The 55,921-nt window shown below is 58.1% G+C and carries 60 protein-coding genes (2 of these 60 cut by a window edge); 13 read left to right on the top strand and 47 right to left on the bottom strand.

The annotated features are described in order from the left end of the window. Window positions 1–654, top strand: partial view of a diguanylate cyclase domain-containing protein gene (locus ACR0AM_RS05225; RefSeq protein WP_480622302.1) — the end only. 747 nt of this gene lie to the left of the window's left edge; the window shows 654 of its 1,401 coding nt (coding positions 748–1,401); its start codon lies off the left edge, out of view; it ends in the stop codon at window positions 652–654. A 5-nt stretch (window positions 655–659) separates the two neighbouring features. On the opposite strand, the gene ACR0AM_RS05220 is transcribed toward ACR0AM_RS05225, so the two are convergent. From ACR0AM_RS05220 to ACR0AM_RS05205, 4 genes are read right to left on the bottom strand one after another with little or no spacing between them, the layout of a single operon-like run. Continuing rightward, window positions 660–1,133, bottom strand: a complete 474-nt coding sequence (locus ACR0AM_RS05220; RefSeq protein WP_480622301.1) for a periplasmic heavy metal sensor — start codon at window positions 1,131–1,133, stop codon at window positions 660–662. After that, window positions 1,130–1,483: a hypothetical protein gene (locus tag ACR0AM_RS05215; protein WP_267362789.1), complete on the bottom strand. Its 354-nt coding sequence runs from the start codon at window positions 1,481–1,483 to the stop codon at window positions 1,130–1,132. The genes ACR0AM_RS05220 and ACR0AM_RS05215 overlap by 4 nt, the downstream gene beginning before the upstream one ends. Continuing rightward, window positions 1,473–2,090, bottom strand: coding sequence for an RNA polymerase sigma factor (locus tag ACR0AM_RS05210; protein WP_480481774.1), 618 nt, complete (start codon window positions 2,088–2,090; stop codon window positions 1,473–1,475). Before ACR0AM_RS05210 ends, ACR0AM_RS05215 begins: the two co-directional genes overlap by 11 nt. Before the next feature lie 6 nt (window positions 2,091–2,096). Then, window positions 2,097–2,567: an EF-hand domain-containing protein gene (locus tag ACR0AM_RS05205; RefSeq protein ID WP_267362793.1), complete on the bottom strand. Its 471-nt coding sequence runs from the start codon at window positions 2,565–2,567 to the stop codon at window positions 2,097–2,099. Window positions 2,568–2,786: 219 nt separating this feature from the next. On the opposite strand from ACR0AM_RS05205, the gene ACR0AM_RS05200 reads away from it, so the two are divergent. Both ACR0AM_RS05200 and ACR0AM_RS05195 read left to right on the top strand, forming a co-directional pair. Then, window positions 2,787–3,185, top strand: a complete 399-nt coding sequence (locus ACR0AM_RS05200) for a DUF983 domain-containing protein (RefSeq protein WP_480622300.1) — start codon at window positions 2,787–2,789, stop codon at window positions 3,183–3,185. A 25-nt stretch (window positions 3,186–3,210) separates the two neighbouring features. Next, complete coding sequence (locus tag ACR0AM_RS05195; protein WP_267362909.1) at window positions 3,211–3,912, top strand: NUDIX hydrolase; 702 nt, start codon at window positions 3,211–3,213, stop codon at window positions 3,910–3,912. A 10-nt stretch (window positions 3,913–3,922) separates the two neighbouring features. Here ACR0AM_RS05195 and ACR0AM_RS05190 read toward each other — a convergent pair whose 3' ends face one another. The 33 genes from ACR0AM_RS05190 to ACR0AM_RS05030 form a co-directional block, all read right to left on the bottom strand. Continuing rightward, window positions 3,923–5,590, bottom strand: coding sequence for a ribonuclease J (locus tag ACR0AM_RS05190; RefSeq protein WP_480622299.1), 1,668 nt, complete (start codon window positions 5,588–5,590; stop codon window positions 3,923–3,925). Beyond that, a complete protein-coding gene (locus ACR0AM_RS05185; protein ID WP_480476108.1) occupies window positions 5,587–6,366 on the bottom strand; it encodes a type III pantothenate kinase in 780 nt (259 codons plus the stop codon). Before ACR0AM_RS05185 ends, ACR0AM_RS05190 begins: the two co-directional genes overlap by 4 nt. An 11-nt stretch (window positions 6,367–6,377) precedes the next feature. Continuing rightward, window positions 6,378–7,127 carry a biotin--[acetyl-CoA-carboxylase] ligase gene (locus tag ACR0AM_RS05180; RefSeq protein ID WP_480476106.1) on the bottom strand — a complete coding sequence of 250 codons (750 nt, stop codon included), beginning with the start codon at window positions 7,125–7,127 and terminating at the stop codon, window positions 6,378–6,380. Window positions 7,128–7,182: 55 nt separating this feature from the next. After that, window positions 7,183–8,625, bottom strand: a complete 1,443-nt coding sequence (nuoN, locus tag ACR0AM_RS05175; protein WP_480476104.1) for an NADH-quinone oxidoreductase subunit NuoN — start codon at window positions 8,623–8,625, stop codon at window positions 7,183–7,185. A 15-nt stretch (window positions 8,626–8,640) separates the two neighbouring features. Continuing rightward, window positions 8,641–10,185, bottom strand: coding sequence for an NADH-quinone oxidoreductase subunit M (locus ACR0AM_RS05170; RefSeq protein WP_480622298.1), 1,545 nt, complete (start codon window positions 10,183–10,185; stop codon window positions 8,641–8,643). Further along, a complete protein-coding gene (nuoL, locus tag ACR0AM_RS05165) occupies window positions 10,185–12,323 on the bottom strand; it encodes an NADH-quinone oxidoreductase subunit L (protein WP_480622297.1) in 2,139 nt (712 codons plus the stop codon). The genes ACR0AM_RS05170 and nuoL overlap by 1 nt, the downstream gene beginning before the upstream one ends. A gap of 6 nt (window positions 12,324–12,329) precedes the next feature. After that, window positions 12,330–12,635 carry an NADH-quinone oxidoreductase subunit NuoK gene (gene nuoK, locus ACR0AM_RS05160; protein ID WP_005984024.1) on the bottom strand — a complete coding sequence of 102 codons (306 nt, stop codon included), beginning with the start codon at window positions 12,633–12,635 and terminating at the stop codon, window positions 12,330–12,332. After that, window positions 12,622–13,116 carry a hypothetical protein gene (locus tag ACR0AM_RS05155; RefSeq protein ID WP_480622296.1) on the bottom strand — a complete coding sequence of 165 codons (495 nt, stop codon included), beginning with the start codon at window positions 13,114–13,116 and terminating at the stop codon, window positions 12,622–12,624. The genes nuoK and ACR0AM_RS05155 overlap by 14 nt, the downstream gene beginning before the upstream one ends. Next, a complete protein-coding gene (locus tag ACR0AM_RS05150; RefSeq protein WP_480516396.1) occupies window positions 13,113–13,715 on the bottom strand; it encodes an NADH-quinone oxidoreductase subunit J in 603 nt (200 codons plus the stop codon). Before ACR0AM_RS05150 ends, ACR0AM_RS05155 begins: the two co-directional genes overlap by 4 nt. Continuing rightward, window positions 13,712–14,122 (bottom strand): carboxymuconolactone decarboxylase family protein, encoded by a 411-nt coding sequence (locus ACR0AM_RS05145; RefSeq protein WP_170476531.1) that lies wholly within the window; start codon window positions 14,120–14,122, stop codon window positions 13,712–13,714. Before ACR0AM_RS05145 ends, ACR0AM_RS05150 begins: the two co-directional genes overlap by 4 nt. Continuing rightward, window positions 14,119–14,613 carry an NADH-quinone oxidoreductase subunit NuoI gene (gene nuoI / locus ACR0AM_RS05140; protein ID WP_480622295.1) on the bottom strand — a complete coding sequence of 165 codons (495 nt, stop codon included), beginning with the start codon at window positions 14,611–14,613 and terminating at the stop codon, window positions 14,119–14,121. The genes ACR0AM_RS05145 and nuoI overlap by 4 nt, the downstream gene beginning before the upstream one ends. A gap of 1 nt (window position 14,614) precedes the next feature. Beyond that, window positions 14,615–15,652, bottom strand: coding sequence for an NADH-quinone oxidoreductase subunit NuoH (gene nuoH, locus ACR0AM_RS05135; protein WP_117868407.1), 1,038 nt, complete (start codon window positions 15,650–15,652; stop codon window positions 14,615–14,617). Further along, complete coding sequence (locus tag ACR0AM_RS05130; protein ID WP_480506309.1) at window positions 15,645–15,860, bottom strand: hypothetical protein; 216 nt, start codon at window positions 15,858–15,860, stop codon at window positions 15,645–15,647. Before ACR0AM_RS05130 ends, nuoH begins: the two co-directional genes overlap by 8 nt. Continuing rightward, complete coding sequence (gene nuoG / locus ACR0AM_RS05125; protein WP_480622294.1) at window positions 15,857–17,878, bottom strand: NADH-quinone oxidoreductase subunit NuoG; 2,022 nt, start codon at window positions 17,876–17,878, stop codon at window positions 15,857–15,859. Before nuoG ends, ACR0AM_RS05130 begins: the two co-directional genes overlap by 4 nt. Before the next feature lie 5 nt (window positions 17,879–17,883). Further along, window positions 17,884–18,288 carry a DUF5333 domain-containing protein gene (locus ACR0AM_RS05120; RefSeq protein ID WP_480554121.1) on the bottom strand — a complete coding sequence of 135 codons (405 nt, stop codon included), beginning with the start codon at window positions 18,286–18,288 and terminating at the stop codon, window positions 17,884–17,886. Between the two features lie 98 nt (window positions 18,289–18,386). Then, complete coding sequence (locus ACR0AM_RS05115) at window positions 18,387–18,737, bottom strand: hypothetical protein (RefSeq protein WP_480554120.1); 351 nt, start codon at window positions 18,735–18,737, stop codon at window positions 18,387–18,389. Window positions 18,738–18,774: 37 nt separating this feature from the next. Beyond that, the gene (locus ACR0AM_RS05110) at window positions 18,775–19,191 is read right to left on the bottom strand and encodes an MAPEG family protein (protein WP_480554119.1); all 417 of its coding nucleotides are present in this window, start codon (window positions 19,189–19,191) and stop codon (window positions 18,775–18,777) included. A 5-nt stretch (window positions 19,192–19,196) separates the two neighbouring features. Further along, window positions 19,197–20,495 (bottom strand): NADH-quinone oxidoreductase subunit NuoF, encoded by a 1,299-nt coding sequence (gene nuoF, locus ACR0AM_RS05105; protein ID WP_209504919.1) that lies wholly within the window; start codon window positions 20,493–20,495, stop codon window positions 19,197–19,199. A gap of 12 nt (window positions 20,496–20,507) precedes the next feature. Further along, window positions 20,508–20,729: a DUF5337 domain-containing protein gene (locus ACR0AM_RS05100; protein WP_209598087.1), complete on the bottom strand. Its 222-nt coding sequence runs from the start codon at window positions 20,727–20,729 to the stop codon at window positions 20,508–20,510. A gap of 30 nt (window positions 20,730–20,759) precedes the next feature. Next, entirely contained in the window at window positions 20,760–21,860 is a 1,101-nt protein-coding gene (gene nuoE / locus ACR0AM_RS05095) for an NADH-quinone oxidoreductase subunit NuoE (protein WP_480622293.1), read from the bottom strand. Continuing rightward, window positions 21,860–23,083 (bottom strand): NADH-quinone oxidoreductase subunit D, encoded by a 1,224-nt coding sequence (locus ACR0AM_RS05090; RefSeq protein WP_480622292.1) that lies wholly within the window; start codon window positions 23,081–23,083, stop codon window positions 21,860–21,862. The genes nuoE and ACR0AM_RS05090 overlap by 1 nt, the downstream gene beginning before the upstream one ends. Next, window positions 23,083–23,205, bottom strand: a complete 123-nt coding sequence (locus ACR0AM_RS05085; RefSeq protein ID WP_280923171.1) for a hypothetical protein — start codon at window positions 23,203–23,205, stop codon at window positions 23,083–23,085. The genes ACR0AM_RS05090 and ACR0AM_RS05085 overlap by 1 nt, the downstream gene beginning before the upstream one ends. Before the next feature lies 1 nt (window position 23,206). Next, a complete protein-coding gene (locus tag ACR0AM_RS05080; protein WP_170569030.1) occupies window positions 23,207–23,380 on the bottom strand; it encodes a hypothetical protein in 174 nt (57 codons plus the stop codon). Window positions 23,381–23,382: 2 nt separating this feature from the next. Further along, entirely contained in the window at window positions 23,383–23,985 is a 603-nt protein-coding gene (locus ACR0AM_RS05075; protein ID WP_480622291.1) for an NADH-quinone oxidoreductase subunit C, read from the bottom strand. A gap of 12 nt (window positions 23,986–23,997) precedes the next feature. Next, window positions 23,998–24,531: a NuoB/complex I 20 kDa subunit family protein gene (locus ACR0AM_RS05070; protein ID WP_209504454.1), complete on the bottom strand. Its 534-nt coding sequence runs from the start codon at window positions 24,529–24,531 to the stop codon at window positions 23,998–24,000. Then, window positions 24,522–24,887 (bottom strand): NADH-quinone oxidoreductase subunit A, encoded by a 366-nt coding sequence (locus ACR0AM_RS05065; RefSeq protein ID WP_209504455.1) that lies wholly within the window; start codon window positions 24,885–24,887, stop codon window positions 24,522–24,524. Before ACR0AM_RS05065 ends, ACR0AM_RS05070 begins: the two co-directional genes overlap by 10 nt. Before the next feature lie 193 nt (window positions 24,888–25,080). Beyond that, window positions 25,081–25,863, bottom strand: a complete 783-nt coding sequence (locus ACR0AM_RS05060) for a crotonase/enoyl-CoA hydratase family protein (protein ID WP_480622290.1) — start codon at window positions 25,861–25,863, stop codon at window positions 25,081–25,083. Between the two features lies 1 nt (window position 25,864). Next, on the bottom strand, window positions 25,865–26,716 hold the full coding sequence (locus tag ACR0AM_RS05055; RefSeq protein WP_480476073.1) for a hydroxymethylglutaryl-CoA lyase: 852 nt from the start codon (window positions 26,714–26,716) through the stop codon (window positions 25,865–25,867). A gap of 78 nt (window positions 26,717–26,794) precedes the next feature. After that, a complete protein-coding gene (locus tag ACR0AM_RS05050; RefSeq protein WP_480622289.1) occupies window positions 26,795–28,726 on the bottom strand; it encodes an acetyl/propionyl/methylcrotonyl-CoA carboxylase subunit alpha in 1,932 nt (643 codons plus the stop codon). Window positions 28,727–28,729: 3 nt separating this feature from the next. Further along, the gene (locus ACR0AM_RS05045) at window positions 28,730–29,155 is read right to left on the bottom strand and encodes an ASCH domain-containing protein (RefSeq protein WP_480493839.1); all 426 of its coding nucleotides are present in this window, start codon (window positions 29,153–29,155) and stop codon (window positions 28,730–28,732) included. A 1-nt stretch (window position 29,156) separates the two neighbouring features. After that, window positions 29,157–30,764: a carboxyl transferase domain-containing protein gene (locus ACR0AM_RS05040; protein WP_480622288.1), complete on the bottom strand. Its 1,608-nt coding sequence runs from the start codon at window positions 30,762–30,764 to the stop codon at window positions 29,157–29,159. Further along, window positions 30,761–31,678 (bottom strand): hypothetical protein, encoded by a 918-nt coding sequence (locus ACR0AM_RS05035; RefSeq protein ID WP_480622287.1) that lies wholly within the window; start codon window positions 31,676–31,678, stop codon window positions 30,761–30,763. The genes ACR0AM_RS05040 and ACR0AM_RS05035 overlap by 4 nt, the downstream gene beginning before the upstream one ends. After that, complete coding sequence (locus ACR0AM_RS05030) at window positions 31,675–33,201, bottom strand: AMP-binding protein (RefSeq protein WP_480622286.1); 1,527 nt, start codon at window positions 33,199–33,201, stop codon at window positions 31,675–31,677. Before ACR0AM_RS05030 ends, ACR0AM_RS05035 begins: the two co-directional genes overlap by 4 nt. Window positions 33,202–33,337: 136 nt before the next feature. Here ACR0AM_RS05030 and ACR0AM_RS05025 point away from each other — a divergent pair, with 136 nt between their 5' ends. Next, window positions 33,338–33,943 (top strand): OmpW/AlkL family protein, encoded by a 606-nt coding sequence (locus ACR0AM_RS05025; protein WP_480517724.1) that lies wholly within the window; start codon window positions 33,338–33,340, stop codon window positions 33,941–33,943. Window positions 33,944–33,993: 50 nt separating this feature from the next. Here the strand turns inward: ACR0AM_RS05025 and ACR0AM_RS05020 are convergent, their stop codons facing one another. The 3 genes from ACR0AM_RS05020 to ACR0AM_RS05010 all read right to left on the bottom strand — a co-directional run bounded on the left by ACR0AM_RS05020 (window position 33,994) and on the right by ACR0AM_RS05010 (window position 37,223). After that, window positions 33,994–35,157 carry an isovaleryl-CoA dehydrogenase gene (locus tag ACR0AM_RS05020; RefSeq protein WP_267362877.1) on the bottom strand — a complete coding sequence of 388 codons (1,164 nt, stop codon included), beginning with the start codon at window positions 35,155–35,157 and terminating at the stop codon, window positions 33,994–33,996. Between the two features lie 164 nt (window positions 35,158–35,321). Continuing rightward, entirely contained in the window at window positions 35,322–36,512 is a 1,191-nt protein-coding gene (locus ACR0AM_RS05015) for a DegT/DnrJ/EryC1/StrS family aminotransferase (protein ID WP_480622285.1), read from the bottom strand. A 39-nt stretch (window positions 36,513–36,551) separates the two neighbouring features. Further along, window positions 36,552–37,223 (bottom strand): HAD-IA family hydrolase, encoded by a 672-nt coding sequence (locus ACR0AM_RS05010; protein ID WP_480476059.1) that lies wholly within the window; start codon window positions 37,221–37,223, stop codon window positions 36,552–36,554. A 134-nt stretch (window positions 37,224–37,357) separates the two neighbouring features. Between ACR0AM_RS05010 and glmU the strand changes: the two genes are divergently transcribed. Genes glmU through ACR0AM_RS04990 form a run of 4 tightly spaced genes read left to right on the top strand, consistent with a single transcriptional unit; the run spans window position 37,358 to window position 41,775 of the window. Next, the gene (glmU, locus tag ACR0AM_RS05005; RefSeq protein WP_480622284.1) at window positions 37,358–38,710 is read left to right on the top strand and encodes a bifunctional UDP-N-acetylglucosamine diphosphorylase/glucosamine-1-phosphate N-acetyltransferase GlmU; all 1,353 of its coding nucleotides are present in this window, start codon (window positions 37,358–37,360) and stop codon (window positions 38,708–38,710) included. A gap of 3 nt (window positions 38,711–38,713) precedes the next feature. Beyond that, window positions 38,714–40,537 (top strand): glutamine--fructose-6-phosphate transaminase (isomerizing), encoded by a 1,824-nt coding sequence (glmS, locus tag ACR0AM_RS05000; protein ID WP_480516368.1) that lies wholly within the window; start codon window positions 38,714–38,716, stop codon window positions 40,535–40,537. A 3-nt stretch (window positions 40,538–40,540) separates the two neighbouring features. Then, a complete protein-coding gene (locus ACR0AM_RS04995) occupies window positions 40,541–41,083 on the top strand; it encodes a pyridoxamine 5'-phosphate oxidase family protein (RefSeq protein WP_480622283.1) in 543 nt (180 codons plus the stop codon). A gap of 5 nt (window positions 41,084–41,088) precedes the next feature. Next, the gene (locus ACR0AM_RS04990; RefSeq protein WP_480622282.1) at window positions 41,089–41,775 is read left to right on the top strand and encodes a DNA alkylation repair protein; all 687 of its coding nucleotides are present in this window, start codon (window positions 41,089–41,091) and stop codon (window positions 41,773–41,775) included. On the opposite strand, the gene ACR0AM_RS04985 is transcribed toward ACR0AM_RS04990, so the two are convergent. Next, on the bottom strand, window positions 41,763–42,194 hold the full coding sequence (locus ACR0AM_RS04985; protein ID WP_480622281.1) for a hypothetical protein: 432 nt from the start codon (window positions 42,192–42,194) through the stop codon (window positions 41,763–41,765). The genes ACR0AM_RS04990 and ACR0AM_RS04985 overlap by 13 nt on opposite strands. Before the next feature lie 90 nt (window positions 42,195–42,284). Between ACR0AM_RS04985 and moaA the strand changes: the two genes are divergently transcribed. Further along, the gene (moaA, locus tag ACR0AM_RS04980) at window positions 42,285–43,292 is read left to right on the top strand and encodes a GTP 3',8-cyclase MoaA (RefSeq protein ID WP_480622280.1); all 1,008 of its coding nucleotides are present in this window, start codon (window positions 42,285–42,287) and stop codon (window positions 43,290–43,292) included. Window positions 43,293–43,295: 3 nt separating this feature from the next. Continuing rightward, entirely contained in the window at window positions 43,296–44,618 is a 1,323-nt protein-coding gene (locus tag ACR0AM_RS04975) for a 3-deoxy-D-manno-octulosonic acid transferase (RefSeq protein WP_480622279.1), read from the top strand. 42 nt (window positions 44,619–44,660) lie between these two features. On the opposite strand, the gene ACR0AM_RS04970 is transcribed toward ACR0AM_RS04975, so the two are convergent. Genes ACR0AM_RS04970 through ACR0AM_RS04950 form a run of 5 tightly spaced genes read right to left on the bottom strand, consistent with a single transcriptional unit; the run spans window position 44,661 to window position 51,229 of the window. Further along, window positions 44,661–45,824, bottom strand: a complete 1,164-nt coding sequence (locus tag ACR0AM_RS04970) for a M20 aminoacylase family protein (RefSeq protein ID WP_480622278.1) — start codon at window positions 45,822–45,824, stop codon at window positions 44,661–44,663. Between the two features lie 24 nt (window positions 45,825–45,848). After that, a complete protein-coding gene (locus tag ACR0AM_RS04965; RefSeq protein WP_480622277.1) occupies window positions 45,849–47,012 on the bottom strand; it encodes a M20 aminoacylase family protein in 1,164 nt (387 codons plus the stop codon). A gap of 15 nt (window positions 47,013–47,027) precedes the next feature. After that, window positions 47,028–48,194, bottom strand: a complete 1,167-nt coding sequence (locus ACR0AM_RS04960) for a M20 aminoacylase family protein (RefSeq protein ID WP_480516356.1) — start codon at window positions 48,192–48,194, stop codon at window positions 47,028–47,030. A 43-nt stretch (window positions 48,195–48,237) separates the two neighbouring features. Beyond that, complete coding sequence (gene argE, locus ACR0AM_RS04955; protein ID WP_480622323.1) at window positions 48,238–49,404, bottom strand: acetylornithine deacetylase; 1,167 nt, start codon at window positions 49,402–49,404, stop codon at window positions 48,238–48,240. A 4-nt stretch (window positions 49,405–49,408) separates the two neighbouring features. Further along, window positions 49,409–51,229 (bottom strand): ABC transporter ATP-binding protein, encoded by a 1,821-nt coding sequence (locus ACR0AM_RS04950; protein WP_480622276.1) that lies wholly within the window; start codon window positions 51,227–51,229, stop codon window positions 49,409–49,411. 284 nt (window positions 51,230–51,513) lie between these two features. Between ACR0AM_RS04950 and ACR0AM_RS04945 the strand changes: the two genes are divergently transcribed. From ACR0AM_RS04945 to ACR0AM_RS04935, 3 genes are all read left to right on the top strand, one after another. Then, complete coding sequence (locus tag ACR0AM_RS04945) at window positions 51,514–53,220, top strand: peptide ABC transporter substrate-binding protein (protein WP_480476033.1); 1,707 nt, start codon at window positions 51,514–51,516, stop codon at window positions 53,218–53,220. Between the two features lie 93 nt (window positions 53,221–53,313). Further along, window positions 53,314–54,321 carry an ABC transporter permease gene (locus ACR0AM_RS04940; RefSeq protein ID WP_209504480.1) on the top strand — a complete coding sequence of 336 codons (1,008 nt, stop codon included), beginning with the start codon at window positions 53,314–53,316 and terminating at the stop codon, window positions 54,319–54,321. Continuing rightward, window positions 54,314–55,294: an ABC transporter permease gene (locus tag ACR0AM_RS04935; protein WP_480476031.1), complete on the top strand. Its 981-nt coding sequence runs from the start codon at window positions 54,314–54,316 to the stop codon at window positions 55,292–55,294. Before ACR0AM_RS04940 ends, ACR0AM_RS04935 begins: the two co-directional genes overlap by 8 nt. Before the next feature lie 7 nt (window positions 55,295–55,301). On the opposite strand, the gene ACR0AM_RS04930 is transcribed toward ACR0AM_RS04935, so the two are convergent. Continuing rightward, window positions 55,302–55,921: the 3' portion of an MFS transporter gene (locus ACR0AM_RS04930; protein WP_480622275.1), read on the bottom strand. 517 nt of this gene lie beyond the right edge of the window; the window shows 620 of its 1,137 coding nt (coding positions 518–1,137); the start codon falls outside the window, past its right edge; its stop codon occupies window positions 55,302–55,304.

Genomic DNA, 55,921 nt, shown 5'->3' with positions numbered 1-55,921 from the left:
GGCGCAGACGCCGTGTGCCTGGGGGGGTTCTGTGCGCAAGAGATCCTGTTGCGGCTGAACAATCAAGTTGCGCGCAAGGCACGGCTTGATCATTTGCGCGTATCATTGAGAAAAGGGATCGCCGAGTCCTGGATTGATCCGCTGACCGGGCTGCACAATCGTCGTTACGCCATGCGGGCATTGGAACAGATCGCGCGCCAGTCTGCCCGTACCGGGCGTGGCTTTGCCGTCATGCTGGCGGATCTGGATCACTTCAAAATCATCAATGACTGCCATGGCCATGGCGCCGGTGATTGTGTTCTGACGCAGGCCGCAAAACGAATGCAAAGCGCACTTGGATCCAAAGGTTTTGTCGCCCGTATCGGCGGTGAAGAGTTCATGTTCGCGGTGCCCGATGTGTCACAAAAACAAGCCAGAAAACTGGCTGAGACCATCTGTGACAGCATTTGTCGCGCCCCGTTCCTGCTATCGGACCAAGGTTTGCAGGTTAACGTGACGATCAGCATTGGGCTGGAGATGCCGCAATCGGGTCAGCCGGGAAAAGAAGGCACACCCGTTCCTGTAGGAGATATCCTGAAAGCCGCCGATAAAGCCCTTTATGCGGCAAAAAAAGCGGGACGCAATCAGGTGAGTATCAGGCAAAGCGCAGCCTGAACCCGTCAGTCCTTTTTCTTGTGTCCATGCGGCCCGCGTTCGACGATCTTTTGCAACCTGTCCGCATAAGATTGCCGCTCTGCGTCGCTCATGGCGGTGACGCGAGTCAGCCATTGTGTCTGCAAGGCTAGTTGCAGTTCTGCCGTTGCCTGCGACTGTTGCTGCAACAACACTTCAACGGCGACTGGTTCGAAGGGCACTGTGCGCAGTGCCAGGCTCAGGGCTTCAAAGTCCTGTCTGCGCCCCCTTAGGTCTTTTTCGCGTAGCGCAGACAGTTCCCCTCGCATCGCTTTTCGATCATCTTTCGGCAAAGCGCGATACAGCGCCGGGCCGAACCCCGGCGGTGCCTCGGTGTGATGTCCATCCTTCAGGCGCAGCACGGTTCCGACTGCAACACCGACAACTAACAGGTTCAGTGCCAATGACGAAACCAGCAAAACCGTCATCCACCGGCGTTTCGGTTTAGGGGCAGCATTCATTCAGTGCTCTCCAGAAAACTCGTGTCATATCCAAGGTCCGCCACAAAAAGGACCGTCTCCTGCGATGCCAGCAGATTGGCGGGATCAGGCAGGAACCCCGGCGCGGAAAAGCCGATCCAGAGCCCCGCCGCACTGGCGGCGATCAAGCCGCCCAACCCCTGCCAGCCACCTACGTTGTCCATCATTCGATGCCAGATCGAAGATTGAGGACGCGGTTCAGGCCTTAGGCGACTGAGGCGGAGTTTTTCAGCATCTGTCTGAATGCGCACGGCCAGATCGTCGGGCAGCGCCGGTCGGTTTTGCCGAGCCTGCGCAAACAAATGATCCAGTTCCAGGTTTTCATCCGTCATCGTCATACCCCAGTTCTTCACGTCGCCCGGCCAAAATCGCGGTCAGACTTCGTTTGCCGCGCGCGGTCAAACTTTCAACCGCTTCTACTGAAATTCCCATGATCCCGGCAATTTCAGGGTTGGGCAACTCTTCGATGTGGCGCAGAATCACTGCCTGCCTCTGCCTTTCGGGCAGCTGAGACAGGGCAAGCTGCAACGCATCCACGCGGGCCTCATCCTGCAGTCGGTCGGCTACGCTGGCTTTGCCATCTTCTGGCTCAGGAATATCCGACAACCTGCCGGGGGACTTCCTGCGCCGAATGTCCACACACAGATTCAACGTCACGCGATACAGCCATGTCGACACTTTGGCCTGACCCGGCACCCATTCCGGCGCCATCTGCCACATCCGCATCATCGCCTCCTGCGTTACGTCTTCTGCCTCGGCCCGATTGCCCAACATACGCAACGCGACGGAATAACAAAGCGGCCCAAGGCGATCTGTTAAGACCCGCGCAGCCTGTGCGTCACCCTCAGCAAATTGGCCCAGCAACACATCGTCGCTGAGAGAGCTCGCGGTGCAACCCGCACCGCGAACATCGTGTAGGTGGGAGGTCAGGTCCTCCACCCTGCATCAGTTGTCGATTGCACCCGACTTGTGGTGCTTTTTCTTATGGTGCCGTCCCATCCGGTCTTTGGCATCGGCAAATTCCTGTTCCGATATTCCACCACTGTTATCTGCATCCATCCGGTCAAACATCTTGTCACCCCGGCGCGGTTTCGGCAACTCGTCCTGGCTTAGGAACCCGTCTTTGTTCGCATCGTTGTTTTCGAACATTTTGGTGACGCGGTCGTTTGCTTTTTTCTGAGCGGCGGCCTGCATCTCCTCAAGGCTGAGCTGGCCGTCCCCATCAGTATCAGCGGCCGAGAAACGCTCGGTGCGATGTGCTTCCATTTCCTGCTGTGTCACTTGACCGTCGCCATTGGCATCCAATTCCTGAAAGGACACTGGCTCGCGACCACCCGGGCCAGCCGCCAGAACAGACGTGCCGGTGATTGCAACACCCGACAGGACAATCGCCGTGATGAACTTTGCGTTTTTCATTTCGGTTTTCCCTTGTTGACGCGGCCTGAGTGCCGCTGCTCATATCCATTCAAACGCGCGAGGCAGGGAATTCCGTCGCAGTGTCAGCAACTTTTTTTGAACCATCTCGGTATTTCACGACGTGGTTCACCTTAGATGCGTTGCAAAGCGACGCACCCCCCTTTAAAAACCACCCGTTCAGGCGCATTATCCGCCAAAGATTACTGCGCGAGTTATATTATGACGGATCAGACGATCGACACCACAACTGAGAGCGAGCGTGAAACCTGGCCCGCTTTGGTCAAAGGGTTTCGGTGCAAGTGCCCTAGTTGCGGCGAAGGCAAGCTGTTGCACAGCTACCTAAAAGTGAATGACACCTGCTCGAACTGTGGACAGGAACTGTTTCATCATCGCGCCGATGATGGGCCCGCCTATCTGACGATCCTGCTGGTCGGGCATTTGTTGGCCCCGGCCCTGCACGTCTCGTATGTGAACTGGCGCCCGGACCCATGGGTGATGGCCATCGGGTTTTCCATTGCTTGCGTTGCACTGTCGCTGTTTTTGCTCCCCCGTTTGAAAGGCGCTGTGGTCGCCTATCAGTGGGCGCGTCGTATGCACGGTTTTGGCAACGATTCATGAGCCGGAAGAAGCGATTGTTTTAGGCATGATGACCGACAAGACCGCCATCCGCGACGCCGCAACCGTCATCGTGCTGCGGAACAGGTGGACCAATCCGTCGATCCTGATGGGTCAACGTGGGTCCAAGGCTGTGTTCATGCCCAACAAATTCGTGTTCCCCGGTGGAGCGGTCGATCCGGCGGATGCGGATGTACCGCTTGCGACCGCACTGCCTGACCTGTGTTCTGAGAGGTTGGCGGAACAGGCGGAATCCGGAAAACAACACGCCCTTGCCGCCGCAGCAATTCGCGAGCTTTGGGAAGAAACAGGACTTGTCCTGGGCCAGACAGGACGCTGGCCGGGCAACGTTCCTGACGACTGGCAAAGCTTTTCCGCCATGGGTTACGTGCCGTCGGCCGCTGCGCTGCAATTTGTTTTTCGCGCAGTCACACCGCCCGGCCGCCCCCGCCGGTTCGATGCGCGGTTTTTTCTGGTCGATGCCGATGCGCTGCAGGGCGATCTGGATGATTTCAGCCATGCCTCGGACGAGCTGTCGCATCTGCAATGGGTGGAACTGGATCGGGCGCGCGACCTGGATTTGCCGTTTATCACCGAGGTTGTTCTGGCCGAGGTCGCAGCCCGGGTGACCTCACCCGAGCCGCCAATATCGGTTCCGTTCTATCAGAACAACGAAGAAGCCAATCTATTCCTGCGGCTCAGAGGCTATCCAATGCCCGAGCAGGATTGACCGGTCAGTTTCACCGCATCCGGCTGACAACTACCGTCACTTCGGGCTTTTTGCCGATTTCCGCTTTTGCCGTCTGACGCACGATCCGGCGCATTTCGTCTTCAAGCTTGTCGTCATCCCGTAGGGTCTTGGCTGCCGCCCGCATCAGGAACTGGTTCAGGTCTTCTTCCAACACCTCGACCAATCCGGCCCGGGACGTTCCGACCTCGGGCAGACCCATCGTATCGCACCACGGTTCGCCCAGCGGCTCGTCTTCTTCGTCCAGAACGACTGTCACAGTTACGTGGCCGTTCAGCGCCATGCGAATACGGTCACGTACCACACCGTCCATCGCACCGATTTTCACCGTACCGTCCAGATAGGTACGCCCGGTTTCGACATAGTCGACCACCACGGGTGCATTGCCGCTGAGATCCAGCATGGTGCCGTTCACGGCCAGCACGCCCGTTCTGCCACCCTGCTCAGCCAGTTTGACATGCTCGCGCAGGTGCCGGTGCTCTCCATGCATTGGGATCACAACTTGCGGATCGATCAGCGCGTGCACCTTCTCAAGATCGGGCCGGTTCGCATGGCCAGAGACATGATAGAGGCCCGAGCTGTCATCCACTACATCCACGCCCTTTTCACTGAGCTGGTTCATGATGAAAATCACGCCACGTTCATTTCCGGGAATGGTCTTTGACGAGAACAGGAACAGGTCGCCTTCGGACAGTTCCAGACCACGGTACTTGCCGCGGGCCAGTTGCGCGCTTGCCGCACGGCGTTCGCCCTGGCTGCCGGTCACGATCAGCATCAGGTTCTGGCGCGGCAGGTCCAGCGCCTCTTCCGCGCTGATCACCTTGGGGAAGTCCGACAGGATACCGGTTTCAGTCGCGGCCTCGATCATCCGCCGCATTGCGCGCCCCAGCAACACAACTGAACGCCCCGCGCGTGCGCCCGCCTCTGCCAATGTTTTGACCCGCGCGACGTTGGACGCAAAGGTGGTAGCCACAACCATACCCTCGGCGCTTTCGACTAGCTTTGTAATCTCTGGCCCGACCTCGGATTCCGAACGGCCCGGATGCGCCGAGAAAACATTCGTGCTGTCGCAAACCAACGCCTTGACACCCGGCTTGGCAATCTCGGCCCACAGGTCGGGATCAAAGGCTTCGCCCACGACTGGGTTTGCATCCAGCTTGAAATCACCCGAATGCACCACGCGCCCTGCGGGTGTGTCGATGACCAAAGCAGCACTTTCCGGGATCGAATGTGAAACCGGAAGGAAGCCCACCGTAAACGGTCCGACTGAGACCGTTTCGGGCCAAGAGGACACGGTTGTCACCGAATCGGTCGGGTGCGCGTATTCTTCCATCTTGCGACGCGCGATATTGGCCGTGAAAGCCCGGGCATAAATCGGTGCTCCCAGTGCCTCATAGCAATGCGCCACGGCGCCGACATGGTCTTCATGCGCATGGGTGATGAAAACGCCATCCAGCCGGTCGGCCCGTTCTTTCAACCAAGAAATATCCGCATAGATCAGGTCGACGCCCGGTGTTGTGTCCATATCGGGAAAGGTGACACCCAGATCCACCAGGATCAGGCGTTCCTGCCCGGGCTGACCATATCCGTACACGTAGGCATTCATGCCAATTTCGCCCGCGCCACCCAGCGGCAGGTAGATCAATCTTTCACTGCTCATATCGAGCCATTATCCTTGTTATAGCGATGAATCACGGTCAAGCCGTGCATCGTCAAATCATCTTCGATTACGTCGAACCCCACGTCGGCCTGATCGAACAAGGGGGCCAACCCTCCGGTTCCCACGACTTTCATCGGCATTCCATATTCGGCCTTGATCCGCGCGATCAGCCCCTCGATCAGGCCGGAATACCCCCAATACACGCCTGACTGGATACAACCAACCGTATTCGTACCGATCACCTTCTCGGGACGCGTGATGTCGATATGCGGCAGTGCGGCTGCGCCCTGATGCAAAGCCTCAAGGCTGAGATTCACACCCGGAGCGATGACGCCCCCAACATAGGCACCGTCCGCGGCGACAACGTCGAAATTTGTTGCAGTACCAAAGTCCACCACGACGACATTGCCGCCATGACGGTCAAATGCACCAACTGCATTGGCCAGTCGATCCGGGCCCGGCACAGTCCCCTGATCCACGCGCGGCGGCACGGGCAACAGGCAATCCGGCCTACCTACCACCAGCGGCCTGCACCCAAAAAAGCGATCGGCAAAGATGCGCAGGTTGAACACCACGCGCGGCACGGTCGACGCAATGATGACATCCGAGATATTCGCCTCGATCCCGTAATGTTTCACCAGCGTCGAATACCAGGTGAAATAGGCGTCCGCCGTGCGTGCATGATGGGTCGAGGTGCGCAGGGTGCACAGAAATTCCTGACCGTTCCAGATCGAGAAGACTGTATTGGTATTGCCGCAATCAATGGCCAGAAGCATTTGCGCCCCTTTCAGAAATAGACATCCGCCGCAGGAATGCTCACGCGGCCTTTGGCGGTGTTTAAGACAAGGTTACCGCCTGCGTCTACCGTTTCGAAGGTCCCAACCGTCTCAGACGTGCCGGTACGGGCCGTAATAACCTCGCCCAGCCGGGCAGCACGGGACAGCCACGCGGTGCGAATGGGTTCGAACCCGTAGGTAACAAACTGAGTTTCATATTTGGCATAGGCTGAAGCAAGCTCGGTCAGAAAATCCTCGGGCGTGACGTTTGCACCGGTTTCCGACAAAAGAGAGACAGGTCGGACCGCGCCCGGTTCCACCGCGTCGGCGTCTGGGGCGTTGGCCAGATTCACACCAATACCGATCGACAGATACGCCACACCACGCCCCTGCCCGGCGCTTTCCAGCAAAATACCAGCAAGCTTGCCACCGTTCAGTAGTACGTCATTGGGCCATTTCAACGACAGCCCCGCCGCACGCCCCGTCACAGAGACACAAGCGTCAAACAGAGCCAGTGCCGCAACAAAACTGCGCAGAGCCGCCTGTTCTGGAGCACCTTCAGGGCGCATCAAAAGGGTCGCGGCAAGGTTGCCCATAGGGTTGGCCCATGACCGTCCGCGTCGCCCACGCGCAGCCGTCTGATGATGCGCCATGATCCACACAGGACCACGGGCATTGGGGGCAATCCGCGCTGCTTCGTTGAGTGTGCTATCAACTTCCTGCACCTCGTGCAGGCCATAGCCTTGTGGCCACTTGGTCATATCAAAAAGGCCCGGTCACGCGACCGAGCCCCCTCTTTCAGATTGTGCAAAACGTTCAGTTGACAAGAGTTGCCGCCGCAGCCGCTGCCGCGCCCTCGATCCCAAACTGATAGAAGACCCCGATCAGCATCAGCGCCGCGGACCCCATCAGGGCGACCCACAGAACGGGTGTCGACCGCGTTTCAATCGGGTCTTCGTTCTCGGCCCCGAAATACATGTAGAACACAATCCGCAGGTAATAGAAGGCGCCAATTACCGATGCGATGGCTGAAACTACAACAAGGCCGGTCAAATCGGCACTTACACCAGCCCGCCAAACACCAAACTTCGCAAAGAAACCCAGCATCGGTGGCACACCGGCAAGCGAGAACATCAGGATCAGAACAGCAAGGGCCTTGCCCGGATCACGTTTGGAATACTGGCGCAGCGCATCAATGTCAGTGACGGGTTTGCCGTCGCGTTCCATCATCAGGATAAACGCAAACGTGCCGATGTTCATGGTCACGTAAATCGCCAGATACATCAGCATCGCCTGAATACCCAACTCGGTGCCAGCCGCCAGACCGATCAGCGCATAGCCCATATGGGCAATCGACGAGAACGCCATCAGTCGCTTGATGTCGCGCTGACCAATTGCGGCAACCGCCCCCAGCAGCATCGACAGCACCGACAGCAAAACGATCACTTGCTGCCAGTCTTTGACCACACCTCCGAAGGCGTCATGCAGCAGGCGTGCAAACAAGGCCATTGCCGCGACTTTCGGGGCGGTGGCAAAAAAGGCCGTAATTGGCGTCGGCGACCCTTCATAGACATCCGGTGTCCACATATGGAACGGAACAGCCGAAACCTTGAATGCCAGACCCGAAATCAGGAAGATCAGGCCAAACAACAGACCAACCGAGACGTCCCCATGATGGACCGTCTGAATAATGCCCGAGAACAGTGTCGTGCCTGTGAACCCGTAAACCAGCGAAGCACCATACAGCAGCAGACCTGAACTGAGGGCGCCCAGAACAAAGTATTTCAGCCCTGCTTCGGTTGATTTCGCGCTGTCACGACGCAGCGCAGCAACAACATACAGCGCAAGGGATTGCAGCTCGAGTCCCATGTAAAGAGACATCAGATCGCCCGCGCTCACCATCATCATCATACCGACGGCTGCAAGGGCCACCAGCAACGGATATTCAAAGCGCAGCAGACCCCGGCGCGCCATGTATTCCTGGCTCATCACCAGCACGGCACCTGCCGACAAAAGGATGGCCACTTTGGCAAAACGCGCGAACCCGTCATCCACGAACATGCCATTGAAGGCTACGTTGGTGCCACTGCCCTGGGTAGCGATCCAGATCGCCAGAACCGCCATCAGGCCCGCCGTGGTCCAGACCAGAACCGAAGCCAGCCCGTCTTTCGAGGTGTAGACAGCCCCCAACAGAGCCACCATCGCATAGATCGCCAGAACGATTTCCGGCAGGATAATTGTCAGATCAGCCTGGATCATGTCTCCAAAGCTCCCTTAATGCGAAGCGGCAGTCTGGGTCGCAGCCTTAGCCGCGGCCAGAGCCGTGTCATAGTTCGAAATGAGTGCTGTCGTCGATTGGCCGATCACATCGGTCACCAGCGACGGGTAAACGCCCAGAAGGATGGTCATCACAATTAGCGGGGCAAAAATCAGCCGCTCGCGCGAGCTCATGTCCGTCATCGCCTTCAGGCTTTCCTTGATCAGGTCCCCAAAGACAACGCGGCGGTAGAGCCACAACGCGTAGGCTGCCGAGAAGATCACACCGGTCGCCGCAACTGCAGTCACCCAGGTGTTAACCTGGAATGTACCCATGAGTGTCAGGAACTCACCGATGAACCCGCTGGTGCCCGGCAGTCCGACATTGGCCATGGTGAACAGCATGAAGACCAGCGCATAGGCGGGCATCCGGATGACCAGACCACCATAAGCCTCGATATCGCGGGTGTGCATCCGGTCATAGATCACGCCGACACAGAGGAAGAGCGCGGCAGAGATGAACCCGTGGCTCAGCATCTGGAAAATCGCGCCGTCAATGCCTTGCTGGTTCGCAGCAAAGATTCCCATCGTGACAAAGCCCATATGCGCGACCGAAGAATACGCGATCAGCTTTTTCATGTCTTCCTGCACCAGTGCCACCAGCGAGGTATAGACAACCGCTATAGCTGACATCCAAAGCACAAGATCAGTCATCACCGCCGAGCCAACCGGGAACATCGGTAGGCTGAACCGCAGGAAGCCGTAGCCGCCCATCTTCAACAGGATCGCGGCCAGCACGACCGAGCCCGCCGTCGGCGCTTGAACGTGCGCATCGGGCAACCAGGTGTGCACCGGCCACATCGGCATTTTCACCGCAAAAGACGCGAAGAAAGCCAGGAACATCAGCGTTTGCATACCGCCGGTGACATAGATGCCCAACACGCTGAAACTCTCGGATGCGAACTGATGGGCCATCAGCGCTTCGATATCCGTGGTGCCCGCGTCAGCATACATTGCGACCATGGCCACCAGCATCAGCACCGAGCCAAGGAAGGTGTAAAGGAAGAACTTGAAGCTGGCATAGATACGGTCCTTGCCGCCCCAGATCCCGATGATCAGGAACATCGGGATCAGACCCGCCTCGAAGAACAGGTAGAACAGCACCAGGTCCAGCGCCATGAACACGCCCAGCATGAGCGTTTCCAGCAGCAAGAAAGCAATCATGTATTCCTTGACGCGGTCCGTCACATTCCAGCTGGCCAGAATGGTCAGCGGCATGATGAAAGTGGTTAGCAGCACGAACAGAACGCTGATGCCATCCACACCCATCTTGTATTTCAGGCTCATCAGCCATTCACCCTCTTCCACCATCTGGAAACCGGTGTTCGAAGGATCAAAGCCTGTGTAGATGCCAATTGACACCAGAAACGTCACAGTTGTCGCCAGCAATGCAATCCACTTGGCGTTGCGCTGCGCTGCGACGTCGCTGCCGTGCAGGAACAGCGCCAGAATGCCTGCTGCAATGGCGGGGATAAAGGTGACAATAGATAGGATATTGTCCATTAGTGTGCGCCTCCGCCGATCGACATCCAGGTGACAAGGGCCGCAATGCCCAAAACCATCCAGAAGGCGTAAGTAAAGATGTACCCGGTCTGCGCCTTGCCTGCGAGGCGGGTGAAGAAGGGAACCACGCCCATAGCAACCCCATTCAGGAAGCCGTCAATCGTGTTGCCATCACCGCGTTTCCACAGGAACCGGCCAAGGGCGACAGTGGGTTTGACAAAGATCGCGTCGTAGATTTCGTCGAAATACCATTTGTTCAGCAGAAACAGGTACAGCGGACGCTGGTTTGCTGCCAGACGTGCGGGCAGAGACGTGTTCACGATGTAGAACCAATAGGCCAAGATAAAGCCAAGCACCATCGCAACGAATGGTGAAACCTTGACCCATTTCGGAGCCGCATGCGCATCGTCCAGAATGTGGTTGTCCGGCGCCATATAAAGCGCCCCTTCACCCGGCTCGCCCGCAAACACATAATGGTGGTCCCCGCCCTCTGCGGCATTCTCACCATGCGCGGCGTCATCAGCATGGCTGTCATCGGCATGGCTGTCTTCGCCGTGCGACGCATCCGCCGCCGCGTGATCACCGACCTCGGCATGCTCTGAGGCTTCTGCAACCGGAATACCGTAGAATTTGCCGACCTTATCCGCATGGCCAAAGAAGTTTCCGTACCAGATCATGCCCGCGAATACCGCACCCAGCGACAGTACACCCAGCGGCACCAGCATGACCATCGGGCTTTCATGTGCGTGATCATGCGTGTGCTTGTCGCCGCGCGGCTCGCCATAGAAGGTCAGGAAGATCAGACGCCAGCTGTAGAACGAGGTGAACGCGGCAGCGACGACCAACAACCAGAAGCCATAGCTTGATCCGCCCGCATAGGCGCTCTCGATAATTGCGTCTTTTGACAGGAAACCGGCAAAACCAAAGGTGGTCAGCGGGATACCAACACCGGTAATCGCCAGGGTACCGATCATCATCGCCCAGAAGGTGTAGGGGATCTTTTTGCGCAGACCGCCATATTCGGTCATCTCCTGTTCGTGATGCATCGCGTGGATCACGGAACCGGCCCCAAGGAACAACAACGCCTTGAAAAAGGCATGCGTAAACAGGTGGAACATCGCCGCCGAATACATGCCCACGCCCGCCGCCACAAACATGTAGCCTAGCTGCGAACAGGTCGAATACGCGATGACACGTTTGATATCGGTCTGAACCAGACCAACAGTAGCAGCGAAGAACGCGGTTGAGGCGCCAAGAACAGTGATGAACCCTGTCGCACCCGGTGCGAACTCCATCAGCGGGGACATGCGACAGACCAAAAAGACGCCTGCGGTCACCATGGTCGCAGCGTGGATCAGTGCTGACACAGGCGTCGGGCCTTCCATCGCGTCCGGCAACCATGTGTGCAGGATCAACTGCGCCGATTTACCCATCGCACCGATGAAGAGCAGAACGCAGATCACTTCGATCGCGGTCCATTCCCCCCACAGGAAATGCAGCTTCTCTTCTGCCAGCGCAGGAGCAGAGGCAAAGATATCCGAGAAGTTGATACTGTCGGTCAGGAAGAACAGCGCGAAGATGCCCAGAGCAAAACCAAAGTCGCCAACCCGGTTGACCACAAAGGCCTTGATTGCCGCCGCATTGGCCGAAGGCTTGCGATAATAGAACCCGATCAGCAGGTATGAGGCGACGCCGACGCCCTCCCAGCCAAAGAACATCTGCACCAGATTATCCGCCGTCACCAGCATCAGCATGGCGAAAGTGAAGAAGGACAAATAGGCAAAGAAACGCGGCTTATAGCTTTCGCCTTCGCGCCATTGCGGATCGTGATCCATGTAGCCGAAGGAATACAGGTGCACGAGCGCCGAAACGGTCGTCACTACGATCAGCATGATCGCCGTCAGTCGGTCCAGACGGATGGCCCAGCTTGTCGAAAGCGAGCCGCTTTCGATCCAGCGCATGATCTCGATCTGCTGCGTGTGCCCGTCGAAGGTGAAGAACACGATCCAGGACAGCAGACAGGCCAGGAACAGCAGGCCCGTCGCCGTCCACATGGCAGCTTTCTGGCCAATGAACTTCCAGCCGAACCCGCAAAGCAGCGCGCCCACCAGCGGGGCAAAGAGGATGGTGGTTTCCATGTTCCCTTACCCCTTCATCATATTGACGTCTTCAACCGCGATCGTCCCGCGGTTGCGGAAGAAACAGACCAGAATGGCCAGACCAATCGCCGCCTCGGCCGCCGCAACGGTCAGCACGAACAGCGTGAACACCTGCCCGACCAGATCGCCGAGGAAACTGGAAAACGCCACGAGGTTGATATTCACTGCCAGCAGCATCAGTTCGATGCTCATCAGCAGGATGATGACGTTCTTGCGGTTCAGGAAGAGACCGAAGATGCCGATGACGAACAGCGTCGCCGCGACCGTAAGATAGTGTTCAAGTCCGATCATTTCTGTCCCCCAGATGCGACGGTTCTCCGTCATCTAGTATTTCTGGAAAGGCGGCTGCACAGCCGCAAATTTCGCTTGGCGAGGTCGAAGGCAAAGCCGTACCGAAAGGAAAAGTAGGAGTTTCGATTGTTTCAAATTCGGTCAAAAATTCCTCCACTATCTCGTTCCAATTTTCGGCAGTCACACCATAGAAAATTTCATCCAAAAGAGATTCCTGCTCAAGAATCGCCTCTCTGGAATACGAGTTGCGAGCATCGGCGAATGCAGACACGCTTTCACCGGATGCGCAATTGTAGGAATACAGTTCGCTGCGTCCCCCGCGAACCCCATCACCGATTTTGGTCCACGCAACTACATTGTCCGCAATCACTCGATGGTTTGTTACTTCGAAGTGGAAAGTACGATATCCGCAATCACTTAAGGTAGCCGCAGAAGCAGGCACGCCCAAAGTTACTGCAAAAATGATCGCCAATAGTTTCACAATCCCTGCCCCGGTTTCACGTCCTTCAACTCCATCGCCTTGGCCGGGTCGCGCATCATCTGGCCGATAATGTCCTGACGCTTGATGTCCTTGCGGTGGCGCAGCGTCAGAACGATGGCGCCGATCATGGCCACCAGCAGGATCAGGCCCGCCAGTTGGAACAGAAGGAAGTATTGATCGTAAAGGATGAGGCCAAGCGCCTCGGTGTTGTGGCGGTCTGTCGGGACCGGCTGCGCCAGATTGGCCGCAGCACCCTGTGCGCTGTCCCACGCCCCGAAAGCCATGACAAACTGCATCAGGATGATCAGACCAATCAGCAGTGCCAGCGGCATATAGCGCGCCATTTCGGCCTTGAGCTCGGCAAAGTCCACGTCCAGCATCATCACCACGAAGAGGAACAGAACCGCGACCGCGCCGACATAGACGATGACCAGCAGCATCGCCACGAACTCGGCCCCCAGCAGCACGAACAGCCCTGCCGAGGACAGAAACGCCAGGATCAGCCACAGGACCGAGTGCACCGGTTGGCGGCTGATCACCGTGAACAGCCCGCCGGTGATGGCGCTGATGGCAAACAGGTAGAAGGCAAAGACGGTCATTGATCCTCATCCTCGTTGTCGCCCATGACCTCTTGCGCCAGATCCAGCGCGCGGGTCATGGCCGGGATGCCGGCAAAGACCGACATCTGACCGATCGTTTCCACGATCTCTTGTTTCTTTGCGCCCGCTTCCAGCGCATGACGCACGGTCTGACGAACAGCCGAATCCGCCTGAGCGCCCTGACAGGTCAGCCCGGCCAGCGTCAGCAGCAGGCGTGTTTTGGCATCCAGCCCGTCCTTGTTGACGGTGTTGCCGAACATCATCTCCATGACCTCTTTGGGCATGGTCGGCCACAGCGCCTCGAACCCTTTGGGCGAGAAGCTTTCCATCGCCGGGTTCATCGCCTTGGCCATGTCCTGAGCTTGCTTCATCATCAGCTCGAACGGATTTGTCGGGCTGTCACTCATCGGTAAGGTGCGTCCAGTTCCAGATTGCGCGCGATCTCGGCTTCCCAGCGTTCGCCATTCGACAGGAGTTTTTCCTTGTCGTAGAACAGCTCTTCCCGGGTTTCCGTCGCGAATTCAAAGTTCGGGCCTTCGACGATGGCATCAACCGGGCATGCCTCTTGGCAGAAGCCGCAATAGATGCACTTGGTCATGTCGATGTCATAGCGCGTGGTGCGGCGGCTGCCGTCCGCGCGGGGTTCGGCATCGATGGTGATGGCCTGTGCCGGGCAGACCGCCTCGCACAGTTTACACGCGATGCAGCGCTCTTCACCGTTTGGATAGCGGCGCAGGGCGTGTTCACCGCGAAACCGCGGGGACAGAGGGCCTTTTTCGTGCGGATAGTTTAGGGTGGCCTTGGGGGCGAAGAAGTACTTCAGGCCCAGCTTGAAGCCGACCCAGAAATCCTGAAGCAGAAAGTACTTGGCAGCGCGGGTATAGTCGATTTGGGTCATATCAGCCTCCTACGCTCCAACGGGCGAATGCGCCCCAGAACCAGTCGAATTTCGCCGCAAAGGCCACAAAGACTACCCAAACCAGCGAGAACGGCAGGAAAACTTTCCAGCCCAACCGCATCAGCTGGTCATAGCGGTAGCGAGGCGTGATGGCCTTGACCATCGCGAAGATGAAGAAGAAGAACGCCATCTTGGCGACCATCCACAGCACGCCATCGGGTAAGCCCGGGATTGGCGACAGCCAGCCGCCGAAGAACAGCAGCGAGGTCAGCGCGCACATCAGGAAGATCGCGATGTATTCACCGGCCATGAACAGCAGGAAGGGTGTGGCCGAATATTCGACCTGATAACCCGCCACCAGTTCCGATTCCGCTTCGGGCAGGTCAAACGGCGGTCGGTTGGTCTCGGCCAGCGCCGAGATGAAGAACAGGAAGACCATCGGGAAATGCGGCAGCCAGTACCAGCTGAAGAACCCGAACGACCCATCCTGCGCGCGGACGATGTCACCAAAGTTCATCGACCCGGTCGAGATGATCACACCGATGATGATCAAACCGATGGAAACCTCGTAGGAAATCATCTGCGCGGCTGAGCGCAACGAGCCGAGGAACGGGTACTTTGAGTTCGACGCCCAACCGCCCATGATCACGCCATAAACCTCAAGCGAGGACACGGCGAAGACATAGAGGATTGCGACGTTGATGTCCGACAGGACCCAGCCATCATTGAACGGGATCACCGCCCAGGCGATCATCGCCAGCACGAAAGAGGTGAGCGGCGCGAGGATGAAAACCGTGCGGTCGGCCCCCGCGGGGATCACGACCTCTTTGACGACGTATTTCAACGCATCCGCCACCGATTGCAGCAGACCGTAAACGCCGACCACGTTAGGGCCGCGGCGCATCTGGACAGCGGCCCAGATCTTGCGGTCGCCATAAACAAGGAACAACAGCGAGATCATCACGAAGGCAACAACAGCAAGCACTTGCGCCAGAATGATGATGGCTATTCCGCCGGGGGTGTTAAAGAATTCAGCCATTGGTCCTCACACCGTGGGTATTCCGTTTTTCGCGCGCGATGCAAAGGCCAGATGCCTGCGCAAACTGCGGCTGGGTCGGCGCGTTGGTGTAAACAGCATCTGCCGCCATTGCGCCACCCTTTTTCTTTCGTTTCACGCACATTTCCAGCGCAGTCAGGTGCCACCCGACCACAGCGCTGGTTTGCGATATGAAACTGCTTTCGTTCATTCCGCCGCAATCTTCTCAGCTTTGCGGGCTTGCGCCTGCGCCGAAAGCTCGGCCATCAGTTGCGAGGCCCGTGCGATCGGGTTGGTCAGATAGAAATCCTTGATCGCATTGCGGAAGGTCGCCTTGCCCAAAGACCCGGCCTCCAGCGCTTGAACCTCATTCTCGATCACATCGTCGATGCGGGCCAGATGGGGAACCGCCTCGATCAAGGCTGTGCGCAACTGCGCAAGCGAGTCATAGGGGAGTGTCGCCCCCAGTTCAGCCGACAGCGCACGCAGGATGGCCCAGTTTTCCTTGGCCTCACCCGGCGCAAACCCTGCGCGCATCGCCAGTTGTGGGCGGCCTTCCGTGTTTACGAACAGACCGTTTTCCTCAGTATAGGCCGCACCCGGCAGGATCACGTCTGCGCGGTGTGCGCCCCGATCCCCGTGGCTGCCCTGGTAGATCACAAAGGCGCCTTCGCCGATTTCGACCTCATCCGCACCAAGGTTATAGATCACATCCGCAGCATTGATCGCTTCCATGCCGCCTGCGTTGGTGGCATCCACATCCATCGCGCCCACGCGCGACGCCGCAGTATGCAGAATGATCAGGCCGCTTTCCGTATTTGCAGCAATTGTTTGCGCGGCAGCCAGAACAGCTCCTCCGTCCGCCTCCTGCAGCGCTCCCTGCCCGACGACGACCAGCGAGCGTTTACCCCTGATTTCATCGTCGCCCCCCATGTCGACAACCTTTTGCAGCGCCGCGCGGTCATCGCCCACATGATGGTACGCATAAGTTAGATCGACCGCTGGACCCACCAAAGCAACTTCGGCCCCGTGCGCCCACGCCTTGCGGATACGCGCGTTCAAAACCGGTGCTTCATCGCGCGGGTTGGTGCCGATCAGAAGAATACGCTCGGCCGTATCGATGTCTTCAATCGCGGCGGTCCCGGCATATGCGCCACGGTTTCCGGCCGGAAGCTTGGCCCCATCGGTGCGGCACTCAACAACTCCGCCTTGCCCTTCGATCATCTGTTTCAATGCGAATGCGGCCTCGACCGGTACCAGATCACCGACGATACCGGCTGGCTTCTCAGCATCTTTCAGCGATTCTGCGGCCTTGGTCAGTGCTTCCGACCATGAGGCCGGGCGCAGCTTGCCGTTTTCGCGGATGTAAGGTTTGTCCAGTCGCTGACGCCGCAACCCGTCCCAGACAAAGCGGGTTTTGTCGCTGATCCACTCTTCATTCACGCCGTCATGGTTCCGCGGAAGGAAGCGCATCACCTCGCGCCCTTTGGTATCGACACGAATGTTCGATCCCAGCGCGTCCATGACGTCGATGCTTTCGGTTTTGGTCAATTCCCACGGGCGCGCCGTAAACGCATAAGGTTTCGAGGTCAGCGCCCCAACCGGGCACAGGTCGATAATGTTGCCCTGCAGGTTCGAATCCAGCGTCTGGTTCAGATACGAGGTGATCTCGGCATCCTCACCACGCCCTGTCTGACCCATCTGAGTAATCCCAGCGACTTCGGTGGTAAAGCGCACGCAACGGGTGCAACTGATGCAGCGGGTCATTGCCGTGCCCACAAGCGGTCCCAGATCCAGATCATCAACCGCGCGCTTGGCTTCTTTGAACCGCGAACCGGACAGGCCATAAGCCATCGCCTGATCCTGAAGATCGCATTCGCCGCCCTGATCGCAGATCGGACAATCCAGCGGATGGTTGATCAGCAGGAACTCCATCACACCTTCGCGGGCCTTTTTGACCATGGGAGAGTTCGTCTTGACCACCGGTGGCTGCCCTTCTGGCCCCGGGCGCAGATCGCGTACCTGCATCGCGCAGGATGCAGCCGGTTTCGGCGGACCGCCCACCACTTCAACCAGACACATCCGGCAGTTTCCCGCAATCGACAGACGCTCGTGATAGCAGAAACGCGGCACCTCGACCCCGGCCTGCTCACAGGCCTGTATCAGGGTCATCGCACCTTCGACTTCAATTTCCTGCCCGTCGATATTGATCTTGCGGAGGTCAGACATGGCTCTCAGTTCGCTCTCAAATAAACGCCAATGGCGCTGTTTCTTTGGATTTCCTTCTGCCCCAAAGAGCAGAATGTTTTGGGGTTGTCGTAGGCCACGCCGTTTTTCGCCAGATAAGCCTCGCCCTTCGCCCGCATCCGATCCTTTTCAGCATCCGACTCGACATATGAGCGGATTTCCGTGTCCGAGTACCCCAGATTATTCGCTTTGGACCGCAGTCCCCACATCACACTGATCGCTTTCAATCGCCGCCCGCTGATCGACGGGCAGAACTCGGAAATCTCATTTGCAATGGCGATGTAGTAGAGTTCGTTGTCGATCTCTTTGACATCCCTCAAGGGCGGCTTTGCTTCTGCAACCACGGGCAAGGCCATCAGCGATGCGAGGGCGGCTAGTTTTGTAACAGACATGGGTTTTCCTTTCGTCTTGGACTGTCCAAGACGAAGCGGTTCGCGGCTGCTAGGCAATAACACCCTGCCCGCCCACCGGAGATATGGAAAAACACCGGTCATGGCCGCTGGCAGGTTCCTGCAAATGTCAGTTGATCATTGCTGATGCTAAGGTTCTGCGGGTCTGTATCCGGACCCACCTTCCACGAAATCCGTGACGACCCGAAGTTCTGGATGCAGAATTTGGTTCCTTCATGACGTCCGGCCTCGCGCGCACCATCGAGTGAAGCAGAGACGCCTTTGACGACAACCGTAAAGTCCGCGGGCGAGGTCTTCTTGTCGACCACCTTCGCCTTGGTTCTGAACGACTTGCCATCAAACAAAAGCCGATCTGCCGACGGTTTAACCAGACCGCAAGCGGAAACACCAACCAATGCCAGCGCAACAATAAGGGCTTTGGGGGCCTTCATACTTTCCCTCTTTGTTTTCTGTTCCGCTGCGTCGCTATCAAAACGCCGCGACCAATACCATAAGCCCGATCACGAACATGCACGCCCATCCGATCACATACAAAATTGTCCGCGGGCCGCTGGTTGGCTTGCCGATCCCCTTCAAGTGCACCACCAGCATCGCCAAGCGCGCAACCAGCGCCACCGAGGCCAGCAGGTTTACCCAGAACGGGCTGACGCCCAGCAGAATCGCCGCTGTAATGACTGTCACAAACGCAGGAAGTGTCTCCGTCCCGTTCAGATAGGCCCGGTTCAGACGATACGCCTTGTCGGCATAATCCTGGTCAGGTGTCGCACCGGGTGCCAGCCCCTTGGCTTGTTTGGCCAGTGCCGAAAACGGCGCTAGAAACAATACAACCAGCGTGAATAGCACAACCGACGCAATTGCGTGGCTATATTCTGCAAACACTTCCATCTCGTTCACTCCGCTGCCATCGCACCCATACGGCCCGATTTCTGAGCCTTGATGCGGTCTTCGATCTCTTCCCGGAAATTGCGGATCAGGCCCTGGATCGGCCAGGCGGCCGCATCGCCCAAGGCGCAGATCGTGTGTCCTTCGACCTGTTTGGTCACGTCAAACAACATGTCGATCTCTTCCAGCTCAGCCTCGCCGCGAACTAGACGATCCATCACACGCATCATCCAGCCGGTGCCTTCGCGACACGGCGTACACTGACCACAGCTTTCATGCTTGTAAAACTTCGACAGGCGCCAGATCGCCTTGATGATGTCGGTGGACTTGTCCATCACAATCACCGCTGCCGTGCCCAGACCCGACCCAAGATCGTTGCGCAGGTAATCGAAATCCATGATCGCGTCGCGCATGTTTTCACCGCGCACGCAGGGAACCGAGGATCCACCAGGAATAACCGCCAGCAGATTATCCCACCCGCCGCGAATGCCGCCGCAATGGGTTTCGATCAGCTGTTCGAACGGGATCGACATTGCCTCTTCGACGACGCAAGGGTTGTTCACGTGGCCCGAGATCGCAAACAGCTTGGTACCTGCGTTGTTCTGACGACCAAATCCAGCGAACCAATCCGCACCCCGTCGCAGGATGGTCGGCACCACCGCGATGGATTCCACGTTGTTCACAGTGGTCGGACATCCGTACAGCCCCGCACCCGCCGGGAACGGAGGTTTCATCCGCGGCATACCCTTCTTGCCCTCAAGGCTTTCGATCAGGGCGGTTTCTTCGCCACAAATATAAGCCCCTGCCCCGTGATGAAGGAAAAGATCGAAATCCCAGCCCGAACCAGCGGCATTTTTGCCCAGAAGACCCGCGTCATAGGCCTCGTCAATCGCGGCCTGCAATGCCTCACGCTCGCGGATATATTCGCCGCGCAGGTAGATATAGCAGGTATGCGCGTTCATCGCGAAAGAGGCGATCAGACACCCTTCAATCAACGTGTGGGGATCATGGCGCATGATCTCACGGTCTTTGCAGGTGCCGGGCTCGGATTCATCGGCATTCACAACCAGATAGGAAGGGCGACCGTCGCTTTCCTTTGGCATGAACGACCATTTCAGGCCAGTTGGGAAGCCTGCACCGCCGCGTCCGCGCAACCCGGAATCCTTCATTGTCTGAATGATCCAGTCCCGGCCCTTTTCAATCAGGCCAGCTGTGCCGTCCCAATGCCCGCGGGCTTGCGCGCCTTTCAGCGTGCGTTCGTGCATCCCGTAGATGTTGGTAAAGATCCGGTCCTGATCCTTCAGCATCATTCGTTACCTTCAGCTGTCCTGACGCATGCGCCAGAGTTGAAAAATGTTCACACCCGCATAAATGAATGCCGCCAGAGCGGCAAAATCAAACAGCAGCGCGTGCCGGGCCGTCAAACCCAGCGCGGGGCCAATGAACAGGTTCATGGCAAGCCAGATCACCATCGTCACCGCAATGACGATGCCGATATGTCGGCCCTTTCGGGCTATGGCCTGATCCTTATCCTTGTCCATCATCCCCCGATGCCCCGATGGGGCACCCGTTTAGTCTTCGTAAGTGCCATCTTCCTTGGCACGTTTGGCAAATTCGGTTTCCTCACCCGCCGCAAGCTTGGCTGCCTGTTCAATCCAGCCATCGCGCTCGATCCGGCCCTTGAACTTCAACCGAGCATCTACCCATGCGACCTGTTCCGGCGTCCAGGCTGCGATCTGATCATAGTGGAAGAAGCCCAACTCGTTCAGGGTCTGCTCCAGCTTGGGGCCTACGCCTTTCAACAGTTTCAGGTTATCTGCCTTGCCGTCGCGCGCGCCTGTCAGTGTTTCGGGCTGGTCCTCTTGCGCTGCCTTCGCCTCAGCGGCCTGTTTCACAGCAGGTTTCGCCGGAGCTGGAGCTTTGGGCGGCTTCGGTGCAGCTTTGGCCGCAGCCGCTCTGCCATCCTTGCCCAACCAAGGGGTCAGGATCGGAACCTCGGTCCCATCAATACGCTTGACCGTATCGCCAATATCGGTGGCCAGTTCGACGCTGGCGTTGTACTGCGTTTTGCCGCTGTCATACTCCGTCAGGCTTGTCAGCCCCTTGAGCGGTTCAGCTGCATAGCGACCATTCTGCGGGCCCGGCGTCGGAACTTTCCCTGCCACCAGATCATCAAGGATCTTGCCAAAGCTCGCAGCGGTCAGGTCTTCGTAGTAATCCTTGCCGATCTGTGCCATCGGCGCATTGGTGCAGGAGCCAAGGCATTCGACCTCTTCCCAGCTCAGCTTGCCATCGGCGGACAGCACGTGTGGCTTGGCCGCGATCTTCTCCTTGCAGACAGCGATCAGATCCTCGGCCCCGCAAATCATGCAGGAGGTCGTGCCACAAACCTGAACATGGGCCACAGATCCCACCGGTTGCAGCTGGAACATGAAGTAGAACGAGGCCACCTCTAGCACGCGGATATAAGCCATACCCAGCATGTCGGCGACGGATTCAATCGCCGGGCGGCTCAGCCAGCCCTCTTGTTCCTGTGCACGCCACAGCAGAGGGATCACCGCACTGGCCTGACGGCCTTCGGGATATTTGGTAATCTGCGCTTCGGCCCATTGCTGGTTGGCAGCGGTGAAGGCAAAGCTTTCAGGTTGTTCGGGATGAAGACGGCGGAGCATTAGCGGTCAATCTCTCCAAATACGACGTCCATAGTGCCGATGATGGCGGCGACGTCGGCCAGTTGGTGGCCTTTGGCAACGTGGTCCATGGCTTGCAGGTGCAGGAAACCCGGCGCGCGCAGTTTGGCGCGGTAGGGTTTGTTGGTGCCGTCAGCGACCAGATAGACGCCGAACTCGCCCTTGGGGGCTTCGACGGCGGCATAAACTTCACCGGCAGGAACGTGGAAGCCTTCGGTGTACAGCTTGAAGTGATGGATCAGACTTTCCATCGAGGTCTTCATGTCCGAGCGTTTCGGCGGAGTGATCTTGCCACGCGCCAGAACGTCACCCGGGCACTCGCGGATTTTGGCGATGGCCTGACGGATGATCAGCAGCGACTGGCGCATTTCTTCCATACGGACAAGGTAGCGGTCATAACAGTCGCCGTTCTTGCCAACAGGGATCTGGAACTCGAACTCGTCGTAGCACTCGTAGGGCTGCGCGCGGCGCAGGTCCCATGCCAGACCCGATCCGCGCACCATCACGCCCGAGAAGCCGTACTTCTGGATGTCATCCTCGGTCACGACGCCGATATCAGCGTTGCGCTGTTTGAAGATGCGGTTTTCGGTCAGCAGCCCGTCAATGTCATCAAGGACGTTGGGGAATTCGTGGCTCCACGCCTCGATATCGTCCAGCAGTTCCCGCGGCAGGTCCTGATGTACACCACCCGGACGGAAATAAGCGGCGTGCAGGCGGGCACCGCAGGCACGCTCATAGAACACCATCAGCTTTTCACGCTCTTCAAAACCCCAGAGTGGCGGGGTCAGTGCGCCGACGTCCATCGCCTGCGTCGTCACGTTCAGCAGGTGGTTCAGGATGCGCCCGATCTCGGAATACAGAACCCGGATCAGCGAGCCACGGCGCGGCACCTCGACCCCGGTCAGCTTTTCGATGGCCAGACACCAGGCATGTTCCTGGTTCATCGGTGCTACATAGTCCAGACGGTCGAAATACGGCAGGTTCTGCAGATAGGTCCGGCTTTCCATCAGCTTTTCGGTGCCACGGTGCAGCAAGCCGATATGCGGGTCGCAACGCTCGACGATTTCACCGTCCAACTCGAGCACCAGACGCAAAACTCCGTGAGCCGCAGGGTGTTGCGGGCCGAAGTTGATGTTAAAGTTGCGGATCTTCTGCTCGCCGCTCAGCGCGTCCGTGCTGCCGTCATCGTATCTTGAGCCGTCCATCACCGCCCTCGTTTCTTCTTTGCTTCGGCCCGAACCCGGACCTTTTCCGCCTCGGTCGCTTTGACCGCAGCTCCGGCCAGTAGAACCCCTAACGCGCCCAGAATGATCAACTCACCCATCATCTCAGCGTCGCTCCATCTCTTGCAGTTTCATCGCCATCATCCACAGCAGGACAATCACGACCGGAGAGATGATGCATGCAAACGCCCAGTTCTTGTTGATCCCGAAATGCGGCAGCAGCTTGATCATCGGAATGACCGTTGCAACAACCAGAATTATCCAGATCAGGAACTCCATGATTACGTCTCCTGTTTCTCATCCCCCGGCAGAATGTAGTTCGCACCTTCCCATGGGGACATGAAATCAAACTGACGGTATTCCTGCACCAGACTGACCGGCTCATAGACCACGCGTTTCTGCGCCTCGTCATAACGCACCTCGGTGTAGCCGGTGGTCGGGAAATCCTTGCGCAGCGGATGGCCACGGAATCCATAGTCCGTCAGAATCCGCCGCAAATCTGGATGTCCCGAGAACAGGATGCCGAACATGTCGAACACCTCACGCTCGAACCAGTTGGCCGAGGGGTGGATATCGACGATCGAAGGCACCATGTCATCTTCGCGGATCGAAACCCGTAGACGGACACGCTGGTTCTGGTACATCGACAGGAAGTGGTACACCACATCGAACCGCTTGGCACGTTCGGGGTAATCGACGCCGGTGATATCCACCAATGTCGAGAACTTGCAGTTTTGGTCCGACCGCAGGAATTCTACGAATTCCACCAGGTTCGACGGCGCCACATCGACGTTCAGCTCGCCATGGGTCACATCCCAGGACAGAACGCAATCGGCTCGTTTCAGTTCAAACTGGGTGCCGAGTTCTTCGAGTGCTTCGCTCATCTACCCTTCCCCTCAGCGTACAATTGTGCCGGTACGGCGGATTTTGCGTTGCAGCTGCAGCAGACCGTAAAGCAGCGCCTCGGCGGTTGGAGGGCAGCCGGGCACGTAAATATCCACCGGAACAACCCGGTCACAGCCACGCACGACGGAATAGGAATAGTGGTAGTAGCCCCCCCCATTCGCGCAGGATCCCATCGAGATCACATAGCGCGGCTCGGGCATCTGGTCGTAAACCTTGCGCAAGGCAGGAGCCATCTTGTTGGTCAGCGTGCCAGCCACGATCATCACGTCAGATTGGCGCGGAGAGGCGCGTGGCGCGATGCCGAAACGTTCCGCATCATAGCGCGGCATCGAAGTGTGCATCATTTCAACCGCGCAGCAGGCCAGACCAAAGGTCATCCAGTGCAGCGAACCGGTACGGGCCCAGTTGATGATATCCTCGCTCGAGGTCAGCAGAAAACCTTTGTCCTGCAACTCGGCATTCAGGGCCTGAGTGGCGACTTCCTTGTCGACGCCAGCGGTATTTGCACCGGTCATCACTCCCATTCCAGGGCCCCTTTCTTCCACTCATAGGCAAAGCCGATGGTCAGCACGGCCAGAAACACCATCATCGACCAGAAGCCGACATCGCTGATATCGCGGAACCCGACAGCCCAGGGAAACAGGAATGCGATCTCAAGATCGAAGATGATGAAGAGAATCGAGACCAGATAGAATCGGACGTCAAATTTCATTCGCGCATCGTCGAATGCATTGAAGCCACATTCATATGCGCTGACCTTTTCGGGGTCGGGATTGCGGACAGCCAGTACAACGGCGGCAAGAATCAGGACGATTCCAAGGCCTACGGCAACGGCCAGAAACACCAGAATCGGGAGATACTCCCGCAGCAGGTCTTCCACGAATAGCTCCTTTCTTGCGCACGCATCTTGTCGGGTGCGCCGTCAATTGGCGTGTTGACTGGACATTCTCTATCCCCGCCGGGTCAGAGGGTCAACCGAACACAGCCCCCTCTGCCCTCAAACATACGCTTGACAGCGCGGCATAGAATCGCATCACGAGCGATTTGCATTGGCTTACGGAAACTCGGTAAACTTACTTATTCCATGCAGGTTTACGTTTTTCGAAGAACGCCGCGATCCCTTCACGTGCCTCTTCCGTTTCCCAGCGCTCGACCAGTTCGTTGATGGTCTGGTCGATTGTCGCATCATCAATACGAGGTCCCAGAGTTCGAACCAATGCCTTGGCAGATGCAACTGCCCCCGGCGCGCAGGAGAGATATGGCCGGAGTTCATCTTCTATCGCAGCCGCAAGCTGCTCGGGAGGCACAGCCTTTGCCAGCATTCCCAAATCAACCGCTTCGGGCGCATCGAACAACCGGGCCGACATGAATACACGCCGTGCCCGCGCCTCCCCCATACGAGCGATAACATAAGGGCCGATTGTCGCCGGAATCAGCCCCAGCCGGGTCTCGGTCAGTCCCATCTTCAGACTATCTACACCGATGGCAACATCGCACACGGCGGCCATCCCAACGCCTCCGCCAAAGGCGTTGCCTTGCAGCGCCCCGATCAAGGGTTTGGGCATTGTGTTCAACGCCTGCAACATCTCTGCAAGCTTGCGCGCCTCGACAAACCGCGTCGCCTTGTCGGCCGCCATCTGGTCCTGCATCCATCCCAGATCACCACCAGCGCAAAACGTCTTTCCCGCAGCAGCCAGAACGACCGCTCTGACAGTGCCATCCTGACCCAGTTGCGACGCGGCCTGCGTCAGCTCGGCAATCATCTGACCCGAGAGCGCGTTGTGCTTTTCCGCCCGGTCCAGAGTTAACGTGGCAACACCGCGTTCGTCTGCTGAAATCGAGATTGTTTCGAACATGTTAGCCTCTCAACGCCTTGGCCATCTGCGCGGCCTCTTCGACCACATCGATATCCAGACCGGTTTGATAGCCCAACCGGTGCAAATGCGCTGCAACGGTTTCAGTCGCCACATTACCCGCAGCCCCCGGAGCATATGGACAACCGCCAAGCCCACCCACGGCCGCGTCGAACACACGCACACCCAGCGAAAGTGCCGCATCGATATTGTCGATTGCACGCCCATTGGTGTCATGAAAATGCCCGGCAAGCCGCGTCACAGGAACCCTTTCCCGAACCGCCAGAAGCATATGCGCAATCTTGTCTGGCGTGCCTTGCCCGATCGTGTCCCCCAATGACACCTCGTAACAGCCCAACGCAAACAACCGGTCGGCAATTTCGGCGACTTTCTCGGGCGGGGTCGGGCCATCATAGGGGCAATCCGTCACGCAAGAGACGTAGCCGCGAACCGGAAGGTCGATATGACGCGCCGCTTCGAGAATCGGCGTGAACCGTTCGATTGACTCGGCGATCGAGGCATTGATGTTTGCCTTGGAAAACCCCTCGGAAGCCGACGCAAAAATGGCAATCTCATCCGCTTCGGCAGCCAGCGCATCCTCGTATCCGCGCATATTCGGCGTCAACGCCGCGTAGCGCACGCCGTCCGCTCGGGTAATACCGGCCAGAACCTGCGCCGACCCCGCCATTTGAGGCACCCATTTGGGAGAGACAAAGCTTGCAACTTCGATCCGTCGAAACCCGGCGCGACTGAGGCAATTGATCAGCGCCACCTTGTCGGCAACCGGTATCTCACGTGTTTCGTTTTGTAGCCCGTCGCGCGGTCCAACTTCGTAGATTTCGACCAGATCACCCATGTCAGAACCCCTTATGGCTTGTTCTCATTCCAAATACGGATCGCGCAACCGTGCCACGTCAAACTGCCCGGGTACAGATCACTCTTCTTCCAAACGCACCAAAGCTGCCCCAGCCTCGACCTGCGCGCCATCTTCGACCAGCACCTCGGCCACCACACCATCGCGCGCGGCCAGCAACGAATGCTCCATTTTCATCGCTTCCAGAATGGCCAAACGGTCGCCTTCCTGAACGGTCTGCCCCGCGGTGGCAAAAACTGCCTTGACCAGACCCGGCATCGGCGCCTCGATCACGTTGGTGTCACCCGTCGCGCTGGCATCCCGGTCCAGCGGGTCGATAACGTCGAAACTGTGACCGTAGTCGGTAAATACGGTCAAAGTTGTTCCGCTGACAGCGACCCGCGGCATCGGTGCGCCGTTCAGCGTCCACTGCCCCGAGATCCGCTCGGCCACGACACGGTGTTCGCCCAGCTGCCAAAGCTGGCGATCCGACCCGTCGACCTGCACGTCCAGATCAAGAACCTCTCCCTGATCGGACAGCTGCACCGCCCGATGCAACGGAGCCCAGAGCGAAAACCCGGTGTCAGGCGTGACATTAACCAAATCCAGTGCGGTCATAGCAGCCGCAACTGCGGTTGTGGCCGAAGTCGGCGATTCCCGCACCAACCCGTCAAGATCGCGCCCGATCAGGCCCGTATCCACATCGCCCGAGGCAAATCCGTCATGGCGGGTCAGCGCTCCCAGAAAGGCGAGATTCGTAACGGTGCCCGCCACTTCGGTCTGCCGCAGCACTCGGTGCAACGTCTCAAGCGCAACCGCGCGGGTCGGACCATGCACCACCACTTTGGCAATCATCGGGTCATACCAGGGGCTGATCGTGTCACCTGTGCGAACACCACTATCCGCTCGGCAGTTGGCCGGGAAAACCAGATGGGTCAATGTACCTGTCGCCGGCAAGAACCCCTTTGGTACATCCTCGGCATAAAGCCGGGCTTCGAAGGCGTGACCCGAGATCGACAGATCATCCTGTTGCCTGGGAAGGCTCTCTCCTGCTGCTACGCGCAACTGCCATTCCACCAGATCGATGCCGGTGATGGCCTCTGTAACCGGGTGTTCCACCTGCAGGCGGGTGTTCATCTCCATGAACCAGAATCTGTCGGGGCGCAGCCCGTCCGAGGCATCGACGATGAACTCCACCGTGCCTGCACCCTTGTACCCGATCGCCTCGGCGGCGCGCACACCGGCCTGCCCCATCGCCTCCCGCATTTCGAGCGTCATGCCCGGGGCTGGTGCCTCTTCGATCACTTTCTGATGGCGGCGTTGCAACGAGCAATCGCGTTCGAACAGATGCACCGCATGAGTACCGTCACCAAATACCTGCACTTCGATATGGCGGGGTTTGGCCACGAATTTCTCGACCAGCACAGCGTCATTGCCAAAAGCGGTTTTGGCTTCGCCGCGTGCGCTGTCCAATGCGGAACGGAAATCCTTGGGGCGTTCGACCAGACGCATACCTTTACCGCCGCCGCCTGCAACGGCCTTAATCAGCACCGGATACCCAATCGCATCCGCCGCACCCGCCAAATGTTCGGGATCCTGATTGTCGCCGTGATAGCCAGGCACCACGGGCACGCCAGCCTGTTCCATCAACACCTTGGCCGCATCCTTGAGGCCCATTTTGCGGATCGCATCCGCTGATGGGCCGATAAAGGTCAAACCCGCAGCCTCGACCGCGTCGACGAAATCGGGGTTCTCTGACAGGAAGCCATAACCGGGATGGATCGCCTGCGCGCCCGTATCCAGCGCAGCCTGAATAATCACATCGCCCTTCAGATAGCTTTCCGCCGGGGCGGGGCCGCCGATATGAATGACCTCATCCGCCATCTGCACATGCTTGGCCGCAGCGTCCGCATCGGAATAAACAGCCACACAGGACACGCCCATCCTCTGAGCGGTTTCCATAACCCGGCAAGCGATCTCGCCCCGGTTGGCAATCAGGATTTTGTTGAACATAGCTTACCCCTCAACCGCCAGATCTTCGACAAGGCGAAATCGTTCGCACAGCAGCTCCATCTCGGGATCAAACCCGCCATTGCGTTCGAAATACTGGCGATGCCCCTCTCTCCATCCCTCGAGCGTTTCATTTTCGCCCTCTGCCAACGCGAAATCCTCGGTTACGTCGCAGTATCGGCAGGTCGAGACGTCGACCGTTTCGATCACCAAGGCCGGACGATCATCCCAATCCAGCGCAATGTCTCTCCGCCCGACAACAGGAGTGTCAGGGCTACCTTCGGGATAGTCGCGCAACGCACCGCAGGTTGCCGTTTTCCGCCCTGATCGTACCAGAGCCAGCAGCTCAGCACTCAGCCGGGCATTGTCACCAAACTTGAAAGTCTGGGCACCAGGATAGCGGGCCATGACGTCATTCAATGAAACGTTCATCTTACATCCTGAACACGCCGAAACGTGTCTCCTCAATCGGGGCATTCAGCGCCGCACTCAGCGACAAGGCGAGCACATCGCGGCTTTTGCGCGGGTCGATGATGCCATCGTCCCAGAGACGGGCCGAGGCATATAGCGGGTGCGATTGCTCTTCGAACATGTCCAGCGTCGGACGTTTGAATTCGGCCTCTTCCTCGGCCGACCAGGTACCGCCCTGTCGTTCGATCCCGTCGCGCCTGACTGTCGCCAATACGCCTGCGGCCTGCTCGCCCCCCATCACCGAAATCCGAGAGTTCGGCCATGTCCACAGAAACCTTGGCTGATAGGCGCGTCCTGCCATGCCATAGTTCCCGGCCCCAAACGAGCCGCCCACCAGCATCGTGATCTTGGGAACGCTCGTCGTTGCAACTGCCGTCACCATCTTGGCGCCGTGGCGGGCGATCCCTTCGTTCTCGTATTTGCGGCCTACCATAAAGCCGGTGATGTTCTGCAGGAAGACCAGGGGCGTTTTGCGCTGCGAACACAGCTCGACAAAATGCGCGCCCTTTTGCGCAGCCTCCGAGAACAGCACGCCATTGTTGGCAATGATCCCGACTGGGCACCCTTTGACATGGGCAAAGCCGGTGACCAGTGTCTCGCCAAAGCGGGGTTTGAACTCATCAAACCGAGAGCCATCGACCAGCCGTGCGATCACTTCACGGATGTCATAGGGCGTGCGCAAGTCGGCGGGAACGACACCCAGAATTTCATCCGGATCATAAGCAGGCTCCTCAGGTGCTTCGAACTGTAGGCCGGGCTTCAGCGCGGCACCGCCCAATGACCCAACCGCGCGGCGGGCCAATGCCAACGCATGCGCATCATCTTCGGCCAGATAATCTGCCACACCCGACAGGCGCGTGTGCACATCGCCACCGCCCAGATCCTCGGAGCTGACAACCTCACCCGTTGCAGCCTTGACCAAAGGTGGCCCTGCCAGAAAGATCGTGCCCTGTTCCTTCACGATGATCGTCACATCGGACATTGCTGGAACATAGGCCCCACCCGCCGTGCACGACCCCATAACCACGGCAATCTGAGGGATACCCTTCGCGCTCATCCGCGCCTGATTGTAGAAGATACGCCCAAAGTGGTCGCGGTCTGGGAACACCTCATCCTGATTGGGCAGGTTCGCGCCGCCACTGTCGACCAGATAGATGCAGGGCAGATGGTTTTCCTCGGCAATCTCCTGCGCGCGCAGGTGCTTCTTGACGGTCATCGGATAATAGGTGCCGCCCTTCACGGTGGCGTCATTGCACACCACCATAACTTCGCGCCCCTGCACCCGGCCGATGCCCGCGATAACCCCGGCACAGGGTGCTGCATCACCATACATCCCATGCGCCGCCGTCGCCCCGATTTCCAGAAACGGAGACCCCGGATCAAGCAGGTTCGCCACCCGCCTGCGCGGCAACATCTTGCCCCGAGATTCATGCCGCGCGCGGGATTTCTCGCCCCCGCCCATGCGGGCTGCCTCGGCGGCGGCAGAGACCTGCGCCAGCGCGTCGAGATGAGCGGTGCGGTTTGTCTTGAAGCCCTCAGATGCGGGCATGGCTTTGGATGTGAGTTTCATTGGCCCTGCACTCCCGTTCTCCTGAATGCCAATTTGAACTTCTGCCTTTTTACAGAAAGCCCCGTTTCAAAGTCATTTGGGAGAGACACATTGACTTGCGTATCCCCTCTCAAAGTTGCCATTCTGACCTGACAAATCGAGTGAAGCAGTAAAGAGACAGCCATGAGCCGCTTCAGGTCCTGCTCTGAATTCAATTCTTCGGTTCCGAAAGCCACAGAGAAGTCCCCGTCTTTACTTTCAGACCAGTCCACCCAATTCAGCCCATCGACCACTTCGTTAAGCGAGCTATAAGCACCAGCTTCATTCTTAACTCTTAATGCGACACCGGGGCCAAAATACGTGGGTTTGCCATGCTTAAATGTATTTATTGCACCACGCTCCGAAAGCAGATTGACTTCTTCCTCAATCAGCTTCTGGATGTTTCTCAGGGTTGCGGCATCCAACTGTTTCGGAGCACCAAACAGTTGGTAAGGCAACCAATCTTCAAACGGCAACGATTGCCCGTCCAATGCAACCTCAAATCCGTTGGGCACTTTCTGATTTCTCAGTGCCTTGTACACCTCGGCCAACTGCCTCTCTCGTATGACCGACGCAATTCGAGCAAATGGCCCGAAGTCCGAGCCGCATAAAATGAACAACACCAATGTTTCAGAGGAAAAATAGCGCAACGCCCTAATGGTGTGAGTAGCATATTCCTTATACTGCACGCGCGATTTCTGAAGCTCATCGAGAAGGGAGTGCTCATTTAGAACTTCTCCAGAATCCAGATCCTGAATTCGCATGTTGCTCGGAACTGCTTTGTTCAAGCTTTCAGCTAAGGTCCAGAAATAAAACGGATCAAACTCTGAATAAAACTTTTGATCTACATCATTCAGAAAACGCTGCATATCTTCGCCCGAACCATCAATTTTCACGACTCTGACTCCCACGCCGCCCGCGCCTTCAATTCCTTCCGAATAACCTTCCCGGTCACCGTCATCGGCAACTCGTCTAGAAACGCCACTTCGCGTGGATAAGAGTAATGCGCCAAACGGTCCTTGACCCACTCCTGCAACTCGCGCTCCGTGGCCTCGGCCCCCGATTTCAGCACCACATAAGCCTTCACGATCTCGGTTCGCAGCGGATCGGGTTTGCCGACCACGCCTACCGTCGCCACTGCCGGGTGGGTCAGCAGGCAGTCCTCGATCTCGGCCGGGCCAATGCGGTAACCCGCCGAGGTAATCACGTCGTCATCGCGCCCTACGAAACGCAGATAGTCGCCCTCCCACACGCCGCGATCACCGGTGATCAGCCAGTCGCCCCGGAACTTCTCGGCGGTTGCTTCGGGGCGATTCCAGTATTCCAGAAGCATCGAGGCCGAGCCGCGCCGGATGGCGACGTCGCCCTCGTCCCCGGTCGGGTTTCCGTCCTCATCAATCACCGCAACCTCATGCCCTGGCACCGGTTGGCCGATACAGCCGGGGCGCACAGGGAAATCTTCGGCGCAAGATGATACGACCATGTTGCACTCGGTCTGACCGTAGAACTCGTTGATCGTCAGACCAAAGGCCTTCTGTCCCCATGCCAGCATTTCGGCACCCAGCGGTTCTCCCCCGGACGCGACCGAGCGCAGACCGGGGATCACCTGTTCCGCTGCCTTGAGCATTCGCAGCGCCGTTGGTGGGAAAAAGACGTTCCGCACCCCGCCACGCGCGATGATGTCAGCGCAGGCCTCGGGGGTGAATTTCTCAAGCCGCGCGGCAACGACCGGAATGCCCAGCGCAAGACCCGGCATCAGCACATCGAACAGCCCGCCGATCCACGCCCAATCCGCCGGAGTCCAAAGACAGTCACCTTCGCGCAAGTGATTATGGCTGATCGAAACTCCAGGCAAATGCCCGGTCAGAACCCGGTGTCCATGCAGCGCGCCCTTCGGGCTGCCGGTGGTGCCCGAGGTATAGATCAACACAGCCGGATCATCTGGGCTGGTCGCGGCGAATGGTACAGCAAGGCCTTCCTCGCCAATTTCCGACGCGATCAAAGGCGCAGCCAGATCACCCAACAGATCAGCCCCTTCGGCGTCGGTCAGCACAATCCGGACACCTGCGCCACTGACCCGCGACCGCAACGCGTCCTGCTTGAACAGTTTGAACAAAGGGACCGACACAGCCCTGATCTTCCAGATCGCCAGATGGGCCGCCGCGCACCAGGGAGATTGGCTTAGCAATACTCCAACGCGATCACCGGGCTGCACATGGCGCAATAATGCTCGGGCTAATCCGTCCGTCATTTGCGACAGTTGCGCATAGCTGATGCGCTGCGGGTCCGGTCCGGTTAAATCGATCAGCGCAACCCGATCCCCCGCATGCCGCAGGCACTGCTGCGCCATGTTCAGACTGTCCGGCAGATCCCAGCCTCCATCCGGGCGCAAACCCGGTATGCGCTCAGCGCTTAGCACGGTGATTATTCCCTATATTTCCTGCACTTATTGATTCATCTGCAGCCAGTTCTTTCACGTTTACTTGATGCAGATCAGAGTGGGCAATTTCAGTCGCTGCAACACCAAGGTCATCAACGAAACCAAAGGCAAGACAATGACCAAGAAACTCGCCGCTTTGACTCTTTCCACCGCGTTGGTGGCTCTGGCCGCCCCTGCGTTTGCCCAATCTCAGGGGGATTGGACGCTCGGTATCGGTGTGGGGTACCTGGACCCGAGATCCAACAACGGAACACTGGCCGGCCTTAGCGCCGATATCGACTCGGATACGCGCCCGATCTTCACCGCCGAGTATTTCATCCAAGACAATCTGGGGATCGAGCTGCTGGCCGCGACCCCGTTCAAACATAACGTCACCTTGGGTGGAAGCGTGGACGCTGGCAGCGTCAAACATCTGCCGCCCACCTTGTCGCTGAACTATCACTTCCCGACCAATAGCGCCTGGAAGCCCTATGTCGGTGCAGGTCTGAACTATACCATCTTCTTTGACGAGCAATCTGCCCTTGGCAACCTCAAGGTCGATGATTCCTTCGGCGTTTCGCTGCAAGCCGGTCTCGACTACATGATCACCGACAAAGGTGCAGTCCGTCTGAATGTACGCTGGTTCGACATCGACTCGGACGTCACTCTGAACGGAGCCGATATTGGCACTGCGAACATCGACCCTTGGCTGGTCGGTATTTCCTACGTTCATCGCTTCTGATCCTTTGATCGAAACGCCCCGCTGTAACCTCGTCTGCGGGGCGTCTTCATTCAGCGCATTTCGTTCATCATTTCCCGGCCGATCAGCATCCGTCGAATCTCGCTGGTGCCTGCGCCGATCTCCATCAGCTTGGCGTCCCGGAAGATCCGGCTAACCGGTGCGTCAGACAGAAACCCTGCCCCGCCCAGCGCCTGAACCGCCTGATGCGCCTGAACCATCGCCTGTTCGGATGCGTAAAGACAGCACGCCGCTGCATCCTGCCGGGTGACGTCCCCACGATCACAGGCCTTAGCCACCTCATAGACATAGGCCCGGGCCGAGTTCATCGCGGTATACATGTCGGCAATCTTGCCCTGCATCAGTTGGAAGCTGCCAATCGGTTTGCCGAATTGCTTGCGCTCGGCCAGATACGGCATCACCTCATCCAGACAGGCGGCCATGATGCCGGTGCCGATCCCGGCCAGAACCACGCGCTCATAATCCAGACCTGACATGAGCACGGCTACGCCCTTGCCCTCTTCACCCAGTACGTTCTCGAACGGCACTTCGACATCTTCAAAGATCAGTTCAGCCGTGTTCGACCCGCGCATCCCCAACTTGTCGAAATGGGGTGAGGTCGAAAAACCCTTCATCTCTTTTTCAATCAGAAATGCGGTAATACCCTTCGATCCGGCATCGGGGTCCGTCTTGGCATAAACCACCAGTGTATCCGCGTCCGGCCCGTTTGTGATCCAGTACTTGTTGCCGTTCAGGCGGTAATGGTCGTTGCGTTTTTCCGCCCGCAGCTTCATCGACACCACGTCCGAACCTGCGGAAGGTTCCGACATTGCCAGCGCTCCTACATGTTCGCCCGAGACCAGGCGCGGCAGGTATTTCTGTTTCTGCTCTTCCGTACCGTTCAGCTTGATCTGGTTCACACACAGGTTGGAATGCGCCCCATAAGACAACGAAACCGAGGCCGAGGCGCGCGCGACCTCTTCGACAGCAATTGTATGCGCCAAATAGGACATGCCCGCACCGCCGTATTCTTCTGGCACGGTGACACCCAAAAGACCAAGCTCTCCCATTTCTTTCCACAGTTCATTCGGAAAGCTGTTCTTGGCATCAATCTCAGCCGCCATCGGCTTGACGCGCTCCTGCGCCCACCGATGTACCATTTCGCGCAGGGCGTTCACATCCTCACCCAGATCAAACTTCATCGTGGCCATGAACATCTGTGTCCTCCCTCCGCATTAATGAACAAGTGTTCAATAAATCTCTAGCAGCGAATCTGTATCCGGTCAATCTTTGTGAAAGCCTGGACCAAAACACAAAACGCCGCCCGGACCGGGCGGCGCTCTCAAGGGTCGAGCGTGCGCTGAAAGCGCACTCTGTTTGGCTAGGATTGATAAACTGCGCCCACTTCGGCTCGGATGATGCGCGCGATCACTCGGCAATCCTCCAGCGAAAAGGTCAGCGGCACACGCATATCCATGATGCCTGCCAGAACACGGTCACTTTCCGGCATCCGTTCGCTTTCGAAATATCTCCAGCTGTCATAGCGCGACGTGAACCCTGTTGGCTCAGCCCCGCCAAACCATTTGATCTCGACCCCACGCGCGGCGCAGCGACCGATAACGTCAGCAATCTGCTCAGGCGACCAATCCAACAGCAGGAACTGGATCGAAGACCCGACATAGGTTTCCTCTTCGGGTCGCTCGACAATCGTCAGGCCCGGAGTGCCACGCAGCCCGGTCTCGATCTCGCAATAGCGCTCGTTCCACCGGGCCACCTGCCGGTCCAGATCCCGCAATTGCGGGCGCAGGATCGCCGCGCGCAAATTGTCCATCCGGCCCGAGACGTTGGGCGTGGTGTATTTGATCCGTTCGAACACGTCCGGCCCCGGCGCCGCAAGATGGCGTTCGTACAACATGTAGGACCCCGACAACATCGTGGCCTTGGCCGCAAGCTCCTCGTCATCGGTGACCAGCAAGCCCCCTTCGCCCGAGTTTACGTGCTTATAGGTCTGGCAGGAATAACACCCGATTGCCCCCTGCCGCCCCGACAACTGACCACGCCAAGCCGCGCCCATCGTGTGTGCGCAATCCTCGATCACGATAACGCCTGCCGCGTCACACATCTGCATCAGACGATCCATGTCACACAGATGCCCGCGCATATGGCTAAGCATCAGGACACAGGCCTGATCCAATTTGCCCTCAAGATCCTCCAGATCGATGGTCAGGTTTTCGGTGACGCCGACAAAGATCGCCCGCGCCCCGACCGAGGCAATTGATCCCGGCACCGGGGCCAGAGTGAACGCGTTGGTCAGAACCGGGTCGCCCGGCTGCACACCGACGGCCCGCAACGCGGTGGCAAGCGCATAACCGCCAGAGGAAACCGCCAAGCAATACTTGGCCCCCATCTGTGCAGCAAACTCCTGTTCCAACAGGGCCGTTTCCCCCAACTCACCGGGGACCACGTTATAGCGATGCAGCCGCCCGTGACGCAGGACAGCCAGCGCTGCCTCGATTGCGTCGTCTGGAAGGGGTTCCTGCTGCGTGAAATTACCAGTGAATGTTTCCGTCATGGTCTTTTTCTGGATCTCCGACAGGGTCCGGTCAAGGTTTCAGGCTGCCGCACCGATCAGATCAGGCACAAGATCGGGCAAGTCGTCAAAGTGATGCAGCAGGGCTTCGGGCTCCAGCGCTGCCATGTCCTCCCCTGACGGTCCGAAAGTCACCAAAACCGATGGGACCCCTGCCGCTCGGGCGGTATTGCGGTCGGTATCCGAATCTCCGATCAGCACGCACCAGGCTGGATCTCCCCCGGCCCGTCGCGCAGCCTCGCGCAGAGGGGCCGGGTCCGGCTTGCGCACCGGCAGCGTATCCGCACCGACCAACGAGGCAAAACGATCCCGCACTCCCATGCGCGTCAGTAATAATTCGGCCAGATGTTCCGGCTTGTTGGTGCAAATGCCGACACCGTAGCCCGCGTTACTCAGCATCTCGACGGCCTGCAACGCTCCCGGATAGAAACTTGTGTGGGTGTTGATATCTTGCGCGTAAGCCTCAAGCAAAACCGGATAATAGGCCTGAACGGTGTCCTCGTCGTAAGCTCCAACGCGTTTCAGCCCTTGGGTTAACATCATGCGACCACCACGCAGCGCGATGCCTGCATCCTGCCCATGGACCAGCACATCACCATGCCCCATTTCGCGGAAACAATGGTTCGCTGCCGCCAGCAAATCGCCTGATGTATCCGCCAAAGTGCCGTCCAGATCGAAGATGACGGTCCGCATGTTGCCTCCTGTTTCGGCAGGTTTTCGCCGTGTCCTGTTTCAATCGGCAATCTTGTTTGATGGCCGAACAGCTTGCGCCTTTGCCCCCAGCGGATAAAACGGTCAGCAACAAAACACAAAGAGAAAACGATTTCATGACCATTGCCCTTGTCATCCTTGCCGCCGGAAAAGGCACCAGGATGAATTCGGATCTTCCCAAAGTCCTGCATCCCATCGCTCAGGCTCCGATGCTTGTTCACGCGATGCGCGCCGGGTCTGTCCTGTCGCCCGAACGTACGGTGATCGTTACCGGCCACGGTTCCGAGGCTGTAGCAAAGGTTGCTCAGGACGAAGACGACGATGCCCGGATAGCCGTTCAGGAAGAACAGTTGGGTACGGCCCATGCGGTCGGTCAGGCCAGGACAGCACTGGACGGGTTCGACGGTGATATCGTGGTTCTTTACGGCGACACCCCGTTTTTACAACCCGACACGCTGGAACGGATGGTCGAGGCTCGATCCCGAAATGACCTGGTCATCCTTGGGTTCGATGCGGCTGATCCGGCCCGCTATGGCCGGTTGGTCATGAATGGCGACACGTTGGAACGCATTGTCGAATTCAAAGACGCATCAGATGAAGAGCGCGCCATAACATTTTGCAACTCGGGCCTTTTGGCCTGTGATGCCCGGTTGCTTTTTTCGCTGATTGACGACGTTGAAAACAACAATGCCTCAGGCGAATACTATCTGACAGACGTAGTTGAGATCGCCCGCAACCGCGGTCTGAACGTAACCGCCGTCGCCTGTGACGAGGCGCAGACGCTGGGCGTGAACTCACGCGCTGATCTGGCCGCCGCCGACGCCGTATTTCAGGCGCGCGCGCGGGCAGAACTGCTGGATATGGGTGTCACATTGATGGCACCGGATACGGTATACCTGTCCGCAGACACTGTGATTGGGCGTGACACAGTAATCGAACCCAACGTGGTCTTCGGCCCCGGAGTGACCGTCGAAAGCGGTGCGACCATCCGAGCCTTTTCCCATCTGGAAGGGTGCCATGTCAGTCGCGGTGCCATCGTCGGCCCCTACGCGCGGCTGCGTCCGGGCGCAGAATTGGCCGAAAACACGCGGGTTGGCAATTTCGTCGAAATCAAGAATGCAGAAATCGCCGAAGGCGCGAAGGTCAACCACCTCAGCTACATCGGGGACGCATCGGTGGGTGCTGCGACGAATATCGGCGCGGGAACAATCACCTGCAACTATGATGGTGTGATGAAGCACAAGACCAACATAGGTGCGAATGTCTTTATCGGCTCCAACACCATGCTCGTGGCCCCGGTCACGGTGGGCGATGGCGCAATGACAGCGGCAGGCACAGTGGTGACCAAAGACGTAGCGCCCGAGGCGTTGGCCGTGGCGCGCGCCAAGCAGGAAAACAAACCCGGCTACGCGCGAAAACTGTTTGATATGTTGAAGGCGAAGAAGGCTCGCCGCGATAACGAGGCCTGAGATATGTGTGGAATTGTAGGTGTCTTGGGGCAGCATGAAGCAGCCCCTATTCTGGTAGAAGCCCTGAAACGGCTGGAATATCGCGGCTATGACAGTGCCGGGATTGCAACCGTTAATGACGGTGTCCTGGGTCGTCGGCGTGCGGTCGGCAAGCTGGTCAACCTCAGCGATCTGTTGGTGCATGATCCGCTGCCGGGAAAATCCGGCATTGGTCACACCCGCTGGGCCACGCATGGTGCGCCTTCCGTCAACAACGCGCATCCCCACAAGGCTGGCCCGGTGGCCGTGGTTCACAACGGGATTGTCGAAAACTACCGCGACCTGAGGGCGGAACTGGCCAAACACGGCGTGGCCTTCAAGACCGAAACCGACACGGAAACCGTCGCGCTGATGACGGAACATCACCTCAACACAGGCATGTCCCCGGTCGAGGCCGCTTTCAAGACCATCGACAAGTTGGAAGGTGCCTTCGCCCTTGCATTCCTGTTCGATGGTGAGGACGACCTGATTGTAGCCGCCCGCAAAGGATCACCTCTGGCCATCGGCCACGGGGATGGTGAGATGTATGTGGGTTCGGACGCCATTGCCCTTGCGCCGCTAACCAACCAGATCACTTATCTTGAGGAAGGCGACCGCGCGGTTCTGACCCGAACATCATTGGAAATCCGCAACGAGGCCGGTGAACTGGCCAACCGGGAAAAGCGCAAGATCAAGCTGGATCATGCGCGCGCCGACAAGGGCGAGCATAAGCATTTCATGGCCAAGGAAATCGCTGAACAGCCTATCGTTGTGGCTGAGGCCATCCGATCCTACCTGCCCACGGGCGGTGATCGCGTGGTGTTACCCGACGCCGAGCTGGATTTCAGCAAGTTGGACCGTCTGACCATGGTCGCCTGCGGCACCGCGTTTTACGCCTGCCTGACTGCGAAATACTGGTTCGAGCAACTGGCAAAGATGCCGGTGGAAGTCGATATCGCCAGCGAGTTCCGCTATCGCGAACCTCCGATCACGGGTCGCACACTGGCGCTGTTTGTCAGTCAGTCAGGCGAAACCGCCGACACCCTGGCCGCGCTGCGCTATTGCGAGGGCAAGGCGGACAAGATCGTTTCCGTCGTCAATGTCCCCGAAAGCTCGATTGCTCGGGAAAGCGATATCGCCCTGCCGATCCATGCTGGCGTTGAAATCGGTGTGGCTTCGACCAAAGCCTTCACCTGTCAACTAAGCGTTTTGCTGATGCTGGCGCTCAAGGCAGCGGCCGACCGCGGCACTCTGACCGATGAGGAAATCGCCGATCACACCGCTGCGCTGCGCGGATTGCCGACCGTGCTGAACACGGCATTGGATCAGAACCGGGCGATCCGCAAAGCAGCCCAACGCCTGTCCGAGGCGCGCGACGTTCTGTTCCTGGGCCGTGGCCTGATGTATCCTCTGGCAATGGAAGGGGCGCTGAAGCTCAAGGAAATCAGCTATATCCACGCCGAAGGGTATGCATCGGGCGAGTTGAAACACGGACCCATCGCCCTGATCGACAAGCATATGCCTGTTGTCGTCATGGCACCCCGCGACACCGTGTTCGACAAGACCGTGTCGAACATGCAGGAAGTGATGGCGCGCAAGGGCAAAGTGATCCTTGTGTCTGATGATGATGGAATTGACGAGGCCGGAGACGGCGTCTGGAGCACAATCCGGATGCCTCATATTCACACCAGTCTTGCGCCGATCCTTTATTCGGTTCCCGCACAGTTGCTGGCATACCACACGGCTGTAGCCAAAGGGACGGATGTAGACCAGCCGCGCAATCTGGCAAAATCAGTGACGGTAGAGTGACCCATGTCCAAACAGTTTTCCCAGCTTGATGACGCGCATCAAAAGTTCATCGAAGATCAGCATATGTTCTTCGTCGGCACTGCCGGGACCGAGGGAAAGGTCAATATCTCGCCCAAAGGTATGGACTCGCTGCGAGTGCTGGGACCAAACCGCATCGTCTGGATGAACTTGACTGGCAGCGGCAACGAGACGGCGGGGCATCTGATGCAGGTCAACAGGATGACACTGATGTGGTGCTCCTTCACCAAACGCCCGCTGATCCTGCGCACATATGGCACTGCCCGCACTCTGCACGTCGGAGATGAGGGCTGGGATGAACTGGCCAATCTTTTCCCCAACCACCGCAGCGCCCGGCAGATCTACGACCAGTCGATCGAAATGGTTCAGACCTCCTGCGGGTATGCAGTGCCGTTCATGGCATTCCAGTCCGACCGCGACACGATGCAGAAATGGGTCGATGGCAAAACGGACGGCGACATCCGGTTTTATTGGGCAGAAAAGAACAGCCAGACGATAGACGGCGAACCAACAGGCGTTCCGGTCTGACCCCGATGCTGACCACTTTTCTTGATCAGATCAAAGCCCATGCCGACCCCGAACGTGCGGGTCAGATGGCCAGTTATCACAAGGCGGATCGCGTCTATCTGGGAGTCGCCAACCCGGTTCTCAACGATCTGACCAAAGCATGGCGGCAAGAGCTGGATGTGAATAAACGCGTCGCGTTGGCCAAGGCGCTGTGGCAAACCGATATCCACGAAGCGCGCCTTGCCGCGGCCAAGCTTCTGACCCAGGCCCGCATCCGGCCCGACGATCAGGTTTGGGACCTGCTTCAAAGCTGGCTACCGGATTTTGACGCCTGGGCCGTCGCCGATCATGCCTGCATGGCGATGCAAAAACGACTGATGGCCGACCCCGAGAGACTGAATGCCGTCGAACAGTGGACACAGTCCGATCACATGTGGACCCGGCGCGCGGCCCTTGTCGCAACACTGTCCTGGACCAAACAGAACCACCCCAAGCCCGAAGACCTGCAACGTCGCGACTGTATCCTCGGCTGGGCCGCCGGATATGTCCCTGACCGCGACTGGTTTATTCAGAAATCAATCGCCTGGTGGCTCCGGGAACTGTCCAAACACGACCCCGAACGTGTGATCGCGTTTCTGGACAAACACGGTGATGCCATGAAACCGTTCGCCCGACGCGAAGCAGCCAAATACCTGAAAAGTCAGTCGGCATAGACCGCGACTTCGACCAGTTCGTCTAATGGCACCAAAAGGGCCCGCATGGCATCCAGCGACAAGCGGCTGCCGCTATTTTCCGGGCCTGCGGCAGGAACCAGGGTGATATAGGCCTGCGCGCCGGTTCTGGGCACAACAACTCGCGCCGTTACCTCGCTATCGACCAGCGGCGTCTGCATCCAGCGCCCTGGTGTGGTCGGATCACCAAGCCCGGCAATGGTTGTTTTGGCCCCGACCCAACTGGGGCGTGCCGCAACCGGCTCGGGCTGAAGAACCTCCTCAGCGACAACTGGCGCAGTTTCACCGTCCGATACGGCCGCAGCCGCCTCATCCCCCGACCCGAACACACGTTCCGTCGTTGCCCGGACAGTATCGCACCCGGTCAAAACAACGCATAGAAAAACAAATGCCTTTTTCATTCCCGGAAACTACAACCCCATGCGGGTGTGATCCAGTGCAAAGCGCAGTTCGCACTTGTCGCAGGCAGGTTACAGCTTTACCTATGTCGCATGTCTGCTCCGCTCATCGACCCGTTTGCCCGCGCTATCACGTATCTCCGCGTCTCCGTTACGGACCGCTGTGATTTTCGCTGTGTCTACTGCATGTCCGAAAACATGACTTTTCTGCCCAAGAAAGACCTTCTTACGCTGGAAGAGCTGGATCGCATGTGCTCGACCTTTGTGAGAATGGGCGTCGAGAAACTGCGCATTACCGGCGGTGAGCCATTGGTTCGTCGCAATATCATGACCTTCTTCAACGCCATGACCCGCCACTTGGAAAGCGGTGTGTTGAAAGAGCTGACGCTCACGACAAACGGTTCGCAGTTGCATCGCTTTGCCGAAGATCTTTATGCCGCCGGTGTGCGCCGTGTGAATGTTTCCCTGGATACGCTGGATGACGACAAATTTGCAAAAGTCACGCGCTGGGGCCGCCTCAAACAGGTACTGAATGGCATCGACGCGGCGCAAAAGGCCGGGCTGCGGATCAAGATCAACGCTGTTGCGCTCAAGGGATTCAACGAACCCGAACTGCCCAAGATCACTGAATGGTGCGCCGAGCGCGACATGGACCTGACCTGGATCGAGGTCATGCCGATGGGCGATATCGGTAACGAGGATCGACTGGATCAATACTGGTCTCTCAAGGATGTGCGCAAAGAGTACGAAAACCATTACACGATCACTGATCTGGCCGAACGCACAGGCGGACCGGCCCGCTATATCAGGCTGGAAGAAACAGGTCAGAAGATCGGCTTCATCACGCCCCTGTCCCACAATTTCTGCGAAAGCTGCAACCGCGTACGCCTGACCTGCACCGGCGAGCTTTATATGTGTCTGGGGCAGGAGGACATGGCGGATCTGCGGGGCGCATTGCGGGATCACCCCGATACCGAACAGCCGCTTGAAGATGCCATCCGTGCGGCGATTAACCTGAAGCCAAAAGGTCATGACTTCGACTATTCTCGCCAGTCCGTTGATGGTCGGATGAGCCGCCATATGAGCCATACAGGCGGCTGATATATGCCGGATCACCAAGACCGCCCCACAGCACTGTACCACCTGTACTGCGCCCTGATTTCTCTGGCCGCACCTCTGGTCTGGAGAACCGTCCGAAAGAAACTTGAGGCTGCCGGTGTACCAGCCAATCGCCAACAGGAGCGTCTTGGCCATGCCAGTATGCCCCGCCCCGCAGGGCAGTTGATCTGGTTCCACGCCGCCAGTGTCGGCGAAAGCCTGTCGGTCCTCACTCTGATCAATCGGCTGGCCGACCGCCTTCCCAAAACCGAGTTTCTGATCACCTCAGGAACGCCAACCTCAGCGGCCCTGATCGAAAAGCGACTGCCGCCTCGCACCCGACACCAGTACCCACCGCTTGACACAGCCGGCCCGGTTCAACGCTTTCGGGACCATTGGCAACCCGATGCCGGGATCTTCGTCGAAAGCGAGATCTGGCCGCGGCTGATTGTCGAAAGCGCGGGGCGCGACATTCCGCTGGCTCTGCTGAATGCTCGATTGTCGGACAAATCTGTCGCCGGATGGAAGAAGCGCCCTAAAACAGCAAGGTTTGTCCTGAATAAATTTCGCCTGCTCTTAACGCAAAACAACAAAACAGCAGCCAACCTGATTGCCATGGGTGCCCCAGCCCAACGGGTGCAGCCCGGCACCAACCTCAAGGCCATGTCCGATCCTCTACCTGTGGACCAGAGCACGCTGGACGACATTCGTGCGCAAATAGCCGCCAGACCTGTCTGGATCGCCAGTTCCACCCATGCCGGAGAAGAGGACAGCGTTCTGACAGCCCACAAGGCGTTATTGCAACATTGGCCCGACCTTCTGCTGCTACTGATCCCACGCCACCCCGAACGACGCGGCGAGGTTGCAGAACTTCTGAACAACGCCGGGCTCATGGCATCCTTCCGGTCAAAAAATGCACCGATCACAGATACGACGCACGTGTATGTTGCCGACACGCTGGGCGAAACCGGAACCTGGTACGCGCTTTGCCCGATCGTGTTCCTTGGGGGCTCACTGAAAGAGATTGGCGGACACAACCCGTTTGAACCGGCACAGGCTGGGGCCGCCGTGGTCACCGGCCCAGGGTATTTCAACTTCGCAGAAACGTTTGCCCCGCTGATCGACGCCAAGGGCGCTGTCGAGGTCCAAACATCCACTGACCTCTCTGAGGCCGTTTCACATTGGCTGTCGGATCAAAATGCCCTTCAAGCCGCCAGAACGGCTGCACAATCCTGCGTCAATACGCAGTCGACCGCCTTGGATGCCGTCGTCGAAACCCTCTGCACGGTGCTTGATCTGCAAGCAAAGGATCCCGCTTCATCTGGCTAGAAATATCCCGGGGGTGTGGGGGCAGAGCCCCCACCCTCACCATCAGGCGGATGGCATCCGCTGTTCGACAATCTCTGCCCACCAGCTGCATCCGGCCGGAATGGCTTCGTCGTTGAAATTGTATTCCGGGTGATGAACCATTGCGGTGTCACCGTTGCCCACAAGAATATAGGCGCCTGGGCGCTCTTCCAGCATGAAGGCAAAATCTTCGCCCCCCATGACCAACGGTGCCTCGTCGCAATCACCGGACACCGACCGGGCCACATCCGCCGCAAACTCTGTTTGCTCGTCGCTGTTCACCATTACCGGGTACCCGCGAATGTAAGTCACGTCAGCGGTGCCGCCAAACGTGGCCGCTACACCGTTGCAAATCTCGTTGATCCGCTTTTCAGCCAGATCCCGCATGCCCTTGCTCATTGTGCGCACGGTGCCTTTGATCTGCACGGTCTGAGGGATCACATTGAATGCCTTGGATGACGTCTCAAACGATGTCACAGACACCACGACCTGATCTATTGGGTCGGCATTGCGCGAAGAAATCGTTTGCAACGTAAGGACTGCCTGCGCTGCCAGAACTGTAGTATCCACAGTCTCATGCGGCTTGGCGGCATGTCCGCCGCGACCCTCAAAGGTGACATCGAACTGATCAGTTGCCGCAAAGAACGAACCCGGCCGGATTGCGAACTTGCCAACAGGCTGCCCCGGCCAATTATGCATGCCGTAGACTTCCTGAATGTTCCAGCGGTCCATCATTCCGTCTTCGCACATTTCGCGGCCCCCGCCGCCACCTTCCTCAGCAGGTTGGAAGATCACGACAACAGTGCCGTCAAAGTTGCGGGTTTCCGACAGGTACTTTGCCGCCCCCAGCAACATCGCGGTGTGCCCGTCATGGCCACAAGCATGCATCGCACCCGGCGTTTTCGAGGCATAGTCCAACCCCGTTGCCTCATGTATCGGCAAAGCATCCATATCTGCGCGCAGGCCGATCACCTTTCCCTTGCTGTCCGACTTGCCTTTGATCACCCCCACAACACCGGTACGTCCGATACCGGTCACAACCTCATCGCAGCCGAACTCCTTCAACTTCTCGGCCACCTTCGCACTGGTGCGGTGGGTTTCGAACAGGATCTCGGGATTTTCGTGCAGATCCCTTCGCCACTCCGTGATTTCATTCTGCAATTCGGCAAAGCGGTTCTTGACTGGCATGTCTTTTCTCTCTCCTGATTCAGATCAAGCCGCTGGCATCCGGCGCTCGACCATTTCCGCAAACCACGAGCACCCAATGGGGATGATCTCGTCATTGAAATTGTATTCGGGGTGGTGCAGCCCGGCACTGTCACCGTTGCCCAAAACGATGAATGCCCCGGGCCTCTCTTCCAGCATGAACGAGAAATCCTCGCCTCCCATCACCATCGGCGCTTCAATGCAACTGCCCCCAACCGACACCGCGGCCTCTGCTGCATATCCCGTCTGAGCTTCGGCATTGATCGTCACCGGAACACCGCGTTTATAGGTGACGTTCACAGACCCGCCAAATGTTGCAGAGATCCCTTCCGAAACTTCCTTCAGCCGTTGTTCGATCAGGTCGCGCAACTCGTTGGAATGGGTCCGAACAGTGCCGCGGATCCGTGCTGATTGCGGGATCACGTTGAACGCTTTCGAGGACGTCTCGACCGAGGTCACAGACAGCACGGCCTGCAATATCGGATTCGCATTGCGCGACACAATCGTCTGCAACGCCACGATCAGCTGCGACAACATCACCGTTGTATCAATCGTCTGATGAGGTTTTGCCGCGTGGCCGCCGCGCCCTTCAAGATGGATGTCAAACTCATCCGCTGCCGCCAGCAACGGCCCCGAACGAATGGCAAACTGCCCGGCAGGAATACCCGGCACATTGTGCATCGCATAGACTTCCTGAATGCCGAACCGATCCATCAGACCATCCTTGCACATGGCCTCGGCACCATTTCCACCCTCTTCGGCAGGCTGAAAGATCACGATTGCCGTGCCATCAAAATTGCGGGTTTCCGCCAGATACTTGGCGGCCCCCAAAACCATCGCCGTATGCCCGTCATGACCACAGGCATGCATCGCATTCGGTATTTCCGAGGCATAGTCCAACCCGGTCTGTTCCTGCATCGGCAGGGCGTCCATATCGGCGCGCAGGCCAATCACACGGCCCCGTGTGTCGCTTTTGCCGCGAATGACACCAACGACTCCGGTGCGACCGATGCCAGTCACGACCTCGTCGCAACCAAACTCGTTCAGCTTTTCCGCAACCAGCGCACTGGTGCGGTGAGTGTCGTACAGAATTTCCGGGTGTTGGTGAATGTCACGCCGCCAACCGGTGATCTCATCATGCATCTCTGCGAGACGGTTCTTGATCGGCATGTCATTCTCCCTGTTTCATGCGACAGGCAATCGTCGTTCCACAAGCTCGGCAAACCAGCTGCAACCGGCGGGGATCGCGTCGTCGTCAAAGTTGTATTGCGGGTGGTGGCACATGGCCGTATCCCCGTTCCCGATAAAGATGTACGCGCCGGGGCGTTCTTCAAGCATATAGGCAAAATCTTCGGACGGCATGATAGGGTCCGTGCTGTCGTTGACCTTGCCCGCGACCGCAGCTGCCGCCTCGGCCGCATAGCCCGTTTCGGCCTCGGAATTCACTGTCACCGGGTATCCGGGTGTCCAGATAACCTCCGCCTTCGCGCCAAAGGCCGAGGCTGTATCCTCGGCAATCCGGCGCACGCGTTCTTCGGCGATTGTACGATACTCGGGGTCAAGTGTCCGCACGGTTCCCTGCAAACGCACCGTATGAGCGATCACGTTCGACGCAACGCTATCCGTCACAAACGTCCCAACGGTGAGGACAACTCGCTTGATCGGGTCAACGGTCCGGGACACCACCGATTGCAAGGCAACAACGATATGCGAGGCCACTAGCGTTGTATCCACCGCCTCATGCGGCGCGGCGGCGTGTCCGCCCTTGCCAGTGACCGTGATTTCAAACTCATCGGACGAGGCCAGCAACGCGCCGGGGCGAATTGCGAATTCGCCCACCGGAAGACCGGGCATATTGTGCATGCCATAGACCTCATGAATGCCCCAGCGGTCCATCAGCCCGTCCTGACACATGGCCAGACCGCCGGCCCCACCTTCCTCGGCGGGCTGGAAGATCAGAACCACTGTGCCATCGAAATTGCGCGTCTCGGAAAGGTACTGCGCGGCCCCAAGCAGCATCGAAGTGTGCCCGTCATGTCCGCAGGCGTGCATCTTGCCCGACACGGTCGAGGCATAGTCTAGCCCTGTCGCCTCTTCAATCGGAAGTGCATCCATGTCCGCCCTCAGGCCGATGACGCGCCCCTGCGTATCCGTGCGCCCTTTGATCACCCCGACAACACCTGTTTTGCCAATGCCCGGAGTGATCTCGTCCACTCCAAACTCTTTCAGACGTGCGGCAACAAATGCCGCAGTTTCATGGACGTCATACATCAGCTCCGGATGGGCGTGCAGGTGGCGGCGCCATTCGGTGATCTCGCCATGCATTTCCGCAAGTCTGTTTTTTACGGGCATCTCAAGACCTCCCTTTCTACCGCTGGCACCGTATTACACCGGGCTAGGCGCATAGTTTTTCAACCAATCGCTGCATGAATTTATGACCGGCTTCGAATTGTTCAATCGTAACGAACTCATTCGGCTGATGTGCCTGCGCTATGTCTCCGGGTCCACATATCACGGCAGAATACCCGGCCTCCTGAAACTGGCCTGCCTCGGTCCCGTAACTGACCACATGGCTTGCGTTGTCTCCGGTCAGGGCGCGTACCAGTGCTTCGGCTTCACCATCCTCTTCCGGGATCAACCCCGGAATCGCGAAGTTTTCAGTCAGTTCGATGCGGGTATCCGGGTGAACGGCCTGCATCTGAGCCTCAATGTGCCGAACCTGTTCGAAATAGGCATCTCGCCATTGGGCCTGCGTTTCGTCGGGCACGGTCCGAAAATCCATCATGAACCGGCAGTCTTTGGCAGTAATGTTGTGGGCCGTTCCGCCTTCAATCATACCGACATGGCAGGTTGTCCAGGGTGGATCGAATACGGCGGCAACGGCACTGGGTTGCGCCGCCAAGTTCCGCGCGTTCTGCTGGTTGGCCCAGTCGATCAATGGGGCCGCTGCCATGATGGCGTTGACGCCTGTGTGCATGATCGAGCTGTGAACTTCGAACCCGACGATATGGGTGTCAAAGCCGAAACCGCCCTTGTGACCCGTTACCGCCTGCATCATCGACGGCTCACCTACGATCACCGCCGAGCCTTTGGGCAAAATGCCCTGCATTGCCTCGATCATCGGCGGCGCTCCGGTACACCCGACTTCCTCATCAAAACTCAGCGCAAGTTGGAGCGGTCGCCTCACATTTGCGTAATGCGCCTCGACCAGCGTCCAGATGGCAAGCGCATCAAATCCCTTCATGTCGCAGGTGCCGCGCCCGAAATATTTGCCGTCCTTCTCGGTCACGGTGAAGGGGTCGGTGCCCCAGGGTTGCCCGTCAACCGGCACTACATCCGTGTGCCCGGACAGCACAACTGAGCCTTCTTCCAAAGGGCCGACATGCGCAAAGATTGCCGCCTTATGCGGCTGATTCGGATCAGCCCAGCGGTGCGACGTGATCCCATGGCTTTGCAGGTATTCGTCCACCCAGTCGACCAACGGCAGGTTGGTGTCACGACTCACGGTTGGAAATGAGATCAGCTTGGTCATGATCTCAAGCGGCGTCAGGCGCTTGCCCATCGGGTCAGTACCCACTGTCTGTGGTCAGGATAAAGTGACCCGGTTCAACCTCTTGATATTGAGAGGGTTCCGGCTTGAAATCGACAGGGTGGATTGGTGACGGGATCGGTTTGAAGTTCAGGTCTTTTTCAGTCTTTCGCTTGTTCGGGTCAGCAATTGGAACTGCCTTCATCAACGCCTGCGTATAGGGGTGTTGTGGGTTTTCAAACACACGCGCACGCGGGCCCAGTTCCACAATGCGACCCAGATACATAACGCCGACATAGTGGCTGACACGTTCAACCACGGCCATGTCATGGCTGATGAACAGATAAGACAGCCCCAGATCGGACTGCAACTCCATCATCAGGTTCAGAACCTGCGCCTGAACCGACACGTCGAGGGCCGAGACCGCCTCATCCGCGATGATCAGCTTGGGGTTCAGGGCCAGTGCGCGGGCAATCGCGATCCGCTGACGCTGCCCACCGGACATTTCATGCGGGAAACGACGCATGAAGCTGCGCGGCAGCTGCACTTTGTCGAACAATTGTGCTACGCGGTCCTGCAACTCGGATCCCGACGCCACGCCATAGTTGCGCATCGGCTCGGCAACTTGATCGACCAATTGCATCTGTGGGTTCAGCGAGGCGAACGGGTCCTGAAAGATCATCTGCATATCTAGCCGCGCCTTGCGCAGGCCGGACGGGTCCAGCTTCATGATATCGACACCGTCCAGATTGACCTCGCCCGCCATCGGCTCGACCAACCGCAGGATCGAACGGCCGGCCGAGGACTTTCCACACCCGGATTCGCCCACAAGGCTGAGCGTCTGACCTTTGTTCAGTGTGAATGACACATCCTCGACCGCATGAACGTTCGAGATCGTGCGCCGCAGAAGACCACCTTTGACAGGAAACCGCGTGGTCAGGTTCTTTACGGTCAACAAAACTTCTTCGGTTCCGGGGATGGGTGCAATTTTCTGCCCCTCGACACCCAGCAACTTCATCGGTTCGGGCGCCGACTTACCCTGCATTTCACCCAGCTTCGGCACTGCGGCCAAAAGCGCCTTGGTGTAATCATGCTGCGGGTTTTCAAAGATTTCCCTGACGGTCCCCTCTTCGACCTTGTTGCCGCGATACATGACGACAACACGGTCAGCCATCTGCGCCACAACCGCCATGTCATGGGTGATGAACATTACCGCCGTACCGGTTTCGCGCTTGAGGCGATCCATCAGGGCCAGGATCTCGGCCTGAATGGTCACGTCCAGCGCTGTGGTAGGTTCATCCGCGATCAGCAAGCGGGGTTCGCAGGCCATCGCCATTGCGATGACGACACGTTGGCGCATCCCGCCCGACAGCTCATGCGGGTACTGTTTCAAACGACGCTCGGGCTCGGGGATACGAACCTGGCGCAACAACTCAAGCGCACGGTCCTCGGCCTGTGACTTCGACATCTGCTTGTGGATGCGCAGACCTTCGGTCAACTGGCGACCAACGGTAAAAACTGGGTTCAGCGCCGTCATCGGCTCCTGAAAAATCATCCCGATCTCGTTGCCGCGAATCTGTTTCATCAGATCCGGATCGGCTTTGGACAGGTCCATTTCGCCCCCATCGCGGCGATCGAACAGAAGTTCACCACCCGCGATTTCGCCGCCTCCAAACTCGACCAGCCGCATCAGCGACAGCGACGACACCGATTTCCCCGAGCCCGATTCGCCAACGATACAAACGGTTTCACCCGGTTTGATCTCGAACGAGACATCCTCAACACCGACAACGGGGCCATCCTTCGTCTGAAACTCCACCCGCAGTTTTTTAATCTGTGCAATAGGCTGATCCAGCACGCGCGCGCTCCCTTGACGACGGTATTCTTTTCTGAATTCCGAACGCTAAGGCGGGCCGCCGGGAAAAGTCAAACCCATTACACATTTTCGCGACGGCACTACTTGCATTTTTCTCAGGTTCTGTTTCGATACGCCATGTAACCGACCTGGGGAGGCGGCGCAGACTGAAATCGTTAGCGCTATTATCTTTGTTGATCAAGACCTTACCTTGGGGCGGCAACGCCAAACCCGCAGGCCTTGCGGAGATAATCGAGACACGAACGTGTCCAACTTGGGAGTAACTTATGAAAATCAAAACCCTTTTGCTTGGTGCGATTGCAAGCACGGCGATGGCCCCTGCGGCCTTTGCTGAGCGTGGATCGGACGGCAATGTCAGCATCATTTACTGGCAGGCTCCGTCGATCCTGAACCCGTATCTGTCCTCGGGCACAAAAGACATCGAATCGGCTTCGTTGGTGATTGAACCGCTCGGTCGCTATGACCAAGACGGGAACCTTGTAGCCTATCTCGCCGAGGATATCCCGACCGTGGAAAACGGTGGTGTTTCGTCGGATCTGAAATCGATCACGTGGAAGCTGAAATCCGGTTTGGTCTGGTCCGATGGATCGCCCGTGACGTCGGCCGACGTAAAGTTCACCGCGGATTATTGCATGCATCCGGAAGGTGGTTGCGCCCAGCTTGCCAAGTTTGAAGGCGTCGAAAGCGTCGAGGCAATCGACGATCTGACCATCAAGGTCAACTTTGCCGAACCAAAGCCGAACCCCTATGGCCCGTTCATGGGTGGTCAGTCGCCAATTATCCAGATGGCCCAGTTTCAGAACTGCATGGGCTCCAAGGCGCCTGAATGTACAGACCAGAACTTTGGCCCGATCGGAACCGGCCCGTTTGTTGTGGACGAATTCAAGCCAAACGACGTGATCACCATGTCGGCCAACCCGAATTATCGTGACCCAAACAAGCCCGCTTTTGCCACGCTGACCTTCAAAGGTGGCGGTGACGCAACGGCGGCTGGCCGTGCTGTGATGGAAACCGGCGAATTCGACTATGCGTGGAACCTGCAGCTGGCGCCCGAAGTCATCGAGCAGATGAAGGAAGGTGGTAAAGGTACTCCGATCGCGGCATTCGGGACCCTGGTTGAGCGGATCGAAATGAACATGACAGATCCGTCCCCCAGCCTGCCTGAAGGCGAACGTTCAACCGCCAAACATCCGCACCCGGCCTTGTCGGAACTGGCTGTTCGTAAAGCGCTGTCGATGGCAATCGACCGTGATCTTCTGGTTGAGATTGGCTACGGTCAAGCCGGTCGCCCGACCTGCAACCTGGTACCGGCCCCGGCATTGTACGCAAGCGACAACACCGAGTGTCTGACGCAGGACATTGACGGCGCGAACCAGATGCTGGATGAAGCCGGCTGGGTGAAAGGCGCTGACGGCGTCCGCGCCAAGGATGGTGTAAGACTGTCGCTGGTCTATCAAACCTCGACCAACGCTGTTCGTCAGGACTTCCAGGCGCTGATCAAGGAATGGTGGAGCCAGATCGGTGTTGAAACCGAGCTGCGCAACATCAACGCGTCGGTCTTTTTCGGCGGTGACCCGGGCAGCCCGGACACATTCCAGCGTTTCTATGCAGACGTTGAAATGTACGCCAACAACTTCGATGGCACCGATCCTGAAAGCTATCTTGCGCAGCACACCTGTGACAAGGCACCCAAGCCGGAAAGCCAGTGGCAGGGTGAGAACATCAACCGTTACTGTGACGCCGAGTATGACAAGCTGGTGGCCGAACTGGGCCGCACCGGTGAGCTTGAAAAGCGTGGCGAAATTGCACGTAAACTCAACGATATGCTGACCAAGGACAGCTATGTCGTGGTTCCGCTGGTTGATCGTGGACGGGTCTCTGCACATTCCAACACGTTGGGTGGCGTGATCCTGAACACTTGGGACAGCGAGCTTTGGAACGTTGCGGACTGGTACCGCAAAACCGGCTCCTAAGCGTTAAACCTGCCAAGCTGCGCCCCGATCTTCGGGGCGCGGTCATTTGCAGGCCGCTCCAACAAGAAGACGCATCAACAAAGGCGCCTTTGAATGCTCAACTTTACAATCAGACGACTGGTGTTGGCGGTGCCCACACTGCTGTTCATCAGCCTCGTCATCTTCCTGCTGCTCGAGCTTGCCCCTGGCGACCCGATGGCACAGGTTCCACTCACCGTTCCCCCGGAAGTCAAAGAGAAGATGCGCGAGGCGCTTGGCCTCGGCCAGCCGATGCATATCCGGTTCTGGAAATGGATCGTGCAGTTCTTCTGGATAGAACCACAGGTATTGGTCGACTCTGTATTCGGCACAACCTTCTCCGAAGGCGACCTGCGCGTGATTTCATGGCAGACCCGCTCGCCGGTCATGGACATCGTCGTTCAGCGGATCCCGCAGACCCTGTGGGTTGTCGGCACCGCCTATGTGGTCGCCATCCTGATCGCGCTGCCCATCGGCATCTATTCGGCCTACCGCCAATATTCCTGGTTCGATCAGATGGGTACCTTCGTGTCGATGGTTGGCTTTTCCGTTCCACCCTTCTTCTCGGGTGTTCTGGTGATCGTCATATTCTCGGTCCAGCTGGGCTGGTTCCCGTCGATCTATGACACCACACTGGTGGTCAACAGCTGGGACAGTTTCGTTGTGCAACTCAAACAGATGATCATGCCGGTCATGGTTCTGGCCTTGCAGATTACAGCGCAGCTCAGCCGGTTCATGCGCGCGTCCATGCTGGATAACCTCAATCAGGATTATGTTCGCACCGCCCGCGCCAAGGGTCTCAGCGAATACACCGTGGTCATGGTTCACGTTCTGCGAAACTCGATGATCCCGGTGGTCACCGTGATTGCGCTGGGTATTCCGTCCATCTTTGGTGGCGCCATCATCACCGAGCAGGTGTTCAAAGTGAATGGCATCGGTCAGCTGCTGATCGGAGCGATTCAGGCCAATGATCTGCCGATGGTGCAAACCCTGACCTTCATCTTTGCCGTACTGATCGTGCTGTTCAACCTGATCGCTGACGTACTTTACGGCATTCTGGACCCGAGGATTCGATATGACTGATCATGATCGTACCGATACACTGGTCCCGGACGAAGGATTTGCACCTGCCTCGACAGCCTTGCCAACGGCCGGCGTGATGGAAGAACTGGCAACCCCTCCCCGCAGCCAATGGCGCGATGTGTGGGATCAGTTCAAGACCCACAAAGGCGCAATGGTCGGTGCGATCCTGTTTATCATCATCGTCGCCGGTGTTTATTTGGGCCCGTATCTGTGGAGCATCGATCCAACCCAGATCGATATCCGGTCGCGCAATCAGGGCCCCAGTTGGGCGCATCCCTTTGGCACCGATCAATTGGGTCGCGACATTCTTGCGCGCATGATGTCGGGTGGTCAAACCTCAGTCTCGGTTGGCATAACCGCGATGTTGCTGGCGCTGTTCCTGGGTTCGTTCATCGGCGTTCTGGCAGGATTCTTCAGACGGCTCGATGGGCCGCTGATGCGCCTGACCGACCTGTTTCTGGCCCTGCCCCTGCTGCCTTTGCTGCTGGTCATGATGCTTCTGTTCCGCGAGCCCCTGTCAGCGGCTTTTGGGCTGGAGCGCGGGATATTCATCCTGATCGTCTGCGCCATCGGCATCACCTCATGGATGCCGACTGCGCGGATCGTGCGCGGTGATGTGCTGGCCATCAAGGAACGTGAATTCGTTCTCGCCGCGCGCTCCATCGGCACCAGCAACAGCCAGATCATCACGCGGCATATCCTGCCGAACGTTCTTTCGCCAATCATGGTGTCGGCAACGCTGGGGATTGCCACAGCGATCATCACCGAAAGCGCGCTGTCCTTCCTTGGGTTGGGATTCCCGCCCGACTTCCCGACATGGGGCCGCCTGTTGTTTGATGGTGTCGACTATCTTCAGCAATACCCCGAGCGTGTATTCTGGCCCGGTCTGGCAATCTCGCTGACGGTGCTGAGCGTCAACTATCTGGGTGACGGTCTGCGCGACGCGCTGGATCCCCGCATTCGCGGACGCTGAAACAAGTTTAGTCGGCGCGCCTCAGCGCGCCGGCCAACAGCACGATCAGAACGGCCAATGGCAACAGCACGGCGAACGCCAGACGCAGGCCGAACAGTTCCGCCAAAAATCCGATCAGCGGCGGCCCTATCAATAACCCGCCATATCCCAGCGTAGCTACACTTGCGATGGCTTGCCCCGGCGGGACCAGCGGATCGCTGGCTGCACGGCTGAACGCCAGCGGCATGATCACCGCATACCCTATGCCCATCAGCGCAAACCCCGCCAATGCGGGCAAGGGCGCAACCGAAGAAACCACAGCGAAAACGCCCAACGCCGCGCAGATCCCGCCGAACCGGGCCGTCGCAGCAGGACCAAACCGCATAATGACAATCGCGCCTGCTAGGCGAAACGCCACCATCGTCACGGAAAACACGGCATAGCCCAATGCGGCAACACTTTCGGGCGCTCCCGAAATGTCTCGCAGGAAAATCGCGCTCCAGTCTGCGACGGCGCCTTCACCCAATGCACCGCACATGGCCGCGAATCCGACCAGTATCAGCGCGCCCGAGGGCAAAGCAAAAACCGAGCTTTGCGACTGCCCGGACCGTTTCGACGTCCAGCGCACCCACGACAAGGCCAGCGCGA

It is taken from the genome of Ruegeria sp. AD9, from assembly GCF_056542305.1.
Note: the sequence above shows the minus strand (reverse complement) of the source record. Positions and strands in the feature narration are given on the sequence as shown.

Coding starts and splice junctions, on each gene's coding strand:
- nuoI (WP_480622295.1), bottom strand. CDS start 14,613: ATGACCCAAATCGACTATACCCGCGCTGCCAAGTACTTTCTGCTTCAG.
- ACR0AM_RS04985 (WP_480622281.1), bottom strand. CDS start 42,194: ATGAAAAAGGCATTTGTTTTTCTATGCGTTGTTTTGACCGGGTGCGAT.
- ACR0AM_RS05080 (WP_170569030.1), bottom strand. CDS start 23,380: ATGGAGTTCCTGATCTGGATAATTCTGGTTGTTGCAACGGTCATTCCG.
- ACR0AM_RS05200 (WP_480622300.1), top strand. CDS start 2,787: ATGACGGATCAGACGATCGACACCACAACTGAGAGCGAGCGTGAAACC.
- nuoK (WP_005984024.1), bottom strand. CDS start 12,635: ATGATCGGACTTGAACACTATCTTACGGTCGCGGCGACGCTGTTCGTC.
- ACR0AM_RS05145 (WP_170476531.1), bottom strand. CDS start 14,122: ATGAGTGACAGCCCGACAAATCCGTTCGAGCTGATGATGAAGCAAGCT.
- argE (WP_480622323.1), bottom strand. CDS start 49,404: ATGGGCAAGCGCCTGACGCCGCTTGAGATCATGACCAAGCTGATCTCA.
- ACR0AM_RS05130 (WP_480506309.1), bottom strand. CDS start 15,860: ATGAACGAAAGCAGTTTCATATCGCAAACCAGCGCTGTGGTCGGGTGG.
- ACR0AM_RS04990 (WP_480622282.1), top strand. CDS start 41,089: ATGCTGACCACTTTTCTTGATCAGATCAAAGCCCATGCCGACCCCGAA.
- ACR0AM_RS04970 (WP_480622278.1), bottom strand. CDS start 45,824: ATGCCAGTCAAGAACCGCTTTGCCGAATTGCAGAATGAAATCACGGAG.
- ACR0AM_RS05190 (WP_480622299.1), bottom strand. CDS start 5,590: ATGAGCAGTGAAAGATTGATCTACCTGCCGCTGGGTGGCGCGGGCGAA.
- nuoF (WP_209504919.1), bottom strand. CDS start 20,495: ATGCTGAAGGATCAGGACCGGATCTTTACCAACATCTACGGGATGCAC.
- ACR0AM_RS05060 (WP_480622290.1), bottom strand. CDS start 25,863: ATGTTCGAAACAATCTCGATTTCAGCAGACGAACGCGGTGTTGCCACG.
- ACR0AM_RS05025 (WP_480517724.1), top strand. CDS start 33,338: ATGACCAAGAAACTCGCCGCTTTGACTCTTTCCACCGCGTTGGTGGCT.
- ACR0AM_RS05115 (WP_480554120.1), bottom strand. CDS start 18,737: ATGAAGGCCCCCAAAGCCCTTATTGTTGCGCTGGCATTGGTTGGTGTT.
- ACR0AM_RS05110 (WP_480554119.1), bottom strand. CDS start 19,191: ATGGAAGTGTTTGCAGAATATAGCCACGCAATTGCGTCGGTTGTGCTA.
- ACR0AM_RS05180 (WP_480476106.1), bottom strand. CDS start 7,127: ATGACCAAGTGGCCACAAGGCTATGGCCTGCACGAGGTGCAGGAAGTT.
- ACR0AM_RS05215 (WP_267362789.1), bottom strand. CDS start 1,483: ATGACGGATGAAAACCTGGAACTGGATCATTTGTTTGCGCAGGCTCGG.
- ACR0AM_RS05120 (WP_480554121.1), bottom strand. CDS start 18,288: ATGTCTGTTACAAAACTAGCCGCCCTCGCATCGCTGATGGCCTTGCCC.
- ACR0AM_RS05185 (WP_480476108.1), bottom strand. CDS start 6,366: ATGCTTCTGGCCATTGATTGCGGCAATACCAATACAGTCTTCTCGATC.
- nuoG (WP_480622294.1), bottom strand. CDS start 17,878: ATGTCTGACCTCCGCAAGATCAATATCGACGGGCAGGAAATTGAAGTC.
- ACR0AM_RS04975 (WP_480622279.1), top strand. CDS start 43,296: ATGCCGGATCACCAAGACCGCCCCACAGCACTGTACCACCTGTACTGC.
- ACR0AM_RS04965 (WP_480622277.1), bottom strand. CDS start 47,012: ATGCCGATCAAGAACCGTCTCGCAGAGATGCATGATGAGATCACCGGT.
- ACR0AM_RS05020 (WP_267362877.1), bottom strand. CDS start 35,157: ATGTTCATGGCCACGATGAAGTTTGATCTGGGTGAGGATGTGAACGCC.
- ACR0AM_RS04995 (WP_480622283.1), top strand. CDS start 40,541: ATGTCCAAACAGTTTTCCCAGCTTGATGACGCGCATCAAAAGTTCATC.
- ACR0AM_RS05075 (WP_480622291.1), bottom strand. CDS start 23,985: ATGAGCGAAGCACTCGAAGAACTCGGCACCCAGTTTGAACTGAAACGA.
- ACR0AM_RS05010 (WP_480476059.1), bottom strand. CDS start 37,223: ATGCGGACCGTCATCTTCGATCTGGACGGCACTTTGGCGGATACATCA.
- ACR0AM_RS05195 (WP_267362909.1), top strand. CDS start 3,211: ATGATGACCGACAAGACCGCCATCCGCGACGCCGCAACCGTCATCGTG.
- ACR0AM_RS05085 (WP_280923171.1), bottom strand. CDS start 23,205: ATGATGGGTGAGTTGATCATTCTGGGCGCGTTAGGGGTTCTACTGGCC.
- ACR0AM_RS05015 (WP_480622285.1), bottom strand. CDS start 36,512: ATGACGGAAACATTCACTGGTAATTTCACGCAGCAGGAACCCCTTCCA.
- ACR0AM_RS05040 (WP_480622288.1), bottom strand. CDS start 30,764: ATGAAACTCACATCCAAAGCCATGCCCGCATCTGAGGGCTTCAAGACA.
- ACR0AM_RS04945 (WP_480476033.1), top strand. CDS start 51,514: ATGAAAATCAAAACCCTTTTGCTTGGTGCGATTGCAAGCACGGCGATG.
- nuoL (WP_480622297.1), bottom strand. CDS start 12,323: ATGGAAACCACCATCCTCTTTGCCCCGCTGGTGGGCGCGCTGCTTTGC.
- ACR0AM_RS05050 (WP_480622289.1), bottom strand. CDS start 28,726: ATGTTCAACAAAATCCTGATTGCCAACCGGGGCGAGATCGCTTGCCGG.
- glmU (WP_480622284.1), top strand. CDS start 37,358: ATGACCATTGCCCTTGTCATCCTTGCCGCCGGAAAAGGCACCAGGATG.
- ACR0AM_RS04935 (WP_480476031.1), top strand. CDS start 54,314: ATGACTGATCATGATCGTACCGATACACTGGTCCCGGACGAAGGATTT.
- nuoE (WP_480622293.1), bottom strand. CDS start 21,860: ATGCTCCGCCGTCTTCATCCCGAACAACCTGAAAGCTTTGCCTTCACC.
- ACR0AM_RS05150 (WP_480516396.1), bottom strand. CDS start 13,715: ATGACCGTCTTTGCCTTCTACCTGTTTGCCATCAGCGCCATCACCGGC.
- ACR0AM_RS05220 (WP_480622301.1), bottom strand. CDS start 1,133: ATGAATGCTGCCCCTAAACCGAAACGCCGGTGGATGACGGTTTTGCTG.
- ACR0AM_RS04960 (WP_480516356.1), bottom strand. CDS start 48,194: ATGCCCGTAAAAAACAGACTTGCGGAAATGCATGGCGAGATCACCGAA.
- ACR0AM_RS05045 (WP_480493839.1), bottom strand. CDS start 29,155: ATGAACGTTTCATTGAATGACGTCATGGCCCGCTATCCTGGTGCCCAG.
- ACR0AM_RS05170 (WP_480622298.1), bottom strand. CDS start 10,185: ATGGACAATATCCTATCTATTGTCACCTTTATCCCCGCCATTGCAGCA.
- ACR0AM_RS05090 (WP_480622292.1), bottom strand. CDS start 23,083: ATGGACGGCTCAAGATACGATGACGGCAGCACGGACGCGCTGAGCGGC.
- ACR0AM_RS05070 (WP_209504454.1), bottom strand. CDS start 24,531: ATGGGAGTGATGACCGGTGCAAATACCGCTGGCGTCGACAAGGAAGTC.
- ACR0AM_RS05100 (WP_209598087.1), bottom strand. CDS start 20,729: ATGGACAAGGATAAGGATCAGGCCATAGCCCGAAAGGGCCGACATATC.
- moaA (WP_480622280.1), top strand. CDS start 42,285: ATGTCTGCTCCGCTCATCGACCCGTTTGCCCGCGCTATCACGTATCTC.
- ACR0AM_RS05205 (WP_267362793.1), bottom strand. CDS start 2,567: ATGAAAAACGCAAAGTTCATCACGGCGATTGTCCTGTCGGGTGTTGCA.
- nuoN (WP_480476104.1), bottom strand. CDS start 8,625: ATGATCCAGGCTGATCTGACAATTATCCTGCCGGAAATCGTTCTGGCG.
- ACR0AM_RS05055 (WP_480476073.1), bottom strand. CDS start 26,716: ATGGGTGATCTGGTCGAAATCTACGAAGTTGGACCGCGCGACGGGCTA.
- nuoH (WP_117868407.1), bottom strand. CDS start 15,652: ATGGCTGAATTCTTTAACACCCCCGGCGGAATAGCCATCATCATTCTG.
- ACR0AM_RS04940 (WP_209504480.1), top strand. CDS start 53,314: ATGCTCAACTTTACAATCAGACGACTGGTGTTGGCGGTGCCCACACTG.
- glmS (WP_480516368.1), top strand. CDS start 38,714: ATGTGTGGAATTGTAGGTGTCTTGGGGCAGCATGAAGCAGCCCCTATT.